The sequence below is a fragment of the Pontivivens nitratireducens genome (genome assembly GCF_011290545.1).
Classification (GTDB): domain Bacteria; phylum Pseudomonadota; class Alphaproteobacteria; order Rhodobacterales; family Rhodobacteraceae; genus Pontivivens; species Pontivivens nitratireducens.
The window spans coordinates 2,814,816-2,871,129 of record NZ_CP049811.1; the positions used below are offsets into that span (position 1 = coordinate 2,814,816).

Annotated in this window: 55 protein-coding genes (1 of these 55 running past the window's edge); 26 read left to right on the top strand and 29 right to left on the bottom strand. The window is 63.3% G+C overall.

The window, feature by feature from the left end; all coding sequences use genetic code 11:
- Positions 1-84: 84 nt before the first annotated feature.
- A complete protein-coding gene (locus G8E03_RS13865) occupies positions 85-1,596 on the bottom strand; it encodes a PRC-barrel domain-containing protein (protein ID WP_166193122.1) in 1,512 nt (503 codons plus the stop codon).
- A 132-nt stretch (positions 1,597-1,728) separates the two neighbouring features.
- Positions 1,729-1,860 (bottom strand): hypothetical protein, encoded by a 132-nt coding sequence (locus G8E03_RS17605; RefSeq protein ID WP_283811445.1) that lies wholly within the window; start codon positions 1,858-1,860, stop codon positions 1,729-1,731.
- Between the two features lie 91 nt (positions 1,861-1,951).
- Between G8E03_RS17605 and G8E03_RS13870 the strand changes: the two genes are divergently transcribed.
- Entirely contained in the window at positions 1,952-2,434 is a 483-nt protein-coding gene (locus G8E03_RS13870) for a hypothetical protein (protein WP_166193125.1), read from the top strand.
- Here the strand turns inward: G8E03_RS13870 and G8E03_RS17655 are convergent.
- Together G8E03_RS17655 and G8E03_RS13880 are read right to left on the bottom strand one after the other, a co-directional pair.
- Positions 2,401-3,681 carry an N-acetylmuramoyl-L-alanine amidase gene (locus G8E03_RS17655; RefSeq protein ID WP_347340503.1) on the bottom strand — a complete coding sequence of 427 codons (1,281 nt, stop codon included), beginning with the start codon at positions 3,679-3,681 and terminating at the stop codon, positions 2,401-2,403. The two genes, G8E03_RS13870 and G8E03_RS17655, sit on opposite strands and share 34 nt — an antisense overlap.
- 2 nt (positions 3,682-3,683) lie before the next feature.
- Positions 3,684-4,706 carry a M42 family metallopeptidase gene (locus G8E03_RS13880; RefSeq protein ID WP_166193128.1) on the bottom strand — a complete coding sequence of 341 codons (1,023 nt, stop codon included), beginning with the start codon at positions 4,704-4,706 and terminating at the stop codon, positions 3,684-3,686.
- Between the two features lie 192 nt (positions 4,707-4,898).
- On the opposite strand from G8E03_RS13880, the gene G8E03_RS13885 reads away from it, so the two are divergent.
- From G8E03_RS13885 to cobT, 4 genes are all read left to right on the top strand, one after another.
- On the top strand, positions 4,899-5,123 hold the full coding sequence (locus tag G8E03_RS13885) for a DUF2842 domain-containing protein (protein ID WP_347340504.1): 225 nt from the start codon (positions 4,899-4,901) through the stop codon (positions 5,121-5,123).
- A 76-nt stretch (positions 5,124-5,199) separates the two neighbouring features.
- Positions 5,200-6,186, top strand: coding sequence for a cobaltochelatase subunit CobS (gene cobS / locus G8E03_RS13890; protein WP_166193134.1), 987 nt, complete (start codon positions 5,200-5,202; stop codon positions 6,184-6,186).
- A 95-nt stretch (positions 6,187-6,281) separates the two neighbouring features.
- Entirely contained in the window at positions 6,282-7,001 is a 720-nt protein-coding gene (locus G8E03_RS13895) for a hypothetical protein (RefSeq protein WP_166193137.1), read from the top strand.
- Positions 7,002-7,076: 75 nt separating this feature from the next.
- Positions 7,077-8,945, top strand: coding sequence for a cobaltochelatase subunit CobT (gene cobT, locus G8E03_RS13900; RefSeq protein WP_166193140.1), 1,869 nt, complete (start codon positions 7,077-7,079; stop codon positions 8,943-8,945).
- Here cobT and G8E03_RS13905 read toward each other — a convergent pair.
- The 3 genes from G8E03_RS13905 to G8E03_RS13915 all read right to left on the bottom strand — a co-directional run bounded on the left by G8E03_RS13905 (position 8,942) and on the right by G8E03_RS13915 (position 11,501).
- The gene (locus G8E03_RS13905) at positions 8,942-9,925 is read right to left on the bottom strand and encodes a glutathione S-transferase C-terminal domain-containing protein (RefSeq protein ID WP_166193143.1); all 984 of its coding nucleotides are present in this window, start codon (positions 9,923-9,925) and stop codon (positions 8,942-8,944) included. The genes cobT and G8E03_RS13905 overlap by 4 nt on opposite strands.
- On the bottom strand, positions 9,922-10,539 hold the full coding sequence (locus G8E03_RS13910; RefSeq protein WP_166193146.1) for a TetR/AcrR family transcriptional regulator: 618 nt from the start codon (positions 10,537-10,539) through the stop codon (positions 9,922-9,924). Before G8E03_RS13910 ends, G8E03_RS13905 begins: the two co-directional genes overlap by 4 nt.
- 107 nt (positions 10,540-10,646) lie before the next feature.
- Positions 10,647-11,501, bottom strand: a complete 855-nt coding sequence (locus G8E03_RS13915; protein WP_166193149.1) for a prephenate dehydratase — start codon at positions 11,499-11,501, stop codon at positions 10,647-10,649.
- A gap of 169 nt (positions 11,502-11,670) precedes the next feature.
- Between G8E03_RS13915 and G8E03_RS13920 the strand changes: the two genes are divergently transcribed.
- From G8E03_RS13920 to G8E03_RS13940, 5 genes are all read left to right on the top strand, one after another.
- A complete protein-coding gene (locus G8E03_RS13920) occupies positions 11,671-13,107 on the top strand; it encodes a c-type cytochrome (protein WP_166193152.1) in 1,437 nt (478 codons plus the stop codon).
- A gap of 201 nt (positions 13,108-13,308) precedes the next feature.
- Positions 13,309-15,216 (top strand): extracellular solute-binding protein, encoded by a 1,908-nt coding sequence (locus G8E03_RS13925; RefSeq protein ID WP_240910368.1) that lies wholly within the window; start codon positions 13,309-13,311, stop codon positions 15,214-15,216.
- 6 nt (positions 15,217-15,222) lie between these two features.
- Positions 15,223-16,302: a microcin C ABC transporter permease YejB gene (locus tag G8E03_RS13930; protein WP_166193155.1), complete on the top strand. Its 1,080-nt coding sequence runs from the start codon at positions 15,223-15,225 to the stop codon at positions 16,300-16,302.
- A complete protein-coding gene (locus G8E03_RS13935; protein ID WP_166193158.1) occupies positions 16,299-17,408 on the top strand; it encodes an ABC transporter permease in 1,110 nt (369 codons plus the stop codon). Before G8E03_RS13930 ends, G8E03_RS13935 begins: the two co-directional genes overlap by 4 nt.
- The gene (locus tag G8E03_RS13940) at positions 17,405-18,982 is read left to right on the top strand and encodes an ABC transporter ATP-binding protein (RefSeq protein ID WP_166193161.1); all 1,578 of its coding nucleotides are present in this window, start codon (positions 17,405-17,407) and stop codon (positions 18,980-18,982) included. The genes G8E03_RS13935 and G8E03_RS13940 overlap by 4 nt, the downstream gene beginning before the upstream one ends.
- Positions 18,983-19,017: 35 nt before the next feature.
- On the opposite strand, the gene pheT is transcribed toward G8E03_RS13940, so the two are convergent.
- The 7 genes from pheT to pyk all read right to left on the bottom strand — a co-directional run bounded on the left by pheT (position 19,018) and on the right by pyk (position 25,207).
- Positions 19,018-21,432, bottom strand: coding sequence for a phenylalanine--tRNA ligase subunit beta (gene pheT / locus G8E03_RS13945; protein WP_166193164.1), 2,415 nt, complete (start codon positions 21,430-21,432; stop codon positions 19,018-19,020).
- Positions 21,429-21,563, bottom strand: a complete 135-nt coding sequence (locus G8E03_RS17610; protein ID WP_283811446.1) for a hypothetical protein — start codon at positions 21,561-21,563, stop codon at positions 21,429-21,431. The genes pheT and G8E03_RS17610 overlap by 4 nt, the downstream gene beginning before the upstream one ends.
- Positions 21,564-22,637, bottom strand: coding sequence for a phenylalanine--tRNA ligase subunit alpha (gene pheS, locus G8E03_RS13950; protein ID WP_166193167.1), 1,074 nt, complete (start codon positions 22,635-22,637; stop codon positions 21,564-21,566).
- 177 nt (positions 22,638-22,814) lie between these two features.
- Complete coding sequence (gene rplT / locus G8E03_RS13955) at positions 22,815-23,186, bottom strand: 50S ribosomal protein L20 (protein ID WP_166193170.1); 372 nt, start codon at positions 23,184-23,186, stop codon at positions 22,815-22,817.
- A gap of 15 nt (positions 23,187-23,201) precedes the next feature.
- On the bottom strand, positions 23,202-23,402 hold the full coding sequence (gene rpmI / locus G8E03_RS13960) for a 50S ribosomal protein L35 (protein ID WP_166193173.1): 201 nt from the start codon (positions 23,400-23,402) through the stop codon (positions 23,202-23,204).
- 135 nt (positions 23,403-23,537) lie between these two features.
- The gene (locus G8E03_RS13965) at positions 23,538-23,765 is read right to left on the bottom strand and encodes a hypothetical protein (protein ID WP_166193176.1); all 228 of its coding nucleotides are present in this window, start codon (positions 23,763-23,765) and stop codon (positions 23,538-23,540) included.
- Positions 23,762-25,207, bottom strand: a complete 1,446-nt coding sequence (gene pyk, locus G8E03_RS13970; RefSeq protein WP_166193179.1) for a pyruvate kinase — start codon at positions 25,205-25,207, stop codon at positions 23,762-23,764. Before pyk ends, G8E03_RS13965 begins: the two co-directional genes overlap by 4 nt.
- Positions 25,208-25,390: 183 nt before the next feature.
- Here pyk and G8E03_RS13975 point away from each other — a divergent pair, with 183 nt between their 5' ends.
- Together G8E03_RS13975 and G8E03_RS13980 are read left to right on the top strand one after the other, a co-directional pair.
- Positions 25,391-26,131, top strand: a complete 741-nt coding sequence (locus tag G8E03_RS13975) for an N-formylglutamate amidohydrolase (protein WP_166193182.1) — start codon at positions 25,391-25,393, stop codon at positions 26,129-26,131.
- Positions 26,132-26,196: 65 nt separating this feature from the next.
- A complete protein-coding gene (locus G8E03_RS13980; RefSeq protein ID WP_166193185.1) occupies positions 26,197-26,493 on the top strand; it encodes a DUF1244 domain-containing protein in 297 nt (98 codons plus the stop codon).
- Between the two features lie 142 nt (positions 26,494-26,635).
- Here the strand turns inward: G8E03_RS13980 and G8E03_RS13985 are convergent, their stop codons facing one another.
- From G8E03_RS13985 to mdoH, 4 genes are all read right to left on the bottom strand, one after another.
- A complete protein-coding gene (locus G8E03_RS13985; protein WP_166193189.1) occupies positions 26,636-27,490 on the bottom strand; it encodes a D-amino-acid transaminase in 855 nt (284 codons plus the stop codon).
- 2 nt (positions 27,491-27,492) lie between these two features.
- Positions 27,493-28,458 carry an N-acetyl-D-Glu racemase DgcA gene (gene dgcA / locus G8E03_RS13990; RefSeq protein WP_166193192.1) on the bottom strand — a complete coding sequence of 322 codons (966 nt, stop codon included), beginning with the start codon at positions 28,456-28,458 and terminating at the stop codon, positions 27,493-27,495.
- Complete coding sequence (gene dgcN, locus G8E03_RS13995; protein ID WP_166193195.1) at positions 28,455-29,450, bottom strand: N-acetyltransferase DgcN; 996 nt, start codon at positions 29,448-29,450, stop codon at positions 28,455-28,457. Before dgcN ends, dgcA begins: the two co-directional genes overlap by 4 nt.
- Before the next feature lie 89 nt (positions 29,451-29,539).
- Positions 29,540-31,357, bottom strand: coding sequence for a glucans biosynthesis glucosyltransferase MdoH (mdoH, locus tag G8E03_RS14000; RefSeq protein WP_166193198.1), 1,818 nt, complete (start codon positions 31,355-31,357; stop codon positions 29,540-29,542).
- A gap of 38 nt (positions 31,358-31,395) precedes the next feature.
- Between mdoH and G8E03_RS14005 the strand changes: the two genes are divergently transcribed.
- From G8E03_RS14005 to G8E03_RS14020, 4 genes are read left to right on the top strand one after another with little or no spacing between them, the layout of a single operon-like run.
- Positions 31,396-32,355: a zinc-dependent alcohol dehydrogenase gene (locus tag G8E03_RS14005; protein WP_166193201.1), complete on the top strand. Its 960-nt coding sequence runs from the start codon at positions 31,396-31,398 to the stop codon at positions 32,353-32,355.
- Positions 32,356-32,367: 12 nt separating this feature from the next.
- Complete coding sequence (locus tag G8E03_RS14010) at positions 32,368-32,760, top strand: 6-pyruvoyl trahydropterin synthase family protein (RefSeq protein WP_166193204.1); 393 nt, start codon at positions 32,368-32,370, stop codon at positions 32,758-32,760.
- A complete protein-coding gene (locus tag G8E03_RS14015) occupies positions 32,757-33,779 on the top strand; it encodes a glycosyltransferase family 4 protein (RefSeq protein WP_166193207.1) in 1,023 nt (340 codons plus the stop codon). Before G8E03_RS14010 ends, G8E03_RS14015 begins: the two co-directional genes overlap by 4 nt.
- Complete coding sequence (locus tag G8E03_RS14020; protein WP_166193210.1) at positions 33,776-34,552, top strand: class I SAM-dependent methyltransferase; 777 nt, start codon at positions 33,776-33,778, stop codon at positions 34,550-34,552. Before G8E03_RS14015 ends, G8E03_RS14020 begins: the two co-directional genes overlap by 4 nt.
- On the opposite strand, the gene G8E03_RS14025 is transcribed toward G8E03_RS14020, so the two are convergent.
- From G8E03_RS14025 to G8E03_RS14040, 4 genes are all read right to left on the bottom strand, one after another.
- On the bottom strand, positions 34,549-35,100 hold the full coding sequence (locus G8E03_RS14025; protein WP_166193213.1) for a cytochrome b: 552 nt from the start codon (positions 35,098-35,100) through the stop codon (positions 34,549-34,551). The two genes, G8E03_RS14020 and G8E03_RS14025, sit on opposite strands and share 4 nt — an antisense overlap.
- Positions 35,097-35,816 (bottom strand): RibD family protein, encoded by a 720-nt coding sequence (locus G8E03_RS14030; protein WP_240910369.1) that lies wholly within the window; start codon positions 35,814-35,816, stop codon positions 35,097-35,099. The genes G8E03_RS14025 and G8E03_RS14030 overlap by 4 nt, the downstream gene beginning before the upstream one ends.
- A 3-nt stretch (positions 35,817-35,819) precedes the next feature.
- Complete coding sequence (locus G8E03_RS14035) at positions 35,820-37,418, bottom strand: OpgC family protein (protein ID WP_166193219.1); 1,599 nt, start codon at positions 37,416-37,418, stop codon at positions 35,820-35,822.
- A gap of 299 nt (positions 37,419-37,717) precedes the next feature.
- Positions 37,718-38,053: a hypothetical protein gene (locus G8E03_RS14040; RefSeq protein ID WP_166193222.1), complete on the bottom strand. Its 336-nt coding sequence runs from the start codon at positions 38,051-38,053 to the stop codon at positions 37,718-37,720.
- A gap of 236 nt (positions 38,054-38,289) precedes the next feature.
- Here G8E03_RS14040 and G8E03_RS14045 point away from each other — a divergent pair, with 236 nt between their 5' ends.
- The 3 genes from G8E03_RS14045 (at position 38,290) to cbiB (ending at position 41,367) form a co-directional block, all read left to right on the top strand.
- A complete protein-coding gene (locus G8E03_RS14045; protein ID WP_166193224.1) occupies positions 38,290-39,282 on the top strand; it encodes a glutathione S-transferase family protein in 993 nt (330 codons plus the stop codon).
- 232 nt (positions 39,283-39,514) lie between these two features.
- Positions 39,515-40,471 (top strand): aminotransferase class I/II-fold pyridoxal phosphate-dependent enzyme, encoded by a 957-nt coding sequence (locus tag G8E03_RS14050; RefSeq protein ID WP_205793142.1) that lies wholly within the window; start codon positions 39,515-39,517, stop codon positions 40,469-40,471.
- The gene (gene cbiB / locus G8E03_RS14055; protein ID WP_166193227.1) at positions 40,468-41,367 is read left to right on the top strand and encodes an adenosylcobinamide-phosphate synthase CbiB; all 900 of its coding nucleotides are present in this window, start codon (positions 40,468-40,470) and stop codon (positions 41,365-41,367) included. Before G8E03_RS14050 ends, cbiB begins: the two co-directional genes overlap by 4 nt.
- A gap of 13 nt (positions 41,368-41,380) precedes the next feature.
- On the opposite strand, the gene G8E03_RS14060 is transcribed toward cbiB, so the two are convergent.
- Positions 41,381-42,448 (bottom strand): SMP-30/gluconolactonase/LRE family protein, encoded by a 1,068-nt coding sequence (locus tag G8E03_RS14060; protein ID WP_166193230.1) that lies wholly within the window; start codon positions 42,446-42,448, stop codon positions 41,381-41,383.
- A 122-nt stretch (positions 42,449-42,570) separates the two neighbouring features.
- Here G8E03_RS14060 and G8E03_RS14065 point away from each other — a divergent pair, with 122 nt between their 5' ends.
- Together G8E03_RS14065 and G8E03_RS14070 are read left to right on the top strand one after the other, a co-directional pair.
- The gene (locus G8E03_RS14065) at positions 42,571-43,152 is read left to right on the top strand and encodes a nitroreductase family protein (RefSeq protein ID WP_166193233.1); all 582 of its coding nucleotides are present in this window, start codon (positions 42,571-42,573) and stop codon (positions 43,150-43,152) included.
- A complete protein-coding gene (locus G8E03_RS14070) occupies positions 43,149-43,862 on the top strand; it encodes an EI24 domain-containing protein (protein ID WP_166194294.1) in 714 nt (237 codons plus the stop codon). Before G8E03_RS14065 ends, G8E03_RS14070 begins: the two co-directional genes overlap by 4 nt.
- Here the strand turns inward: G8E03_RS14070 and G8E03_RS14075 are convergent.
- Positions 43,843-45,234, bottom strand: a complete 1,392-nt coding sequence (locus tag G8E03_RS14075) for an L-serine ammonia-lyase (RefSeq protein ID WP_166193236.1) — start codon at positions 45,232-45,234, stop codon at positions 43,843-43,845. The two genes, G8E03_RS14070 and G8E03_RS14075, sit on opposite strands and share 20 nt — an antisense overlap.
- Positions 45,235-45,385: 151 nt before the next feature.
- Here G8E03_RS14075 and G8E03_RS14080 point away from each other — a divergent pair, with 151 nt between their 5' ends.
- Positions 45,386-46,939, top strand: a complete 1,554-nt coding sequence (locus tag G8E03_RS14080; RefSeq protein WP_166193239.1) for a cisplatin damage response ATP-dependent DNA ligase — start codon at positions 45,386-45,388, stop codon at positions 46,937-46,939.
- Positions 46,940-47,021: 82 nt separating this feature from the next.
- Positions 47,022-47,546: an invasion associated locus B family protein gene (locus tag G8E03_RS14085; protein WP_166193242.1), complete on the top strand. Its 525-nt coding sequence runs from the start codon at positions 47,022-47,024 to the stop codon at positions 47,544-47,546.
- Between the two features lie 43 nt (positions 47,547-47,589).
- Here G8E03_RS14085 and G8E03_RS14090 read toward each other — a convergent pair whose 3' ends face one another.
- The 4 genes from G8E03_RS14090 to G8E03_RS14105 form a co-directional block, all read right to left on the bottom strand.
- Positions 47,590-48,378 carry an FAD binding domain-containing protein gene (locus tag G8E03_RS14090; RefSeq protein WP_166193245.1) on the bottom strand — a complete coding sequence of 263 codons (789 nt, stop codon included), beginning with the start codon at positions 48,376-48,378 and terminating at the stop codon, positions 47,590-47,592.
- A 54-nt stretch (positions 48,379-48,432) separates the two neighbouring features.
- A complete protein-coding gene (locus G8E03_RS14095) occupies positions 48,433-48,918 on the bottom strand; it encodes a (2Fe-2S)-binding protein (RefSeq protein WP_166193248.1) in 486 nt (161 codons plus the stop codon).
- Positions 48,919-49,141: 223 nt separating this feature from the next.
- Positions 49,142-50,011, bottom strand: a complete 870-nt coding sequence (locus G8E03_RS14100; RefSeq protein WP_166193251.1) for a 1-acyl-sn-glycerol-3-phosphate acyltransferase — start codon at positions 50,009-50,011, stop codon at positions 49,142-49,144.
- A gap of 83 nt (positions 50,012-50,094) precedes the next feature.
- The gene (locus G8E03_RS14105) at positions 50,095-51,894 is read right to left on the bottom strand and encodes a PHA/PHB synthase family protein (protein WP_166193254.1); all 1,800 of its coding nucleotides are present in this window, start codon (positions 51,892-51,894) and stop codon (positions 50,095-50,097) included.
- Between the two features lie 98 nt (positions 51,895-51,992).
- Here G8E03_RS14105 and G8E03_RS14110 point away from each other — a divergent pair, with 98 nt between their 5' ends.
- From G8E03_RS14110 to selD, 3 genes are all read left to right on the top strand, one after another.
- On the top strand, positions 51,993-52,373 hold the full coding sequence (locus G8E03_RS14110; protein ID WP_166193257.1) for a hypothetical protein: 381 nt from the start codon (positions 51,993-51,995) through the stop codon (positions 52,371-52,373).
- Between the two features lie 83 nt (positions 52,374-52,456).
- The gene (locus G8E03_RS14115; protein WP_166193259.1) at positions 52,457-53,203 is read left to right on the top strand and encodes a TerC family protein; all 747 of its coding nucleotides are present in this window, start codon (positions 52,457-52,459) and stop codon (positions 53,201-53,203) included.
- 25 nt (positions 53,204-53,228) lie between these two features.
- Positions 53,229-55,376, top strand: coding sequence for a selenide, water dikinase SelD (gene selD / locus G8E03_RS14120; RefSeq protein WP_347340505.1), 2,148 nt, complete (start codon positions 53,229-53,231; stop codon positions 55,374-55,376).
- Here selD and mnmH read toward each other — a convergent pair.
- Positions 55,363-56,314 carry the 3' portion of a tRNA 2-selenouridine(34) synthase MnmH gene (mnmH, locus tag G8E03_RS14125; RefSeq protein WP_166193264.1) on the bottom strand. It continues 110 nt past the right edge of the window, so 952 of the gene's 1,062 nt are visible here — the last part of the coding sequence; the start codon falls outside the window, past its right edge; its stop codon occupies positions 55,363-55,365. The two genes, selD and mnmH, sit on opposite strands and share 14 nt — an antisense overlap.

Sequence of the window (56,314 nt, forward strand, 5' to 3'; positions counted from 1 at the left end):
GCGGAACGCAGCTCAAGTTTCGTATAGTGCGCGCACGAAAAAGGGGCCGGTCGCCCGGCCCCTTTCGGTATCTATCGCTGTGGCTTAGCCGCGATTTTGCATGATCTGCACGCGGGTTCCGGTTTCGACTTCGAGGTCGAGGTTGGAGTCATATTCCGGCAGTGCTTCCAGTTCGTCTTCCGTGAGGCCCTGAAGGATCAGGCGATCATCGCCGAGCATCATACGGTCCAGCGGAAGTGCGACTTCGGACTCACCCAGCCCCAGGAAACCGCCATGCTCGATGATCGCATACATACGGCCATTGTTGGCGACAACGCGGGCGAATTCGCCCAGATCTTCACCTTCGAGGTTTTCGACGGACATACCGTACAGATCGTCAACAACCACTTCGAACATGTCGCTGTTCGTCGGCTGCGATGCGTCGGTGCGGCCCAGCAGACGGCTGCTTTCCTCGTCCAGCGCGTTTGCATCGGTGGAGTCCATATCGACTTCAGCTTCACCTTCGGTCACAAGACCGGTTTCGGCTTCGCTGTCCATCGCGGACATGTCCTCATCCAAATCGCTCATGGACGCCGCGTCGGTGTCTTCCATATCCAGTTCGTCGGAGAGGGATGCGTCGTCAGCTTCCTCACCATCGCTGAATTCACGGAAGGTAACGCGTGCCTCGCCCAACTGCTGGTAGTCGATGGTCGGCTCACCATCCATCTGGAATTCGACGACCGGATCAGCGGATTCGAAGCGGACGACCGGCTCAGCAGTGTTATAGGTAACCTGCTCGGAATCCGTCTCCTCCTGCGTCAGACGAACCGTGGATTCAGCCTGGGTCAGCTCGAAGTTCTCAACCACATCGGTATCGACGGTATTGCCTTCGCTGTCGATCATCTCGGTGCGCGACTGGATGTAGTCGGCATCGGGATCGATCTCTTCGCCTTCCTCGGCAAAGCGAGCCTGGACGTTGACGTCAAGCTGCGGCTCCTGCTGGGTCACACGGATTGTGGGCTCCGCCATGATGACTTCGACAGTCGGCTCCGCATCGTTGATGTTCACACCGGGACGCGGCATCGTGACGATGATTTCAGGAGCATCCTGCTCGATCGTGATGGTGGGCGTCGGCATCGCGACGGAGATCCGGGGCGCTGCCTGACGGACCAGAATGTCGGCGGCCTGCTGATCGACAGTCACGCTTGTCGGAGTGTCGTTTACAGAAATATCCGCGCCGGACTGATCGACGGCAACGTTCGGCTGCGGAACACGAACCAGCACATCACCCTCGACGATCGCCTGTGTGGTGATCTCGACTTCCTGAGTGATCGTCTCACTGTCCGAGAAGGATTCACGTGCAGTCTCGACATCGCTGTCGCTCTCGCTGGCGGTGATGGAGCCTGCAACCGCAACACGCTCTATATAGACAACGCATTGTGCATCATCGTTGAGCAGTGCGACATCACCAGCATCCTCAAAATCGTCGGACAAGTCGTTACCCGCCTGCTCGAACATGTTGTACAGTTCTGAACAGTTCTCGTTCAGATCCTGTGCCGACGCAGGGGTAATGGCCGTGCCGGCCAGCAGCAATGTGGCGAGTCCGAAATGTTTCATACTTGTACTCCAATAATGAAAAAGTTGCCTCGTTGGTGCTCGTACAACACGCAAATCCGGTAAAGGCTCCGTGATAAATTGTGTTTTCCATCCAGCAGAAAACTATCTCACTTTGAAAAAATGTATTTGATTTCAATCATATTCCCCCATCGCGAGATCAGCGACCTCGCCGATCCGCCAGCTCATGACAAAGCCGGACATGATACCTATTGACATATGCCCCGCACCTGCGTGGCGAATGGAGACATGCGCCACGTCGATCACCTGCGAGGGATGCCGAAATCGCCATCCGTAACGAAAACAGGTGACGGCGCCCGCCGCAGACCGTAACCCTGCCGCGCAGCAGGAGGCACCGATGACCCAGTCAGAAATCATCCACAGTATCGAGGTATCGCCGCTACGCCGCTGGGCGGGGGTCATCGTCACGGCAGGACTGGGGGCCGCGCTGTTGAGCGTCGCGATCCTGTCCCCCCCTTCGTCACCGCTGTCGTTGCTGTTGCTGATCGGCCTTGGCGGCGTGGCATTGTGGCAGTCCCGGCGGCTGGCGCGGGCGGGGCATAAATCCATTCACCTGACGCAGGACGCTCTGATCGACGAGGAAGGCACCGTGCTGACATCCTTGGAGGAGATCGTAAGGATCGACCGGGGGCTGTTCGCGCTGAAGCCCTCGAACGGTTTTGTCCTGTTGCTGCGGGACGCCCGGCCGCGACACTGGGTGCCGGGGCTGTGGTGGCAGCGCGGCCGGCGTCTGGGCGTCGGCGGTACGGCCCACGCGCAGCAGACCAAGAACATGGCCGATATCCTTCAGACCATGCTGGTAGCCCGCGACGAATCCTGACATTTGCGCGCCAGGCAGACGCTGTGCCTGTTGCAGTCGGGATCCTCGACCACGAAATCCACCACCTCGAAACCGTGGCGATCCAGCAGATCGCGATAGGCGTCGGGCGACAGGCTGGCGTGATAGACATCTTCACCGCCCACCTGCCCCCATGTCTCACCGGCGGCGGGGCCGCATGTGAACATCAACGGTCCGCCTGGCGAGAGATGCGCCGCGAAGATCGGGAACATCGCCGCCTGATCGTGGGGCGTCAGATGAAAGAAGCTGTTCCACGCGATCAGCCCCGCAAACTGCCGGTTCAGCGCCAGCCCGCGCATATCCGCCTGAATCCAGTCCTGTTCCGGCATCCGCTGTGCCGCGAGGGCCAACATGGCGGCGGCTCCGTCCACTCCTGTTACGCCACGGCCCCGCGCCGCGAACCATTCCGCGATCGGCGCGCCTGCGCCGCATCCCAGATCGAGGATCGGACCGTCAGGCAGCAAACCCGCGAATTTGGTGAGCCATCCGTCCTCCATCCCGCCACGCGACCGTTTCGCGTCGAAGTGGCGAGCCTGCCGTTCATAGGTGCCGAGAATATCCTCCGGCCCGCGCCGTGCTGTGGCATCGCCCAGCCAGCGCAGGATGAACATGTCCCGCGCATCCAGCGGCAGCCCGCGAGCCTCGGGGCGGTGGCGCAGGCGGATGGCGTCCAGCAGAACCGCATCGGAAGCGTCCGCAGTCCAGCCTGCGTTCCGTGCGGCGCTGCGAAAATCAGCGACCTGCGCCTCCCCCTCCGGCACCCACAGGGCATGGCCTTGTCGGGCCAGCCTGCCCCAGTCGAACAGCGGCCCCGGATCGCTCTTGCGGCCCGGTGCCAGATCGGAATGCCCAATCACATTTTCCTTGGAGATGTTCCAGCGCGCCCGAATGCCGCGCAACAGGTCATCCAGTGCGCGCATCTGAGCATCGGGAAAGGGTGAGGTGCCGTTATTGTCCAGCTCTATGCCGATGGAGTGGGAGTTCACATCGGTGATCCGCCCCCACCGCCCGGCGCCGGCGTGCCAGGCGCGGCGATCCTCCGCGACCAGCTGCGATACATCGCCTTCCCGCCCGATGACATAATGGGCGGAGACCTGATGTTCAGTCGCGCACAAGCGGCAAATCGCGTCCTCCGCACTGTTCATCGCCGTGTAGTGGATGACGACCAGTGAGGGCACCTGCCCCCGCCGGTCGCCATGATTGGGCGAAGGACGTTGCGCGATCCGCAAGCTCAGTTCGCCGCAACCCAGGCGGCGAGGATGTCACGCGCCGCGATCAGGTCGCCCTTGTCGATCATTTCGGTGACCGTGTGGATATAACGGGTTCCCACGACGATGCCGACGGCCCGCGCGCCCGATGCGGCCTGTTGCGCCGCCGCACCGTCCTGACCGCCCGCGGCCAGAATGGTGCGCTGGAACGGAATGTCCTTGCTGCGGGCCAGCGCCTCAATCTCCTCAACCAGGGCGATGTCAGCGATGAAGCTGCCATCCTTGATGTGCATCCCGAAGCCCTTGCCCTGCTCCGTCACCGCTTGCGGTTTCGGAACGCCGGGCGTGTCGCATGACAGCGTGGTGTCGATGCCAAAGCCGATTTCGGGCTGGATCGCATGGGTTGCGGTGCGCGCGCCGCGCAGGCCGACTTCCTCCTGCACGGTGAACACGACGTGCAACTCACATTCATGGCCGCTTTCCTTGGCGGCGCGCAATGCCTCGATGCCCAGCCAGCAGGCAATGCGGTTGTCCAGCGCCTTGGACACGACCTTGTCGCCCATCTCCAGAAATGGCTCGTCCATCACGACGTAATCGCCGACCTGCACCTTGTCGGCAGCGGCCTTACCCAGGCCGATATCCACGAAGAACTCCGAGATTTCGGGGATCTTCTTGCGATCCTCGGGCGAGGCGATGTGCACCGGCTTGCCGCCCGGATTCATCACGCCCTTGATGTCGCCATCCTTGGTGCAGACCAGAACCCGGCGTGAGAACAGGTTGCGGTTGTCGAAGCCGCCAACCGGATTGACGTAGATCCAGCCTTCCTCGCTGATATGGCTGACCAGAAAGCCGATCTCATCCATGTGGCACAGCATCATCACCCGCTTGCCCGGTCCGTTCCGCTTGGCCATCAGGCTGCCCATCGGATCGACGGTAACTTCGTCCACCAGCCCCTCGATCTCGGCCATGATGAGGTCGCGCACGCGATTTTCACGTCCCGGCACGCCGGGGGTTTCACACAGGCGTTTCAGCAGATCGGTATCCATGAGCATTCTCCATCGGGGCCATAAGGGTCTGGGCCGAACATAAGCGTGACGCCAGGTTTTCGCACCCCCGGCAGCGGGGATATTTCGACGCTCCGACCGCATCAAGCGCCCCCAACCGGGTGGCGCGTCCTCACGTCACGTTTCGGCCCCTGTTCAAACCCTGTCCGCGACGCTATCTCAGCGGGCATGAGCATGTCTTACAAATCCCGTCGGCGCTGGTCGATCTTCCTCCTGCTGGTCGGTCTGCCGCTATACGTCCTGGTGGCCTGGGCGATCATGGGCGCCTTGCCCCGTCTGCCGATCCTGATCGAATTGCTGATCTACGCCTTCCTTGGCGTCGCGTGGGCGTTGCCATTCAAGAATGTGTTCAAGGGCGTGGGCAAGGCCGACCCCGACGAAACCGCCGAGACGGAGTGACAGAGGGCCGCGCGGCCTTGCACGAACCGCTGAAATCACCGACAAAGGCGCGATTTTGCGCGCGAGAGGATAAGACATGGCCGACGGAGCGACCCCGATGAACGAGACACCGACCCGCGAAGTTTCCGTGCGCGACGCCTTTGGCATCGACAGCGACATGACGGTCAAGGGATTCGAGGCGGTCAGCGATCGCGTCCCCGAGGTCGATCCGACCTATCAGTTTGACCGCGACACCACCCTCGCCATTCTGGCAGGCTTCGCCCACAATCGCCGCGTGATGATCCAAGGCTATCACGGCACCGGCAAATCCACACATATCGAACAGGTCGCCGCGCGCCTGCACTGGCCCTGCGTTCGGGTGAACCTGGACAGCCATATCAGCCGGATCGACCTGATCGGCAAGGATGCGATCAAGCTCAAGGACGGCGTGCAGGTCACAGAGTTTCAGGAGGGCATCCTGCCCTGGGCGCTGCGCAATCCCACCGCGATCGTGTTTGACGAATACGACGCTGGCCGCCCCGACGTGATGTTCGTGATCCAGCGTGTGCTGGAAAAGGACGGCAAGCTGACGCTGCTCGACCAGAACGAGGTCATCACGCCGAACCCCTATTTCCGGCTGTTCGCCACGGCCAACACTGTCGGTCTGGGCGATACGACGGGCCTGTATCACGGCACGCAGCAGATCAACCAGGGTCAGATGGATCGCTGGTCGCTGGTCGCCACGCTGAACTATCTGCCCCACGATGCCGAAACGAACATCGTGGTCGAGAAGAGCCCGACCTATCAGAATGCGCAGGGGCAAAGGACCATCGCGCAGATGGTCACGGTCGCGGATCTGACGCGGACGGCCTTCATGAACGGCGACATCTCCACCGTCATGTCGCCGCGCACGGTGATCGCTTGGGCGGAAAATGCCCGCATCTTCGGCGATGTCGGCTTCGCGTTCCGCCTGACCTTCCTGAACAAGTGTGATGAGCTGGAGCGGCAGACCGTGGCGGAATTCTATCAGCGCTGCTTTGATGAGGAATTGCCCGAAAGCGCCGCCAGCGTCAGCCTGGGGTGAAGCGTCCCCGCGTCCTGCCGGTGAACGAACGCCCCCGTGCGAGCGTTCCTAGCAGGAGGGTGGCATTTCGGTCGTCCGTGGATGGAGCACCTGACATGCGACGCCTTTACCCTGCCCTTGTGATGCTGGCCCTCGCGCAACCGATGGCCGCGCAGGACGGCCCGCTGATCATAGACGTTCCCAATGCCAACGACGGGCAACGCCCGCCGCTGTTTTCATCCGAAGCGACCGAGCAGTTGGGAGAGGTCCCTGCCACCGGCGGGCCGCGTGTCCTCAATCTGACGAACCCGAATCTGACCCCCATGCAGCGTGAAATGGCCGCCGATCCGATGCTGGCGCCCGTGATCATCGCCCCTGCTGAAACAGATGGCTCCCCGCGAACGATGCCGCCGCTGACACAGATGCGCCGGGACGGTGCCACCCGGATCGAAATGCTGGACCGGTGCGCGGCATTCGAATCCAGTTTAGTGACCATCCTCGCCGCGAACGAGATCAACCCGCAGCTTGCCCACGCCCACCGGCAACGGTTTTCGCAGTTTACCACCGCCGTGATCGAGGAAAGGCTGGCCGCTGGCCTGTCTCAGGAGGCGGCGGAGCGGGAAAGTGGCGATTCCATTCTGGAAGTCGCCCGGCAATACATGACAGAATGGGAAAACGCGCAAACCCGCACGGGGTCGTATTTCGCCACGCCGCTGCGCAGGCTCGATACGCTTGCCTGTGCCCGGCTGATGCAGGGGGACGCCCCCCTTGAACGCCCGTCATTGAGCGAGCAATTGGGACAGGATGATCCGGAAATGTTCGGAACAGATGAATAAGACACTCGCCCTACACAGCGTAGTCGCACAGCGACCCCAGCGCAGCCACCTGATTTTCGACCCGGCGGAGGCCCCATGAAACCCACCGACAACCCCGCCGATCCGTTCAAGAAAGCCTTGGCGGAGGCGACCCGAACCCTCGCGGATGAACCGGAAATGAAGGTCACGTATTCCGTGGACCCACCCGGCTTGACCAACGATTCCGCCCGGCTGCCCCAGGTCACGCGGCGCATGACCCGGGACGAGGTCATGCTGGCACGCGGTGTAGCGGATGCCTATGCGCTGCGCACACGCTTCCACAATTCCGCGACGCATTCGCGGTATTCGCCGCAAGGGGAAACCGCGCGCGACATATACGAGGCGATGGAAACCGCCCGGTGCGAGGCCGTGGGAACCCGCGCGATGCCAGGATGTGCGGGCAATATCGACGCCAAGATCGCGGCGGATGCGAAAAAGATGGGATACAGCGATATAACCGAGGCATCGCAGGCCCCGCTCGCCGATGCGGCCGGATACCTCGTGCGGCATCTGGCAACCGGGCGCGATCTGCCGCCCGGTGCGGCGAACGTGATGGAGCTGTGGCGTGGATTTCTGGAGGGTCAGGCCGGCGGAACGCTGGGCGACCTTGACGATGTGCTTACGGATCAGAAGGCCTTCGCCCGCTTCTCCCGCAAGGTGATCGACGATTTGGGCTATGGTGAGGAACTGGGCGACGACCCCGACGGCTCCGACGACCCCGAGGATGAGGGGACCGAGGCCGAGGAGGAGGAAAACCCCCAATCGCAGGACGATCAGGGCGACGAGCAGCAGGACAGCGACAGTTCCGACGAAACCTCGGAGGAGCAGTCCGAAACCGACCCGGATGCGGCCGAATCCCAAGTTGCGCAGGAGGATGCCGACGACGCGGAAGTGACAGAAGAGGCCCAGATGCAGGAGGGCGAACCGCCCGCCGACACCCCCCCCCCGCCCATCAGCGAGGCGGATCCGGGCTACAAGGTCTACGACACCACCTTCGATGAGGAGATCGCGGCGGAGGATCTGGCCGGGCCGGAGGAGCTTGAACGCCTTCGCGCCTATCTCGATCAGCAGTTGGAACCGCTCAAGGGCGCGGTCAGCCGTCTGGCCAATCGCCTGCAACGGCGGCTTCAGGCGCAGCAGAACCGTTCATGGGATTTCGATCAGGAGGAAGGCGTTCTGGATGCCGGACGTCTGGCCCGAGTGGTGGCGAATCCGACGATGCCGCTGAGCTTCAAGGTCGAGCAGGACACCGAATTTCGCGATACGGTCGTCACGCTGCTGCTGGATAATTCCGGTTCGATGCGCGGGCGCCCGATCTCCATCGCCGCGATCTGCGCGGATGTCCTCAGCCAGACGCTGGAGCGGTGTCAGGTCAAGGTCGAGATCCTCGGCTTTACCACCCGTGCGTGGAAGGGCGGGCAAAGCCGTGAGAAATGGCTGCAAGCCGGTCGCCCGGGAAATCCGGGGCGGCTCAACGACTTGCGCCACGTCGTCTACAAGCGGGCGGATGCCCCCTGGCGGCGGGTTCGCCCGAATCTGGGCCTGATGATGAAGGAAGGCCTGCTGAAGGAGAACATCGACGGCGAGGCGCTGGAATGGGCACATAAACGACTGACGGCCCGACCCGAGGCGCGACGCATCATGATGGTGATCTCGGACGGCGCACCGGTGGACGATTCCACGCTCAGCGCCAATCCTCCGAACTATCTGGAAAAGCACCTGCGCGATGTGATCGCGATGATCGAGCGGCGCAAGCAGGTGGAATTGCTGGCAATCGGCATCGGTCACGACGTGACCCGCTATTATCAGCGCGCCGTCACGATCACGGATGTGGAACAACTGGCAGGTGCCATGACGGAGCAGCTCGCCGCTCTGTTCGAAAGCGACCCCAAGGCCCGGGCCAGGGCTGATCGCCAGCGGCGCTAGCCTTCGAGCACATCGCGGCATCCGGTTCGCGCCAGAAGATCGCGAACCGGATTGCCGAGATCGGCAGAAACGTAGAGGTCGCGCAATCGCGCCAGACATTTCCCCTGCCAGCGAAACGGTGCGCCGCCAAATCTGCCGGAGGCAAGGTCCACGTCGAACCATGTCGCCCCTTTTTCGAGGGCAGCGGCATTCGCTCTGAGAAAAGGCAGATAATCGCCCCCGACGATGGTCAGCAGATCCGTCAGGGCCGATCGGTCCTCCGTCCAATCGCCGTGCAAGCCGGACGCGTCGTCGATCCGCCGCAGCCAGTGCAGAACCTCGGGCGCGGTATCGTGCATGATCTGCGAGGGGCCGGGATCGCTGGCAAGCTGGCTGAGCTGCCCGTACAGGGCGAAATCGGCGAGGCTGGGCCGGGAGCCGAACAGGAAGCCCGTGGCGCAGATCGCGCGCATCGCCCCCAGAATCGCGCGATAGCCCGCCTCGATCGTCGGTCCGTTTTCGGCCGTTGCCCCGACCATCGGCATCCGCCCCATCTGACGGTTGCGCAAGGTTTGGGACAAGGTGCCCGCCATGGGCTGCGCGATTGCGGCGCCAACCTCTGCCGTCAGCCACCCGGTCGCGAAATCGGCGGAGGCCGCATCGCGCCAGCGATACCAGAACATCGCCTTGGTCAGCCATTCGTCGGCCATATCCTCGATCAACGCGCACAGGAACGCGGCATCTGCGGGCGGTAGAACGCTGCGTTGGTTGACGATTTCCTGTTCCAGAACCAATGCGATGGAGGTCGAATCAGTCATGTCCCGCCCCATAGGATGCCGCAGCACGGGCAGCAGAATCGGAGAGACATCAACTTTACGTCCGGTCAGTTGCGGCAGTTCAACGATCCAGTCGAAGGGGATCCTGCGATAGCGCATCAAGGCCCGCGTCTTCATCGAATAGGGTGATGCGGTCAGACCGATCAGCTCGTAGCGTGCGCTCACTCCGCGGCCTCTGCCAGCGGCTCACCACCGGCCAGCCGGAACGCCATATCGACATAGCGCGTCGTGATCGCATCGGGCGGCAAGCGGCCATCATCGCGATACCAGGTGGAGACCCCCGTCATCATCGCGATCATGGCCAGTGTCGTCAGGCGCGTATCCGTGTGGTGAAAAACGCCCTCCGCCGCGCCGCTGATCAGGATTTCCTCCAGGATATGCTCATATGATCTGCGCAGCCGCTCGATTTCCGCGAAATTATCGCAGTCCAGATTGCGAAGTTCCATGTACGAGATGAAAACCTTCTCGGCGCGCAGGATATGATAGTCGATGTGGAACCGCACGAAACGCTCCAGCCGTGCGGCGGCGGGCAGATCGGGATCGGGCGCTTGGGCGGCCCAACTTTCAAGCAGATGTTGCAGATGCCCCCGCATGATATCCTTGAGAAGGCTTTGTTTGTCAGGCGTATAGAGATACAGCGCCCCGGCCTGCACGCCGACCTCCCGCGCGATCTGACGCATGGAGACGGCGGCGAAACCATGGCGCGCAATCAGACGGGTCGCGGCCTCCTCGACCATCGCGCGGGTTTTTTCACCACTCGATCCACTTTTCCTCGCCATGCCCCATATCCTTTGCTGCCCTCACCGTAACTGAACGCGTGTGCAGGTTACAACATTGGCCAGTTAGCGCAGTCGCAGGTTTCGCGGGCGGCAAGCCACGGGGCAACTCATTCCAGCCGGAATTTGCTTTTCGGATAAACTCCGAGGATTTCGAGCGAGGACGTGAAATATTCCAGTTCCTCCAACGCGCGCGCGACGGCGGGATCGTCGGGATGGCCATCCACCTCGGCAAAGAATTGCGTCGCGGTGAAGGACCCGTCGGTCATGTAGCTTTCCAGCTTGGTCATGTTGACGCCATTGGTCGCGAATCCCCCCATCGCCTTGTAAAGCGCGGCGGGGATGTTGCGCACACGAAACAGAAAGCTGGTCATCATCGGTCGAGCGGACGGTTCCGGCATCAGCCCTTCGGGGGCCATGACGATGAATCGGGTCGTGTTGTTCTGCGCATCCTCGATATGGCGGGCCAACAGCTCCAGGCCGTAGATCTCGCCCGCCAGTTCCGATGCCAGGCCGGCCAGCGCGGCGTTGCCCTTCTCCGCCACCGCGCGGGCGGACCCCGCAGTATCGGCACCGGTCACGGGCGTGATACCGTAGGCGTTGAGGAATTCGCGGCACTGGCCCAACAGAACGGTGTGACTCATCGCCTCACGCACGTCCTCCAGCTTCGCGCCCGGTACGCCCAGAAGGTTGATATGAACCCGCACGAAATGTTCGCCCACGATACGCAGGCCACTCTCGGGCAGAAGCTGATGCACATCCGCGACGCGCCCGTAGGTTGAGTTCTCGACCGCGATCATCCCCAGGTCAGCATTGCCTTTGCGGACAGCTTCTATTGCAGCTTCGAAGGTCGCGCAGGGCAAGGGCTCCATATTGGGGTACATTTCCCGGCACGCCTGATGGGAATAGGCGCCCAGTTCGCCCTGAAAGGAGATCAACCCGGTTTTCGTTTGCGTGCCCGTCATTTCATTCGTCCTGCATGGAAAGTCGCGCCGGTAACATGTTGGCGCATGGTCGCGCCTTCTATACCTTGAAAAAGCTGTCGGGGAACGGGTACTACACGCGAGATAGAATTTTCGCGCCCTGCGGTCGCTCCGCTTTGGGTGTGTCAGATTTTCAGGAAGGCACCGTCGCATGGACAGTCTGGAACTAAACAAGATCATCGCAGGCGTTCTGGGCGCCGTGTTGACCCTTCTGTTGTTTTCGTGGGTCGGTGACCTCGTCTACGGCCTGGGTGAAGGCGGGCATGACGAGGCGCACCTCGCCTACGAGATCGCCCTGCCCGAGGGCGACGCCGAAGTCGCCGAGGTCGACGAAGGCCCGAGCATCGGTGAACTGCTCGTCACCGCTTCCGCCGAGAATGGCGAAGGTCTGTTCCGCGCCTGCGCCGCCTGCCACACCGCAACAGAGGAAGCCAACAAGGTCGGCCCCTACCTGCTGAACGTGATCGGCCGCGATATCGCTGCGGTGGACGGTTTCGCCTATTCCGATGCGCTGCTCACAATCGACGGAACATGGACGGCTGAGAACTTCTCCCACTTCATCGAGAACCCGCGCGGCTGGGCGCCGGGCACGAAGATGGGCTATAACGGCATGAGCCGCGCCGGGGATCGCGCCGACATCATCGCCTATCTGGTCGAAGCGTCGGGTCAGACCCTCGAAGACTTCATCGTGTTGCCCGAGGAAGAGCCCGCGACCGAGGAAGCCGCTGTCGAAGACACCGCAACCGAGGATGCAGTCGTGGAAGGCGAGGAAACCCTCGAAGAGACGACCGCCGTCGAAGAAGCGCCGACCGAGGAAGCGCCAGTCGAAGAAGAGTCCGAAGAAGCGGTTGAGGAGACTGCCGATTCCACCACCGATTCCCTGGTGGAGCCCGCCGAGCAAATGATCGAGGGCGTTGATGCCATCGACGGCGAGGCAGCCGTTGAGGGTGACGCCACCGTCGAGGGCGAGGAAGCAACCGAAGCGACAGAAACCGACCAGACGAATGACGCTGAAGTGACCAGCGTTCCGACAGAGGTCGAAGAGCAGTCCGACAGCGCCGAGGTAGAGACCGCTCCCGTCGAAGAAGCCGCGCCGGTAGAGGAAGCTGCACCGGTCGAGGAAGTCGCACCGGCAGAGGAGGAAACCGCGCCGGCGGTGGACGCAATCGAGGAAGAGGAGGCCGCCGCGCCAGCCGCTCCCGCCCCCGCAAGCGAAACCGCATCGGTTGAGGCTGCACCGGTTGAGAGTGGCGCAGCCGACATGCCCGCCTTCATGGCGAATGCCTCCGCCGAGGATGGTGAGCGTGCGTTCCGTGCCTGCCGCGCCTGTCATGTCGTGGAAGAAGGCGTAAACCGCGTCGGACCTTCGCTGTACGGCGTGATCGACCGCGACATCGGCTCCGTCGAGGATTTCAACTACTCCTCCGCCATGGCGGAAAAGGACGGTGCCTGGACTTACGAGAACCTCGACGCGTACCTGACCGCGCCTCGCAGCTGGCTTCCCGGGACCAAGATGGCCTATGCCGGGATGCGTCGTGACCAGGATCGTGCGAACGTCATCGCCTATCTGGAGGCGGCTTCGCAGTAAGCCCCCCGACCGAGCCCCGACCGAGCGAGAGATCGAAGGCCACCCTGCGGGGTGGCCTTTTTCATGCGATACCCCCCGAACGGCGTGACAGTAAGGTCCGGCGATCACGCAGGCTTCATGGCTTCGCGTCTTGCTCTTATCGGTGCAGCGACCTAACCATTGGGACATGGGCAAATCTCCTATCGCGGAAGGCGACACCGTATGATCAGACTTCGACCGAAGCAGATGAATTCACAGGTTCTGACCAGTGACCCTTCAAAGGCGCGGCGATGGATGAGCGGGCTGGTGGCACTTGCGGTGGGCCTGACGCTCACCACGACATCGCTGCGCGCGGAGAGGCATGAGGAGATCATCACCGCGCACGGAATTTCCTCGTTCGGGGAATTGAAATACGGGCCCGATTTCGAGCATTTCGACTACGTGAACCCCGACGCACCTAAGGGCGGGTATTTCACGACATGGGGCCTTGGCACATTTGATTCGTTGCGTCCCTACATCCTGCTGGGCAATGCGGCCAGTTCCGCGAGCATGCTGTACGATTCGCTCATGACAGGTTCGGCTGATGAGCCGGACGCGCTGTACGGTCTGGTGGCCGAAACCATCGAATATCCCGAAAGCCGCGAGTGGATCATCTTCAACATCCGCCCTGAGGCCCGGTTCCACGACGGCACGCCGATCACCGCGCAAGACGTGGCGGATTCCTATCAGGCGCTCTACGAAAAGGGACGCCCGACCTATCGCCTCAGCCTGTTTCGCGATGTCGAGAGTGTCGAGGTGCTGGACGAGCGACGCCTGAAATACACCTTCCGCCCGGATGCGCCGCTGCGCGACATGCCAAGCATGGTGGGCGGCCTGCCGATCTTTCCCTCCGCATGGCTGGCGGAAAACGACTTCGCCGAATCGAGCATGGAGCCTGTTCCCGGCTCAGGCCCCTACAAGTTGCAGGAGACCGACGGCGGGCGTTACATCCTCTATGAGCGGGTCGAGGATTACTGGGGCGCCGATCTGCCGGTGAATGTCGGCCGGAACAATTTCGATCAGCAACGTATCGAATATTACGCGGATTCAACCGTCGCGTTCGAGCAGTTCAAGGCGCTCGGCTATACCTTCCGCGCTGAGAATTCCTCGCGTCTATGGGCAACGGCCTACGACTTCCCCGCGATCCAGAACGGTTGGGTCATGCGTGAGGAACTGATCGACGGAACCCCGACCGGCACGCAGGGCTGGTGGTTCAACATGCGGCGCGAAAAGTTTCAGGACCCCCGCGTCCGGCAGGCCATTGCGATGATGTTCAACTTCGAATGGTCGAACGATTCCCTGTTCTACGACCTGTATCAGCGCACCGACAGCTTCTGGGAAAACTCGTATCTTCAGGCCGAGGGATTGCCCTCGGAGGAGGAACTGGCAGTGCTGGAGCCTGTGCGCGGCATGGTACCCGACAGCGTGTTCACCGAACCCGCCTACACCCCCATCGTGTCCGAGCCGGTGCAGTTGGACCGTCGCGTCCTGCGGCAGGCCGCGGCGTTGATGCGTGAGGCGGGCTATTCGTTGCAGGACGGTGTCCTGGTCAATGAACACGGTGAACCCTTCGTGATCGAATTCCTCAACGACAGCCGCGCGTTCGAGCGGATCATCAACCCCTTCATCCAGAATCTGGAACGCTTGGGAATTCGCGTCGATGCCCCCGTCATCGATCAGGCGCAAGCAGCCGAGCGCGAAAAGAACTTCGAGTTCGATCTGACCGCCCGCCGCTACAGGATGGGTCTGACACCGGGGCAGGAGCTGGTCGGCATCTTCGGCTCTACCTCCGCGAACGAGCCGGACACCTCCAATATCATGGGCCTGCAAAATGAGGGTGTGGACCACCTGATCGAACAGATCGCGCATGCGGAGAACCGTGAAGAGTTGAACGTGCGGGTTCGGGCATTGGACCGGGTGCTGCGCAGCCTGCATATCTGGATTCCGCAATTCTACAGCGGCCGTCACTTCATCGCCTATCTCGATGTCTATTCCCGACCCGAGGTGCAGCCGCCCTTCTCGATCAACACAGATGCGTGGTGGTGGGATGAGGACAAGGCCGAGGTTCTGCGCGCGGCTGGGGTGCTCTGATCCATCATGGGGGCCTATATCCTAAGACGTCTGCTGCTGATCATACCCACCCTGTTCGGGATCATGGTGATCAATTTCGCACTGGTCCAATTCGTGCCCGGCGGCCCGATCGAGCAGATCATAGCCGAGATCAATGGCGAGGGCGGCGTCACCGACCGCATCACCGGCGGTGCGGGTGGCGATGTCGGGCAGAGCGGCGATGTGGACTATCAGGGCGCACGCGGCCTGCCCGCCGATTTCATCGCGGAGCTGGAGGCGCAATACGGTCTCGACAAACCGCCGCTGGAACGGTTCTTCAACATGATGTGGGACTACATGCGCTTCGATTTCGGGGAGAGCTACCAGCGCTCCATCTCCGTTGTCGATCTGGTGCTGGAAAAGATGCCGGTTTCGATCTCTCTGGGATTGTGGTCCACGATGATCGCCTATCTGATCTCGATCCCGCTGGGCATTCGAAAGGCGGTCAGGGACGGATCACGCTTCGACACCTGGACCTCGGGCATCATCATCGTTGCCTATGCTATCCCGGGTTTTCTGTTCGCGATCATGCTGCTGGTCCTGTTTGCGGGCGGTTCGTATTTCCAGATTTTCCCCGCACGGGGGCTGACCTCGGCCAATTTCGATCAGCTGAGCCTGGTGGGAAAGGTGCTCGACTATTTCTGGCACATCGCCCTGCCGGTGACGGCGACGACGATTGCCAGCTTCGCCACCCTGACCCTGCTGACCAAGAATTCGTTCCTCGACGAGATTCGCAAGCAATACGTGATGACCGCCCGCGCCAAGGGGCTGGGCGAACGGCAAGTGCTGTACGGGCACGTGTTCCGCAATGCCATGCTGATCATCATCGCGGGTTTTCCAGGGCTGTTCCTGTCGGTCTTCTTTGCCGGTAGCCTGATCATCGAGACGATTTTTTCGCTCGACGGTCTGGGACTGCTCGGCTTTCAGGCTGCGGTGGGGCGCGATTATCCGGTGGTGTTCGGGACGTTGTTCTTCTTCGGTCTGGTCGGTCTGATCGTCGGTATCCTGTCGGATCTGATGTATGTCCTCGTCGATCCGCGCATTGATTTCGAGAGCCGGAATACATGACACTCAATCCCCTGCAAAAACGACGCATCGCGGCGTTCAGATCGAACCGTCGCGCCTTCTGGTCGCTGTGGATTTTCCTCACCCTGTTCGTCCTGTCGCTGTTCGCTGAACTGATCGCCAACGACAAACCGCTGGTCGTGTCCTTTCGCGGGGAAATCAGCTTCCCCGTTTTCGCGGGCACCTATGAGGAATCGGATTTCGGCGGCGATCCCGGCCTGAACGTCGATTTCAAGGATCAGGCGATCCAGTGCCTGATCCGCACCGGCGGGATCGAGGATTGCTATTACGAGCCGGAGGAGATTCTGGCCGAGGCCGAGAGCGGCACCGTCGCAGGTGCCCCGATCGAGGCAGGCTGGATCGTCTGGCCCCCGATCCCCTATTCCTTCGACACCGTAAACGACGACGTGTTCCGCGCGCCCAGCCCACCCGACGCGAATCACTGGCTGGGCACCGACGACACGACGCGCGACGTGCTGGCGCGCGTGATTTACGGCGTGCGCACATCACTGTTGTTCGCCATCGCAACGGTTGGAATATCGTCCGTCATCGGCATCGCGGCGGGGGCGATCCAGGGCTATTTCGGCGGCTGGACGGACCTGTTGTTCCAACGCTTCATCGAGATCTGGGGCGGGACACCGTTTCTCTATGTCATCATCATCGCGGCTGCGATCTTCACCATGAATTTCTGGCTGCTGGTCGGCCTGATGTCGCTGTTTTCATGGACTGCATTGGTCGGTGTGGTGCGGGCGGAGTTCCTGCGCGCCCGCAATTTCGAGTATGTCAGGGCGGCACGCGCGCTCGGCGTCAGTGACCGGGTCATCATGTTCCGCCACATCCTGCCGAACGCGATGGTGGCGACGGTGACGTTGATGCCGTTTCTGATCACCAGTTCGATCAGCGGGCTGGCCACGCTCGACTATCTGGGCTTCGGCCTGCCATCCAACTACCCCTCGCTGGGGGAGCTGACATTGCAGGCGAAGGAGAATTTGCACGCAAGCTGGCTGGGCTTCACCGCGTTCTTTACCTTCGCGATCCTGCTGTCGCTGCTGGTTTTCGTCTTTGAAGGGGTGCGGGACGCGTTCGATCCGCGCAAGGTGCTGGCATGAGTTTGCTGGAAGTCGGTAACCTGCGCGTGTCCTTCGGCGAAATGCAGGCGGTCAAGGGCGTCAGCTTCGCAGTCGAGGCGGGGGAAACGGTCGCGCTGGTCGGTGAATCCGGGTCGGGCAAATCGTTGACGGCCCTGTCCACCGTCGATCTGCTGCCGGATGTGGCGACGGTCGAGGGCTCCGTCACGTTTCAGGGGCGCGAAATCATCGGTGCCAGCGACAAGACCCTGCGTGAGATTCGCGGCAACGAGATCAGCTTTATCTTTCAGGAACCCCTGACCTCGCTCAACCCGTTGCACACGCTGGAAAAGCAGTTGGGCGAGAGCCTCGCGCTGCATCAGGGGTTGAGCGGTTCGGCCGCGCGCAAGCGGATCATCGAATTGCTCGACCGTGTGGGCATCGTGAGCCCGCAAGAACGGCTGAACAGCTATCCGCATGAATTGTCGGGCGGACAGCGGCAGCGTGTGATGATTGCGATGGCGCTGGCCAATGGGCCGAAGCTGCTGGTCGCGGATGAGCCGACGACCGCGCTGGACGTTACCATTCAGGCGCAGATTCTCGACCTGCTCAAGACGCTGCAACGCGATGAGGGGATGGGCATGTTGTTCATCACCCATGACCTGACCATCGTGCGCTCCATCGCGGATCGGGTCTGCGTGATGAAGGATGGTGTGATCGTCGAAACCGGGCCGACGCATCAGGTTTTCGACGATCCGCAACATGATTACACGCGCAAGCTGTTGGGGGCGGAGCCATCGGGCGCCCCTGCCCCGATCCCCGACGATGCACCCGAACTGGTGCGGACCGAAGATCTGCGCATCTGGTTTCCGGTCAAGACGGGCCTGCTCAAGCGGACCACCAGCCATGTGAAGGCCGTGAACGCGGCCACGATCCGCCTGCGCGCGGGGGAAACGCTGGGCGTGGTCGGGGAATCAGGATCGGGCAAGACGACGCTGGCCCTGGCGGTCATGCGTCTGATCTCCTCCGACGGGCCGATCGTGCTGCTGGGGCGGGACATTCAGGGGCTCAAGAACCGGGCGCTGCGCCCCGTGCGCGCCGACATCCAGATGGTGTTTCAGGACCCGTTCGGCTCCCTCTCACCCCGGATGAGCGTGGTGGAGATCGTGGCAGAGGGTCTGGGCGTACACGGCACCACGGCCAAGGCGGATCGGCGCCAGCTCGTCGCGGACATGTTGGAGGAAGTCGGGATCGACCCCGCCGCGATGGACCGCTACCCGCACGAATTCTCCGGTGGCCAGCGACAACGCATCGCCATCGCGCGGGCGATGATCCTGCGGCCCAAGGTCGTCGTGCTGGATGAGCCGACCTCGGCGCTGGACATGACGGTGCAGGTACAGATCGTGGCATTGCTGCGCGATTTGCAGGCCCGCTACGGCCTCGCCTATATCTTCATAAGTCACGATCTGAAGGTCGTGCGCGCGATGAGCCACCGCGTGATGGTGATGAAGCGCGGCGATGTGGTGGAGGAAGGCGACGTCGCCACGATCTTCGACCGCCCACAACATCCCTATACCCGGCAGTTGATGAGCGCTGCGCTAAAGGGGCATCTCTGACGGGATGCCCCTGCGGGTCTGAATGAGATGCGGGCCTAGCCGCGGAGGGTTCCGCCCGTCGCCTTGCCCACGGCGGCGATGACCTTGGCGCTGACGGCCTCGATCTCCTTGTCGGTCAGGGTCGCGTCGGTGGGTTGCAGGCGCACGGCGATGGCCACGGATTTGCGCCCCTCACCCATCTGCGCGGCGGCCTTTTCCCCGCCGAACACGTCGAAGACGCTGACATCGGCAATCAGCTTCTTGTCCGCACCCTTCGCTGCACGCACCAGCTTGTCCGCCTCGACGTCGGCGTCGACGACAAAGGCGAAATCGCGTTCCACTGGTTGCAGGTCTGCCAATACCAGCGCGGCGCGGGTGGAGGTTTTCTGCTTGGGGAACGGTACCTTGGCCGGGAACATTGTGAAGGCCACCGCCGCCCCCTTGATCCCCATCGCGGAGACGACGCGCGGGTGCAGTTCTCCGAACACCGCGAGAGGGTTCTTCGGCCCCAGACCCAGCACTGCGGACCGGCCGGGATGGAACCAGTCAGGCGCGTTGCGCAGGGGCATCAGGCGATCAACCGGCGCACCAAGCTCCGCCAGCAGTGCCTCCACATCCGCCTTCGCATCATAGAGGTCCACGGCCCGACGCGTGCCATGCGCGTTGCGCGGCGCGGTGTGCCCGGTCAGCAGGCCGGAGACGGAAAGCACCTCGTCCCCCGGCTCCCCCCCGTCAAAGGCGATGCCCGCCTCGAACAGGGCCAGATCGGCATAGCCCCGCGCCTGATTGCGCGCCGCAGCGGTCAGCAGGCCGGGCAGCAAGTCGGGGCGCATGTGGCTCATCTCGGAACTAATGGGGTTTTCAAGCCGGACGTCCTCACCGCCCCCGCCGAACAGCGCCGCGTGATCCTGCTGGATAAAGCTGTAGGTGACGCATTCGTTGTAGCCCAGGCTGGCAACCTTGCGCCGCGCGGCGATCAGGCGGGTTTGCATCGGCGTTTGCACCGGTTGCGCCACGCCGGGCGACAGGCGGGGCATCGGCTTGCCTTCGAGTTTGGTGAGAGAGGCGACACGGGCGACTTCCTCGACCAGATCGGCCTCACCATGCACGTCGGGGCGCCATGAGGGCACCGCCACCTCGACCGTGGTGCCGCTGTCCTTGCAGGCGAAGCCGAGAGCTTCGAGAATGCGGATTTGCTCGGTGCGCGCGATCTCCATCCCCACCAGGCTGACGACTCGTGTCGGATCCAGCGTATAGCTGCGCGCGGTATCGGGCACCGCGCCTGCCTGCACGATCTCCGAGGGCGTACCGCCGCAGATGTCGAGGATCAGCTTGGTCGCAAGCTCGATCCCGTCGCGGGTGAAGGCCGGATCGACGCCCCGCTCAAACCGGTAGCGCGCGTCGGAATTGATCTTGAGCGCGCGCCCGGTATGCGCTGTTCGCACCGGATCGAACCAAGCGGATTCGACGAAAACATCCGTCGTGTCCGCCGTGCAGCCGGTCACCTCACCGCCCATCACGCCGCCGATCCCCTCGGCCCCGGCATCGTCTGCGACGACGGTCATTTCGGGGGTCAGGGCATATTCCTTGCCATCAAGGGCGAGGATACTCTCCCCCTCCTTGCCGAAGCGTACGTGGATGTCGCCCGTCACCTTGCCAGCATCGAAGACGTGCAGCGGACGGGCGCGGTCATAGGTCACGTAGTTGGTGATATCGACGAGCGCCGAAATCGGACGCAGGCCGATGGCAATCAGGCGTTGCTGCATCCATTTGGGCGACGGTCCGTTCGTGACGCCCCGGATCATTCGCCCCGTGAACAACGGGCACGCGCCGCCCGCCACCTCATCGGTCAGCGAAACGCCAATGGGGCTGTCGAACGTGCCGTTGATCTGCGCCACCCCGGCGGGCTTGAGCGTGCCGATGCCGCGTGCGGCAAGGTCACGCGCCACGCCCCACACACCCAGCGCGTCGGGCCGGTTTGGAGTAATCGCGATCTCGATGGTCGGGTCGTTCATGCCGGCGAAGTCGATGTAGCGCTGACCAACCTCGGCTGTTTCGGGCAGCTCGATGATGCCGTCATGCTCGTCCGACAGTTCCAACTCCCGCTCGGACGCCATCATCCCGTGGCTTTCGACACCCCGGATCTTGCCAACCTGAATGGTGGTGTCGAGGCCGGGAATATAGTCGCCGGGTTGGGCCACCACGACCTTGATCCCCGCGCGGGCATTGGGCGCCCCGCAGATGATCTGCTGCTCACCCTTGTGAGTCTCGACCGTGCACACGCGCAGGCGATCGGCGTCGGGATGGCTCTCAGCCGCCTTGACGTAGCCGATGCGGAAGGTGCCGAGGCGATCGGCAGGATCGTCCACGCCCTCAACCTCCAACCCCAGATCGGTCAGCGCATCGAGGATTTCATCGAGGGACGCCTCGGTATCGAGGTGATCCTTCAGCCAGTTCAGGGTGAATTTCATAACTTTATCCCCAGCTTCTCAGCCGCTTCTTGTTTGACATAACTGACGGCAATGTCACGCATCATACCAAGGCTGTCGGACTCCTCTATTTCAAGGAGGAGACTACAGATCAGATCATCGTCACGTTTCATTCAAACCCCAGCCTGCACCATCGGGCGGTCCAGTGCGCTGAAGCCGTAGTGGCGCAGCCAGCGCAGGTCGCTGTCGAAGAAGGCGCGCAGGTCGGGGATGCCGTATTTCAGCATCGCCATCCGGTCGATGCCCATGCCGAAGGCGAAGCCCTGAAACTTCGTCGTGTCGATGCCGCCGGACTTCAGCACATGCGGGTGGACCATGCCGGAGCCGAGGACTTCGAGCCAGCTGTCGCCTTCGCCCACGCGGACCTGACCGTTTTCCCACGAACACTGGATATCGACCTCGGCCGAGGGTTCGGTGAACGGAAAGTGCGAGGCGCGAAACCGGGTGCGAACCTCACGTCCGAAGAAGGCGGAGAAGAATTCCTCCAGCGTCCATTTCAGATTCGCCATGGAGATGTCTTCGCCCAGGGCCAGCCCCTCGACCTGATGGAACATCGGCGTGTGGGTCTGGTCGTAATCGGCGCGATAGACGCGGCCCGGCGCGATGATGCGGCAGGGCGCGCTGTGCTTTTGCATGTGCCTAATCTGCACCGGGGAGGTGTGGGTGCGCAGGACGTGCGGCGGTCGGTCGTCGCCCTCGGCCCGTGCGGTGTAGAACGTGTCCATCTCCGCCCGCGCGGGGTGGTGAGACGGTATGTTGAGCGCGTCGAAATTGTACCAGTCCGTCTCGATCTGCGGACCCTCGGCCACGGAATAGCCCATGTCCGCGAAAATCGCCGTAACCTCCTCGGTCACTTGGCTGATCGGGTGGATCGAGCCCTGGCGCATCGGGCGCGGGCTGAGGCTGACATCCATCCATTCGGAGCGCAAACGCTCCTCCAGCGCGGCGTTGGCGAAGCTTTCCTTGCGGGCCGCCAGGGCGGAGGTTAGTTCGTTCTTGAGCGCGTTGAGCGCGGGACCGGCGGTCTGACGCTCCTCGGGCGACATCTTGCCCAGTTCGCGCATTTTCAGGCTGACCTCCCCCTTCTTGCCGATGGCGGCGACGCGCGCCTCCTCCAGCGCGGCTTCATCGGAGGCGTCGGCGATGCGGGTCAGCCAGCTTTGGCGCAAAGTGTCGAGATCGGTCATGTGGCCCTCAGTCTGAACGTGCGCCGGAGGTACCACATAGACGTCCGAATGCAAGCTCAGCCACGATTTCGACGTTGGAAGAGCGAGCAACGCAAAAGCGAGCAAAAAGGAACACCAAACGCAAAAGGCCCCGCTGCTTTCGCAACGGAGCCTTTCGTAATATCTGCGACTGCGGTTTTATGCAGCGGCGGGGATGGCCGCCTTGGCCTGATCCACGATCGCGTTGAACGCGTCGGGCTCATGCACTGCCAGATCGGCCAGAACCTTACGGTCCACTTCGATGCCCGCCAGGTTCAGACCGTTGATGAAGCGGCTGTAGGTCAGCGCCTCGTCATGGGCGCGAACGCCGGCGTTGATCCGCTGGATCCACAACGCGCGGAAGGACCGCTTGCGCGCCTTGCGGTCGCGGGTCGCATATTGTTGCGCCTTGTCGACCGCCTGGGTTGCGGTGCGGAAATTGGTGGAACGCGCGCCGTAATAACCTTTGGCCTTTTTCAGGACCTTCTTGTGGCGGGCGTGGGTAACGGTACCAGACTTGACTCGTGACATTTATGCGCCCTCCTATCAGCGGTTATACGGCATGTACGTCTTCACGATACCTTCATCCTGCTTGGACAGGATGGTGGTGCCGCGCGCGTTGCGGATGAATTTGCGGGTACGCTTGATCATGCCGTGACGCTTGCCTGCCTGGCCAGCTTTCACGCGACCGGAGGCGGTCATCTTGAAGCGCTTCTTCGCGCTCGACTTGGTCTTCATCTTGGGCATTTCGATCTCCTTTCGAAGAGGTCGTGATGATGCGACTCGGCAGCCCTTGTTCGCCGGGCGCATCGGGATTGAGCGGTTGCTATAGGGCCGCGGGGCGTGAAGTGCAAGCGGCGATGGCCTGCAGCCCCGCGCGCATCAGAAGATTTCAGCGGCCACCCGGATCAGCGCATGCATGACGGCGGTGAAACTGGCGGGCGCGGGTGTGGCCAGTTCGATATACAGGCCCATCCCAAGGGCGAGGCCGGACCATCCGGCGGCCCGGACCAATGTCCGCTGCCCACCGACCAGCGCCTCGACCGAACGGCCGATCATGCCCAGCGTCGCGAGGCCAAAGGCGAACAGCAGCCAGAGCAGACCAGTCATCCCTGCTCACCCTCATAGATTTCCTTCTCACGACAGGGCGCGACACGCAGGATGTTCGTCGTGCCCGGTGTGTTGAAGGGCACGCCCGCCGTTACGATGATCTTGTCGCTCTCATCCGCGAACCCCTCGCTGACCGCGGCACGCACGGCGGCGACGACGGCCAGTTTGAACCGGTCCACAGGTGAGGTGACGACACAGTGCAGCCCCCACACCAGGCTGAGCCGGCGTGCCGTGCCAATCAGCGGCGTCAGCGCGATGACGGGTACGCGCGGTTTTTCGCGGCTTGCCAGGATCGCCGTCGTGCCCGATTGGGTGAACGAACAGATCGCCTTGACCTCGATCGTTTCCGCGACTTCACGCGCGGCGGTGGTGATCGCATCGGCCATGCCGCGGCTGGCGCGGGTGCGGCTGGCTTCGATGATCTGGCGATAGACCTCGTCCTGCTCAACCTCGACCGCGACGTTGTTCATGGTCTGAACCGCCTCCACCGGGTAATCGCCGGCGGCCGATTCCGCAGACAGCATGACCGCGTCGGCCCCTTCGTAGATCGCGTGGGCCACGTCGGAAACTTCGGCGCGGGTCGGAACAGGGGCGGAGATCATGCTCTCCATCATCTGAGTGGCGACGATCACCGGCTTGCCCAGTTCGCGGCACTTTCGAATCAACTTCTTCTGGATCGGAGGAACAGCCTGAACCGGCAGTTCCACGCCCAGATCGCCGCGCGCGACCATGATACCGTCGCTTGCCTCCAGGATTTCATCGAATGCATGCACGGCGGCGGGCTTTTCGATCTTGGCGATCAGCGCCGCACGACCCTTGGCCAGGCTGCGGGCCTCCATCACATCCTCGGCCCGCTGGACGAAGCTCAACGCCAGCCAGTCCACGCCCAGCTCACAGACGAATTCAAGATCGGCGCGGTCCTTCTCGCTCAACGCGGCGAGGGGCAGAACCACGTCGGGCACGTTCACGCCCTTGCGGTTGGAGATCTCTCCGCCGACCTCGACCACGCAATCGGCGCTTTCGCTGTCGCATGATTTCACACGCAGGCGGATCTTTCCGTCGTTCACCAGAAGGGTGGACCCCTCCTGCAAAGCCTCGAAGATCTCACGGTGCGGCAGCTGCACGCGCGTCGCGTCGCCTGCGGCATCGTCCAGATCGAAACGGAAGGACTGCCCCTCCTCCAACTCCACCGGGCCATCGGCGAAGGTGCCGCAGCGCAGCTTGGGCCCCTGAAGGTCGGCCAGAATGCAGATGGGGCGGCCCATCTCATGCTCAATTTCACGGATCAGCTGGTGCCGCTCGGCGATTTCCTCATGACTGCCATGGCTCATGTTCAGGCGGAACACATCGGCACCTGTGACGAACAGGGCCTTTATCATGGCGCGGCTCGAGGATGCAGGGCCAAGGGTAGCCACGATTTTCACTCGGCGGTCGCGTTTCATATCGTATTCCTTTTGTCCGGAGCCGGAAGCTCAAAGCGGTTCGGTCGCCTCGGTCTTTACTGGTCCAAACCTGTCATGTCGCGCAAAAAGCAGGACATATCCTGTCTTTTTGAGGGCTGTACGACTGGAATAGCATCTCTCCCGGCGCTACACACCGAAAACAATCAGACCGGAGCGGCCCAGATGATCCTTGACAGCCACGAGATTCACCAAGGCGGCTCGAACGAACGGATCATCCTGACCTGCGATCATGCCTCAAACCGCGTGCCCGACGCCATCGGCGATATCGGGCTCAGCGAACAGGACATGGCACGGCACATCGCCTACGACGTGGGGGCGCGGGGCGTCACGCTCGCGCTGGCCGACACGCTGGGGGCCACGGCGATCCTGTCGCGGTTCAGCCGCATCGTGATCGACCCCAACAGGTCGGAGCGTGATCCGACACTTGTGCGCCGCATCTACGACCGCTCCGTCATCGAGGGGAATCGCCATGCCGATGCCGCAGAGGTCGCACGCCGGATCGAGGCCTATTTTCGCCCCTATCATGACGCCATCGACACCCACATCGCGCGAAGCCGCGCTGGGGGCATCACTCCGGCCATCGTCGCGATACACTCCTACACCCCGCAATTGATCGGGCGTCCGCCCCGCCCGTGGCATGTCGGCATCCTGTGGGATGAAATCGACGGGCGCATGGCTCTGCCGATCATCGCGGCCCTGCAGGCGGAGGGGTTCTGCGTGGGGAACAACGAACCGTATCCCGGTAAATATGGCGACGACAGTCAAGACCGACACGCGATGCAACAGGGGCTTCCCAATGTTCTGATCGAGATTCGCAACGATCTGATCGCGGATGAAGCCGGACAGAACGCCTGGGCAGCACGGCTTGCGCCGCATCTCGAACGGATCGTGTCGGGTCTGTAATCGGTCGGGCTACTGGAAATACGGGCCCGTGCCGCCCTACATCGAGAATGAAACGGAGGACTGACATGGACGACCGGACGCAAATCGAACTCGAAGCCGCCGCCTTTCGCCGCCTGCGCGATCATCTGCGCAGCCGCACCGACGTGCAGAACATCGACATGATGAACCTGACCGGGTTTTGTCGGAATTGCCTGAGCCGCTGGTATCAGGAGGAGGCCAACGCCCGAGGCATCGAGATGGACAAGACCGAGGGGCGCGAAATCGTTTATGGCATGCCCTATTCCGAATGGGTCGAGAAATATCAATCCGAAGCGACGGACGCGCAGAAGGCGGCCTTCGCCACTGCGCCAAAGGCGCATTGATAAGTACTGCCAAAGGCGCACTAAATAACACTGCCAAAGGCGGATTGATAAGCCCCGCCAAAGGCGCACGAATACCCACTGCCAATGCCTAAGAAGGTCATCGGCACAGCGCATCACTGCGCAGTGCCGCAGGCCTGTTCGCTCAGATCGCGGCGGCCCGCGCTTGGGCGACGTACAATTCCCGCAGGCGTTTCGCGATCGGGCCGGGCTTGCCATTGCCCAGCGTGACGCCGTCAACCTCGACCACCGGCATGACGAAGGAGGACGCGGCCGTCACGAAGGCCTCCTGCGCGTCGCGCGCCTCATCCGGCGTAAAGGCGCGTTCCTCCACCCGGATCTGCGCCTCCGCCGCCAGTTGCAGGACGGCGGCGCGGGTGATGCCGTGCAGGATCGAATTGCTGAGGTTGCGGGTGACGATGGCCCCGTCCTTGGTCACGATATAGGCGTTGTTGGATGTTCCCTCGGTGATGTGCCCATCCTCAACCATCCACGCGTCGTCGCATCCCAGCGCCTTCGCGGCCATCTTGCACAGTGACGGGGCGAGCAACTGCACCGTCTTGATGTCGCGCCGGCCCCAGCGAATGTCATCGACGAACGCGATTTTCAGACCCGTGGCCGCCGCCGGGGCATTCACCAGATCCCTGGCCTGCGTGAACAGCACCAGCGAGGGTTTCGTATCCTTGGGAAACGCGAAATCGCGATCCGCCGCGCCGCGCGTGACCTGGAGGTAGATCATCCCCTCAACCAGATCGTTATCGGCAATCAGGCGGCGGTGGATCGCCTCCATCTCCTCCTGCGAAACCGGCGTGTCCATCTGCAATTCGGACAGCGAGCGGCCCAGCCGGGTCATGTGACCGGGAAAGTCCACCAGCTTGCCATCCAGGACCGACGTCACCTCGTAGACCCCGTCCGCGAACAGGAACCCCCGGTCGAAAACCGAGATTTTGGCGTCTTCCTCGGGCACGAACTCCCCGTTGACGTAAACGATGCGCGACATGCTTATCCCCAAAGCTCGGGGCGTGGGGGCTGAACCTCCGCGCCGATGAAATCGAGCGGGGGATTGCGATCCTCCGCCAGCAGAAGCGGCCCGTCCAGATCGACGATCTCCGCGCCTTGGGCGACCAGAACCGCAGGTGCCATGGCGAGGGAGGATCCGACCATGCAGCCCACCATCACCTGAAACCCGGCGGTGCGCGCCGCGTCGTAGAGCGACAGCGCCTCGGTCAGACCGCCGGTCTTGTCCAGCTTGATGTTGACCATGTCGTATTTGCCCTTCAGCGCGTCCAGACTGCCGCGATCATGGCAGCTTTCGTCGGCGCAGACCGGCAGCAGCCGGTCGAGGTGCAGCAGCGCGTCATCCTCACCCGCCGGAAAGGGCTGTTCGACCAGTTCGACGCCCAGTGCGACCAGTTGCGGGGCCAGCGCCTCGTATTGCGCGGCGCTCCACCCCTCGTTCGCGTCCACGATGATGCGGGCGTCGGGCGCGCCCGCGCGGACGGCACGGATACGGGCGAGGTCATCCGGCCCGCCGCCAAGTTTGGTCTTGAGCAATGGGCGCGCGGCATGTTTCGCCGCACTCGCCCGCATCGCATCGGGTTCCGCGATCGACAGGGTAAAGGCGCTGGTCACGGCGTGCGGTGCGGGCAGGCCCGCAAGCTCCCACACCGGACGCCCGGTCTGCTTTGCCCACAAATCCCACAACGCGCAGTCCACGGCATTTCGCGCGGCCCCGGCGGGCAGTGCCGCCTGCAAGGCGTACCGTTCGATCCCGGGGTCCAGACCGTCGATCTGTGCCAGCACAGATGCAATCGTCTCCCCATAACGGGCGTAGGGGACGCATTCGCCGCGGCCCACGACACCGTCGCGCGCGACCTCCACCGTGACGACCTTTGCCTCGGTCCGTGATCCGCGCGAAATCGTAAAGACCTCGGCCAGACGGAAACTGTCCTCGCGCGCCCGGATCACGACAGCGCGTCCACCAGCCGGGTCGCCCCATGGCGGTACGGATCGACGGCGGGCAGGCCCATGCGCGCCTCGACCTCGGTGAGGTATTTCTCCGCCTCCGCGTCGGACAATGCGGCCGTGTTGATCGAGATTCCCACGACTTCACAAGCGGAATTGACCCGCCGTGCGAGGTGCAGCGCCGTGTCGCGCAGGTCTTCGAGTGTCGGCAGGTCGTAATCGGGCAGGCCGCGCATATGCGTCCGGGTCGGCTCGTGACACAGGATCAGGGCATCGGCCTGACCGCCATGCACCAATGCCATCGTCACACCGGAATAGGAGGCATGGAACAGGCTGCCCTGACCCTCGATCAGATCCCAGTGATCCGCATCGTTGTCGGGGGTCAGCCATTCGACCGCACCGGCCATGAAATCCGCGATCACCGCATCCAGCGGCACGCCGTCACCGGTGATGAGGATGCCCGTCTGCCCGGTGGCGCGGAACGTGCACTTCATGCCCCGTTCGCGCATCTCCGCATCCATGGCGAGGGCGGTGTACATCTTGCCCACCGAGCAATCCGTCCCGACGGCCAGGCACCGCTTGCCGGTCCGCTTCACGCCGCTGGCGATGGGGTATTTCACCGTCGGGATGCGCACGTCATGCAATGTGCGCCCATGCGCGCGCGCTGCCTCGACCAGGGCCGGTTCGTCGCGCAGCAGGTTGTGCAGCCCGGAGGCGATGTCCATGCCGGATGCCAGCGCCTCGATCAGCACGTCCTGCCAGAGGGGGGAGACGACACCCCCCCGGTTCGCGACGCCGATCACCAGCGTCTTGGCCCCCGCCTCGACCGCCTCTGCGATGGTCATGTCGGTCAATTTCATGTCCGCCTTGCACCCCTCCAGCCGGAACTGGCCGATCGCCATGTCCGGACGCCAGTCGCAGATGCCCTGCGCCACCTTCGCGGCCAGCGGGTCAGGCGCATCGCCCAGAAACAGAAGATATGGGGCGTCGATCATGGTGGCATCCTCGGCGTTAGATTCGTCTGACGCTAGGCCGTAGCCGAGGGGGCGGTCAAACAGGAAAACGCGCCAGACCGCTCAACAGATCACGCCGCACGCGGTGAAGGCACGGTTCGAGGCGGACTGCCCATTTGCGCGCCATGCAAAACCGGATTCGGCTGCACCTCATCAGGGGTCGCGCACAGGCCCCGGCGATACATCCAGCGCCCGGCCTCGGGCAAGGCGGTCAACAGCGCAAACGGAATCGCCAGCGCCAGCCCCGCCAGCACGGCGGCCGCCCAAGGCAGCGCCGCAGGTTCAAGCCACAGCAACAGTCCCCCCAGCACCGATCCCGCGACCGTTTGCGGCCAAAGCCCCGCCACCGCATCGCGCCACGGCAAGGCATAGGGATCGCGGTTCTGCCCACCCCAGATCACGGATCGCCCGAACGCCAGGCCGATCAGGAACAGTGTCACACGAAACGCCACAACCGGGGCCAACAGCATGGAAAAGACAGTTTCCGTCAGCGCCCCCAGCGCGAAGCGGACCCTACCGCCATAGCTGGCGACAGCGCCCGGTCGCAATGCCACGTCGATCCAGCCTGCGATCTTGGGGAACAGGCTCATCCCGATCATCACGAAGAACATGGACAGCCCAAAGGCCACATTCACCTGCTGATCCAGCCCGTGCATCAGTTTCAACGCCGCGGCCCCGGTTATCAGCATCCAGGCAGGCGCACCGAAATACATCATCATCGCCGCGAATATCTGAAACCTGCTCATCGGTTTCAGGCCGCGCCAGAACAGGATGCGCCCGTACTGCATGTTGCCCTGGCACCAGCGAAGGTCACGTTTCGTGAAATCGAGCAAGGTCGGCGGGTTTTCCTCCCAGCTTTCCCCCTCCACCGGCATGACACGACATTCGAAACCCCCGCGACGCATCAGCACGGCCTCGACCTGATCGTGGCTGAGGATATGCCCCCCCAGCGGACTGCCGCCCGGAAGCGTGGGCAAGCGGCAATGCTTGCGGAATGCATCGACACGGATCAATGCGTTGTGGCCCCAATACGGCCCGCAATCCGCATGCCACCACGCTGCGCCAAGCGTGAAGCTGCGCATCCCATGCCGCATTCCGAACTGAAAGATCCGCGCGAAGGCCGAGGTCGCAGGCGCGCCCACGACGAGGCTCTGCAAAATTCCGATCCGGGGATGTGCCTGTAGAATGCGCACCATGCGCACCATGGCCGCACCCGACATCAGGCTGTCGGTATCGAGCGGCAGGAAATAGTCATAGCGGCGTCCCCAGTGCCGCAGGAAATCGCGCAGATTGCCGGATTTGTACCCGATATTGTTCGTGCGCCGGCGATAGATCGCGGTCGGAGCGAGCAATCCCTGCGCCTTATCGAAGGCTTGGCGTTCCTGCTGCGCGATCTGCTCATCGTCAGTATCGGACAGGATATAGATATCGAAATGGCCACCCCACCCTGTCGCGTCCAGCGATCTGCGCATCTCGACCAACCGCGCGATGGAGGGTTCGGGCGGCTCGTTTCGCAAGAACATCGTCAGGGCAGTGCGGGTGCTGATCGGCGCCGTGGCATCAGCATCGACCATCTGGGGGGCCGCGCGTTCCAGCCCATCGCGAACCCCGTGCATCAGCCAAAGTCCGATCACCGCGTTCCAGAACCCCATGATGGTCCACGGCGCGCCGATACAAACGCATACGACGATCACGATATCCGTGACGTTCCAGCCCCCGACGCCGAAAACCACAACCAGCCCCGCCAGAACCGCCAGCATCGACACCAAATTCAGTGCGAAGACGATCCGGCGGCGACGCGTGACGATGCGCCGATCCTGAAGACCCGCAGGCGTGCGCACATGCGCGAGACCGGCATCTGCCTCCATCGGGTGGACGTGTTCGATCATGAGGTTACTCTTTGCATCGGTCGGAACGGGGACAAGACATGCGCGCGCAGGCGATCTGGTACACGGGACAAGGCAGCGGCGTCGAGATCCGCGAGGGTGCTCTGGGCACCGGTGAGTTGCTGTTGCAGACAGTCGCGTCCGGCCTGTCGCGCGGCACGGAGCGGATCGTCGCCGCCGGTCTGGTTCCACGCTCGGAATGGCAGCGGATGGCCCTGCCCAATCAGGAGGGGGATTTCGCCCTGCCGATCAAATACGGATATGCCTGCGTCGCCCGTGTGATCGAGGGACCGCCCGACATCCGGGATCGCAATGTGTACACGATGCATCCGCATCAGACCTTCTTTCGTGCCAACCGCAACGCGGTGCATGTGTTGCCGCCGGACCTGCCCGTCAGGCGCGCGACCCTCGCCGCGAATATGGAAACCGCGCTGAACGCGATCTGGGATGCCGAACTGCCCCCCGGTGCCCGCGTCGCCGTGATCGGGGGCGGTCTGGTCGGTTGTCTGGTGGCTTATCTGGCGCGCAATGTCGCAAAAGCGAATGTTACGTTGGTGGATAGGATAGGAGCCCGCGCAAAAACGGCGAGTGAACTTCGCGTGAGTTTCACCACCCGCGCGGAAACATTGTCCGATTGCCACACGGTATTTCATACCTCGGCAAGCGAATCCGGGTTGAGCGCGGCAATCCATGCGCTGGCTTTCGAAGGTCAGGTGATCGAGATGAGCTGGTACGGCGACCGGCAGATCTCGGTCCCCCTTGGCGGGGCATTCCACGCGCAACGCCTGTCGATCCGCTGTTCGCAAGTCGGCCATGTCGCGCGTTCGCACCGATCCACGACCAGCTACGCCGACAGGATTCGCACCGCGATAGGATTGCTTGACGACACGGCCCTCGACGTGTTGCTGACCCACGAGGTCGCGTTTGAAAATGCCGAGCGTGACATCCCCCCCCGGATCGCCCCGGATGCCGACGGCATCGCGACCGCGATCATGTATTGAAAGGATATTCGGATGTTTGCAGTGGAGGTTCGCGATCACATCATGATCGCCCACAGCCTGAAGGGCGACGTATTCGGCCCGGCTCAGGCGATGCACGGCGCGACCTTTGTCGTGGACGTGACGTTCTTCCGCGAAACCCTGTCCGAGGATAACATCGTCGTGGACATGGGCCGTGCGCACGATGTGCTCAAGGCGGTCCTGTCGCCATTGAACTACAGCAATCTGGACGAGGTTTTCCCCGGCAAGGTCACGACCACGGAATTCCTATGTCACCACATCCACGGCGAAATCGCGCAGGCGGCAGCGCGCGGTGCGCTTGGCCCTGGCGCGGATGGGTTGAGCGCCCTGCGCATCACCCTGAACGAGAGCCATGTGGCAAAGGCCTGGTACGAGGCCGCCCTTTGACAGGCACCTTCGCGATCCCCGGCGACCTGAACACGACCAGCGGCGGCTACGCCTATGATCGTGCGGTGCTGCGTGAACTGCCGGACCTGACGCATCTGGCGCTGCCGGGCGGGTTTCCGTTCCCCTCGGACGGGGATGTGGCACGCAGTCTCGATCTGCTGAAGGGCGCGCACGGCCCGCTTCTGATCGACGGGCTGGCCTTCGGCGCGTTCCCGCAGGAAGCGCTGAGCGCCTTGCCAAACCCGATCGTTGCATTGTGTCACCATCCCCTCGCGTTGGAGACGGGGATCGCGCCCGAAACGGCGAAACAGCTCATGAGCAGCGAGCGCGCCGCCCTGCAACGCGCCGCAGCGGTGATCGTGACCAGCACGACGACGGCCCGGACCTTGCACGATCTGTACAATGTGGACGAAAACCGCATTCACGTGGCCGAGCCGGGATTGGATCCTGCCCCTGTCGCCCCACGCACGGGAACGCCGCCCGTCATTCTGACCGTCGCCTCCCTGACCCCGCGCAAGGGGCACGACGTGCTGATCGAGGCGCTCACCTCGATCCGCGATCTTCCGTGGCGGGCCATCTGGGCAGGGCCGAAACCTGACGCGGAATGGTTCGACACTTTGCAGACATTGATCGCGGAGACCGGCTTGCACGACCGGATCGAACAGATCGGCCCCATCTCACAGCAAGCGTTGACCGATTTGCGCAGCCAGGCGGACCTGTTCTGCCTGCCCTCCCACTACGAGGGTTACGGCATGGCCTTTACCGAGGCGATGCTGAGCGGCCTGCCCATCGTCGGATGCGCGGGCGGCGCGGTCAGCGACGTGGTTCCCGGCACGGCCGGGCTGCTGACCGAACCGGGGGATGCACGCGCGCTGGCACGCTCACTGCGGGCGGTGCTGACCGACGGGCAACTGGCCGAACGGCTGGCCAGCGGGGGGCGGGCCCACGCGTTGTCCCTGCCCGGCTGGCCGGATACGGCGGGCGTGATCCGCGATGTTCTGAACCGGGTGGCGACATGAGCTTTTCCATCGATTGGCTGAACTTGCGCGAACCCGCCGACAGCCGCGCCCGCGACAGCGCCCTTATCGCCAGACTGACCGATTGGGCCGCCGGACGCCCCGTCCGCGTTCTCGATCTGGGCAGCGGCACCGGGTCGAGCTATCGCGCACTGGCACCCGCGCTGGGGGGCCATTGGACCCTGACGGATATCGACACCGCCCTGCTGGCGGAGGCCCGCCACCGCCATGGTGATGCGCCGACCTTCGCCGCGACACGCCATCTCGATCTGGTTCGGGATCTGGAGGCGGTGATCAGCGAGGTTCGACCCGATATCATCTGCGGCTCCGCGCTGATCGATCTTGCCTCCTCGACATGGCTCGACCGATTGGCCGGTGCCCTGCCACGCGGAACGGCGCTCTACATGGCGCTCAGCTATGACGGGGTGGAGGTCTGGACGCCGAACCCACCGCACGAGGGCGTGGCGCACGCCGCCTTTCTGGATCATCAGCGCACGGACAAGGGGTTCGGCCCCGCCATGGGCCCGGACGCCGCGCGATACCTGGCAGAAAAGCTGGCTGGCGAGACGCACCGCGTCTGGCTGGGCGACAGCCCGTGGATACTGGATGGTACGGAACGCGACCTGATCTCAGCCCTCGCCGCCGGATCCACCGAGGCTGTCGCGCAGAGTGGCGCTTTGACCGACGCGCAGCTAGGGGACTGGGCCGCCCACCGGGCCGCGGCGGATCATGTGCGCATCGGTCATACCGATCTGCTGGCCCTACCGCGCGACTAACCCAGCATCCGCCGCAGCAAGCCGTCCTTCTTGACGAACCCGTGATAGAGCGCCGCCCCGATATGGGCGATCAGCAGCACGATCACGATCTTGGCCGCCAGTTCGTGCAACTCGAAGGCATTCTCCGCCAGCGGGCGGTTTTGCGCCACGATGGGCGGCACCTGAAACAAGCCGTAAAACGGCAAAGGCGCGCGATACGCGCTGACCCCGACCCATCCCAGAACCGGCATGATAACCAGCAGCGCATAGAGCAGACCGTGAACGGCGCCCGACCCTGCTTTCTCCGCCTTGGTCAGAGGGGTGCGATATGGTGGTTTGGGTTGAAGAAATGCCAGCACGATGCGGATCACCATCAGGCACAGGATGAGGATCCCGGTGCTTTTGTGCAGATCGTACATCACATCGAACGATCCGGTTCCCAGAATGCCCTCGATAACGGGCTTGTTGTCGAAATCGGTAAAGATCATCCCATAGGGCAACATCAGCAGGACCAGAACCGCGATGATCCAGTGCAGGGCGCGGCGTGCGGCCGGGTAGGTGTAGGTCATTCGTCCCTCTCCCAATTCTGGCGCAGATCGCAGGTGAACAGGACATCCCCGTCATCGAAGACGTGAACCCCGGTTTGCGGTCTGCGGGCCTCCTTCAGGCTTTCGACAGGCTTCAGCGCCAGACCGGCCTTGCCCGAACCCAGGATCATCGGAGCCATGAGAATATGAAGCAGATCAACCACGTCCGCGTCAAGGAATCGTGCAAGCGTGTCCGCCCCGCCCTCCACCAGCAGACGCTGCAATCCCATCGCGGACAGGGCCGCGACGATGGCACCCGGGGGCAACTGGCCGTCACGCGGATCAATGCGGATCGGGGTCGCCCCGTCGGGAACGGCGACGCCCGGACTGGTCACGACGAATACCGGCGCCTGCCCATCACCGAACAGCCGCAGGTCGGCGGATGCGCGGCCCTTGGGGTCAATCACCACCCGCGCGGGATGCGTTCCATCGACCCGACGGACCGTCAGTTGCGGATCGTCCGCCATCGCGGTGCCGACCCCGACCAGCACGGCATCGACCTGCGCGCGCAATCTGTGCAGATGGTCCAGCGCCGCGCTGCCGTTGATGTATTTCGAGGCCCCCGTGACCGTCGCAATGCGACCGTCCAGCGTCTGGCCCAGTTGCGCGATCACCACTGGCCCCGTCTCACATCGACGTGGCAGCAGCGGTGTGACGGGCTTGGTGGAGATATCCATGGCGTTCCTCTGTTTCGCCATGACCTAGCGCGCAAGGGCACCACGCCCAATTTCGGGCGCATCTGTCGCGGGTGCGGTGCCGCGCCACGGACTGCCCTTGATCCAGCCGACAAAGTAAGCCGTCGCGATCAGCATCCCCATGCCAAAGCAGTTCACCAGCCACCACGACCAGGGCGCACGCCCCATAACGTCCAGCAGCAAGCCGTCGATCTGGCTCAGCGGGATCGACACCATGAAACAAGCGAGGCTTTGCGTCCCGACCTTGCGAATGACGGGCACGACATACCCGACCAGATCATGCGTGACCCAGTGACGGGCGGCCCCGCCAATCGCCGCCCATAGCAGCACGATCGCGGCGATCAAATGCGCGATCTGCAACAGCCCGATGCGGTCCGGGTGGGCAAACAGGCTTATGCCCAGCAGGGCCGGTGCCCGGTCGTCCAGCAACCAGACGAAGAAATCGTTCAGTGGCGGGGCGTGGTTCCTGATCGAATCGACATAGGTGTAGGGAACGGTCAGCACCAGCACTACGCCTGCCAGGGCGAGCGCCAGCGGCTTCGCCGCTCGCGGGGCCGCGAACCCCTCGCTCAACCGTCTGCCCCCGGCGCCCACCAGCATCCACGCGATATAGGCGGTGGCCAGAAAATGCAGATATCGCAACGCGCCCTGTTCCGTTTTCCACCACAGAGGGCGGATGGCATCTCGCGTCGCCTCGATCCAGTTCTGGACCGCCCATTCATCGGGCAGGTACAGGCCGCGATGGATCTTGAACCAAGCGAACGGCACAACCACGAGGACGAACGCCACAGCCACCCAAAACAGCCTGCGACTGCGCGGCGGGGCGGGCACCCATTTCATGCCGAGGACGAAGCCGCTGAAAAAGACGATCTGCCACGCGAATGGATTGAAGAACCAGTGCCCATCACCCCATGGATCGCCGGGCAAGCTCAGAAAGGACAGCGCCTGTCCTGTCGCGTAAAGTCGTTCCCCGAAGGTGCCCAGCGTGGCGGGATCCTCCACCTCCAGTGCCCAGCCCGACAGGTTGGCGCACAGCCACAGTGCGCCCACAGCGATCAGGACAGCGGCGGTTCCCAGCGCTCGATGGATCAGCATCACAACGGGAATCATCGCCAGGATAGCGATATACATCGGCAGTATGTCGAACAGCCCCGGCACATAGCCGAGCGTCAGCAGACCCAGCAAAGCCTCGCCCGTCTGGGTAAAGAAAGGCACGATATAGGGTCGTTCGATATAGCGGACCGCCGGGTCGCCCATACCGAAATGGTCGATGGAAAAAAGCAGCAGCGCCGTGACCAGAAAGATGCCGATATGCGCCCAGTAGACTTGCCATATTCGGTGCGCGATCCGGGCCATGCCCAGCCACCACCCCGCCCTGGCGAAGATCCCGCCAAAGGCCAGCGCCGACGCCATGCCAGAGCAGAAGACGAACAGATCCGCCCCGTCGGAGAACCCGAACCGCGCGGGAACCCACAACGTCCACGTATTGCCGGGCGTATGCGCCAGCAGAATAACGAACATCGTCAGCCCGCGAAAGAAATCCAATCTGGGATCGCGAAATTTCGCGGGTGTGACCGGAGGGGCAGCAGATTGAGCTGTGGTCATTTTCGCCGTCTCTCAATGCCCCGGGACAAGCCGCCACGGATCGGGTCGTGCGCGCGCGACCGATCGGTCGGAACGCCATGCTCATCGAGGTCAGGCATCGCAGCAATCCATTCCATCTAAGTGATCGACGAGTGTGCATTCGCCAGCACTTTGGCATTAGGACGGTGTCACGCATCCGCCTGGGATGCCACTGCCCGGGCAAGAGCGACTTTTGGAAACCATGCCCCGGACAGCAATACCGGGACCACAATATCGGTTCTATCCGGTAGACACACCTGCCCCCGACAGGCCCGCAGCGATTATCGCAACAGGGCTATGGGCGCGTTCTCCTCCCGAACGTAGTCCAAGGGGGCCTTTGGTGAGATCTGCGTCCACCGCTTGTACTCGTAGCGCATGATACGCCCCTCACCCTCAGCTGCCACGATAAGGCAGTCGGCGATATGACGCGCGCCATCCAGAACGGCCACAGCACCGCGCAGGGGGGCGGCATCGGATGCGACGGAAAATCCCGTCTCGTCCAGGTCGATCACATCGACAACCAGCGACCCGTCACGCACACGAAGCCGGTGTTTACGGTCGCTTGGCTCCACATGCTCAAGCTCCGCCACGATGTGTTCCGGCAGGTGAATGTCCATCTGATCCCCTCATTCGCGAAGCATGATCCGAGTTCGCATGAACAAACCGGATATATTAAGTCGTCTTACCCCAACACGAAGAAAGATTCGTGTCGACCCACCAAATAGGCGCACATCGCGCTGTCGGGAAATAGGCGCATATCGCGCCGCCGGGCCGTAAACAGTTTAGCCCGAAACTTCGCCCTTATCAGCCGAGGACCTACGTCACATAATCAGGTGAACAGGGAGGTAGCATCATGGGCAAGCTGGTCGAAGGAAAATGGATCAGTGAGGATTTGTTGGACCACACCGATGACGGTTCATTCGATCGCAAACCGACATCGTTTCACAACTGGATCACACCGGATGGAACCGCCGGGCCGTCGGGGCAGACGGGATTCGCGGCGCAAAGCGGGCGATATCACCTCTATGTCTCATATGCCTGCCCATGGGCACATCGGGCGCTGATTTTTCGCGTGCTCAAGGGGCTGACCGATCATATCGGCATTTCCGTCGTGCATCCCTACATGCTCGACGATGGATGGACCTTCGACGAGACGTTTCCCGGCGCGACGGGCGACACCCTGTTCGGCAAATCCTTCCTGCGCGAGATCTATACCAAGGCCGATCCAGACGTTTCGGGCCGTGTGACTGTGCCCGTTCTGTGGGACAAGCAGACCGGCACCATCGTCAACAACGAAAGCTCCGAGATCATCCGCATTTTCAACGATGCGTTTGACGGTTTGACTGGCAACACCCTCGATTTCTGGCCGCAAGACCTGCGTGAGGAGATGGAGCCGGTAAACGCGCGCATCTACGAAACGCTGAACAACGGCGTTTATCGCGCTGGTTTCGCCAAGAGCCAATCTGCCTATGATGAGGCTGTGGGTGCCCTCAACGATACGATGAACTGGCTGGAGGATCGCCTCACCACGCGCCGTTACCTGATGGGCGCGCGCATAACCGAGGCGGACTGGCGGCTGGCCGTCACGCTGTTCCGCTTCGATCTGGTCTATCACGGGCACTTCAAGTGCAATCGCGCCAAGCTGATCGAGTATCCGCATCTGTGGGACTATACGCGGGAACTGTACCAGTGGCCCGGTGTCGCGGACACGGTTCATTTCGACCATATCGCGCGGCACTATTACTACAGTCATGCAAATATCAATCCGCACCGGATCGTTCCCGTCGGGCCGAACACCGACTGGACGCGCCCGCATGGTCGCGGCCCTGAAGGGCAGAATGGGTGAGTGACAATCGGCCGGGGCAAACGGCCTGTCGGCTGTTCGCATCCCTGACCTGACGCCGATCCGCCCCCCAGCAAAGATCGGTGTCGCCCTTCTTCAGGGCCTGTCACTCACCCCCGCAGCACTCCTTCCCCACGTCGGAAGCGCTTGCGCTTGAACCCACCTGAGCTGCATGGTCCTGTGAACCTAGCATCCGAGGCGAACTTCTAACAACCCTGAGGTTATTTAAAGAATTATGATTCGACCAGAGCGTGAGCACGGCGGAGATCTGGATCGTGCTATCGCGTGTCATGGGGGCACACGCGCGGGATGGCTCGATCTGTCCACCGGCATCAATCCCAATTCCTATCCGATCCCCCCCATCGACATGTCGAACTGGACCGACCTGCCGGACCGCGCCGCATTCACGGCGCTGGAGGACGCGGCGCGCGTTTTCTGGACCATACCTGATGAGGCCGAGGTCGTCATAGCGCCAGGTGCCTCGGCCCTGATCGCGGCCATGCCGGCCCTGGCCGGGGCGGGTCCGGTGCATGTCTCAGGCCCTACCTATAACGAACATGCCGCGGCCTTTCGCGCAGCGGGCTTCGCGGTGGAGGATACGGAACCGCCGCAAGTCGTTCCGGTCACGCGGATCGTTGTTCACCCCAACAATCCCGACGGACGGTTGCACCGGGTGACACCGCATGACACAACCCTGACAATCGTGGATGAAAGCTTCGCGGATGTCGGCTGTGCCTCGCATGTCGCGCATGCCAGCCACCCGAACTTCGTCGTGCTCAAAAGCTTCGGGAAGTTCTGGGGCTTGGCGGGCCTGCGTCTGGGCTTCGCGATCTGCTCGCCGGAAAATGCCCGTCTGTTGCGGCAGCATCTGGGGCCGTGGGCGGCCTCCGGCCCTGCCTTGACGATCGGCACGCAAGCCCTGAGCGACCCCGCCTGGGCCGAAGATACGCGGGTTCATCTGACGTCGATGGCGGGTCATCTGGACCGGGTGATGACGATGAGCGGCGCGCGCATCGTCGGTGGCACCAGCCTGTTTCGGCTGTATGTCGTGCACGACGGCCTCGCCACGCAGACCAGACTGGCCCGCCATCATATCTGGAGCCGCGTGTTCGAGGACCGGCCCGACTGGATCAGACTGGGCCTGCCCGCCGATGCGTCCGGGCTGGAGCGTATCGCACGGGCGCTGGCGTGATCCTGACCGCCGCCTTGATTCTGGACGCGCTGGTGGGGGAACCGGCGTGGCTTTGGTCGCGCATCCCCCATCCCGCCGTCGTGATGGGACAGATGGTCGCCGCCTTGGAACGTCGCCTGAACGACCGTTCACGGCGGGGGGGCGTGCTGGCGCTCTGCCTGCTGCTGCTCGCATCCGGCGGGCTGGGATGGGTGCTGTCGTTCCTGCCCGGGCCGCTGCATGTCGTGATCGTGGCGATCCTGCTGGCGCAGCGCAGCCTGACCACGCATGTCCGTGCAGTGGCCGAAGGCTTGGACGCCGGGTTGGACCAGGGGCGACACGCCGTCTCGATGATTGTGGGCAGGAACACTGAAACGCTCGACGAAGCAGCGATTGCACGGGCGGCAATCGAAAGCGGGGCGGAGAACCTGTCGGACGGCGTCGTCGCGCCGGCGTTCTGGTTCGTGCTGGCCGGGCTGCCGGGCTTGCTGATCTACAAGGCGGTGAATACGGCTGACAGCATGATCGGCCATCGCTCCGCCCGGTACGAGGCGTTCGGCTGGGCCGCTGCCCGTCTGGACGATGTGATGAACCTGATCCCTGCCCGCCTGACAGGATGCCTGATCGCGGTCGCATCCCTGAACCGGGCGGTCTGGCCGGTCATGTGGCGCGACGCGCGGCGACATCGCTCCCCCAATGCGGGCTGGCCGGAAAGCGCCATGGCGGCCGCGCTGGGTCTGCGCCTGTCCGGGCCGCGCGACTATGCCGAAGGGCCGTCGAACGACCCGTGGCTGAACCCGCAGGGCCGCGACCCCGACCGGCGCGACATCGTGGCCGCGACCCGGCTGATGTGGCGGGCGTGGGGTTTGCTGACGGCTTTGCTGGCGCTGTTGAGCCTGACGCTGTGGCTGGTCTAGGGTGCATCCTTGTCTAGGGCGCGTCCATAGCGGCCAGTCCGGGGGCACCCAGTGATGTGACGTACAACGTGCCGTCCACCTCCATCGCCCCGGTGACGAGGGAATATTCCCCCTCCGGCGCTTGCAAAACGTCCAGAATCTGCCCCTCCCCGTCGATCCGCATCAGGATGCCGTGATGAACGGGCGCGGGGCGCACGACCTCGGGCAGACGCCAGATGATGTTGCGCAGCGTCGGATAGGGCGCGAGCGTGTCCGCGATCGCCTGACGGGGTGAAACGAGGCCGACCCAATACGTGCCATCGCCCTGCGCCTGAATGTTGTCGGGAAAGCCGGGCAGGCCATCCAGAATAACCTCACGCGTGCCGGTTTCCAGATCGTGCTTCCAGATCCGGTATTCGCCGGTTTCCGCGATCAGCAGCGCATCCTGTTGCGGAGTCAGCGCGATCCCGTTGGTGAAGTTGAACCCGTCGGCCACCTGCGTCAGACCGTCCGGCGACCAGCGCAGGACATGCCCGGTGCGACGATGTTCCCATAGATCAACGACCGAGGACGCCAGCGTTCCACCCTGCGCCTGCGGATCTTGCCGGCGGGTCGAGACGGAGAAATACACCGACCCGTCCCGCGCCGGGGCCACCTGGTTGGCATAACGGATCGGCGCGTCGTCATACCGATCGACAAGCACCTCGGTGCCGTTCGCCTGCGTCCAGCGAAGCAATCCCAGATAGCTGTCAGCGATGTAGAGCGCGCCATCCCCGCCGAATTCGAGGCCCAGAGGCCGCCCGCCCAGCCGTCCGACATGGGTCATCTCGCGGTCGTCAACGCGCCACAACCCGCTTTGCAGGCTGGTCACCCAGGCCACGCCCGCAGCATCGACGGCGATATCCTCGGGGCCTTCTTCGCCTGCCATATCCAAGATCTCGACCTCGGCCAGCCGCTGGTTCGGCGCAAACGGACCCGTCAAGCCGGGATCGTGCGAGGGTGTGTAGGCGACAGGGGCGATGCCGGTGGGGCTGAAGCCCAGATACCAGATCGCGAAAATGGCGATCACCGCATAGGACAGCATTCGAAAGGTGCGATACATTTGAAGCGGGTTCCTCACTTTTTACAGAACCCTGCGCGGAAAAACCCCTGTCAGGCAAGCACGCTGTCTTGAAACCCCCATCCATCGGCGCGACATGGGGTCAGGAACGAAAGGACGCTCGCATGGCTCTTACCCCCCGTCCCGCGGTAATGGATTTTCTGCTGACACGCCGGTCGCGCCCCGCGCCGACACTGACCGGGCCAGCCCCCGATCGCGCCGCGCTGATGCCGATACTCGAGGCCGCCGCCCGCACCCCCGATCATGGCAAGCTGGAACCCTGGCGCTTTACCGTGTTGGAGGGGGCTGCCCTGACCCGGTTGGCGGATCTGACATTGAAGCGTGGCATCGCGAAGGCGGAGCCGGAGGAGAAGCTGGCAAAGGCCGCGAACCATTTCCACACCGCGCCCCAAATCGTCGCCGTCATCGCCAGCCCGCAGCCCAGCGAGAAAGTCCCCGCAATCGAACAGCACCTGTCGGCGGGTGCGGTCTGCCTCGCCCTGCTCAACGCCGCACAGGCGAGCGGCTGGGGTGCAAACTGGCTGACCGGCTGGATGGCGATGGACCCCGAATGGCTGCGCGAGGGTCTGTCGCTGCAAGCAGGCGAATTCGTCGCAGGCTTCATCCATATCGGCACGCAAACCACCACGCCCCCCGATCGCCCCCGCCCCGATCTGGAGGCCATCACCACATGGGTTCAGGAATGATCGCCCCCATTCTGGCCGCGCTGAACCAACTGCCCGACCCCAAATTCCGAATGGTCCTGCTCAAGGCTGTCGCGATGACGCTGGGGGTGCTGATCGTGCTCTACACGGTGGTGGGCTATCTGGTGTCGGGCATCGACCCGTTCAGCCTGCCGTGGATCGGCATGGTAGACCCTGCTGGCCTGCTCGCCGGATTGGCGGTCGGTGCGATGATGTTGGCATCGGTGTTCCTGATGATTCCGGTGGCGTCGCTGTGCATCGGGTTCCTGCTCGACGATATTGCCGAGGCGGTAGAGCAGAAACACTACGCGCATCTGCCTGCGGCCACGCCGCCCGGCCTGTTGACCACCATCGTCGACACGGTGCGGTTCTTCGTGATTCTGGTGGTGGCTAACATCGCGGCGCTGGCGATCTATCTGCTGGTGGCCCCTCTGGCGCCGTTCATCTTCTATCTGGTGAACGGATACCTTCTGGGCCGCGAATATTTCCAGCTGGTCGCCCTGCGCCGCCTGCCCCCGCGTGAGGCGAGCGCGCTCAGAAAATCCAATCGCGGACGCATCTGGGTGATAGGTGTCGCGATGGCCGTGCCGCTGTCGATTCCGGTGCTGAACCTGATCGTGCCGCTGATCGGGGTCGCGGCCTATACGCACCTGTTCCATCGGCTGCGCGGGAATGTCAGCACTCAGGCAGGTTTCAACACTCAGGCACGTTGACGGCCAGTCCGCCTTGCGAGGTTTCCTTGTAGCGTCGATCCATGTCGCGCCCTGTCTGGCGCATGGTCTCGACGCAGGCATCGAGGCTGACCAGATGCCGACCGTCGCCGCGCAGCGACAGGGAGGCCGCCGAGACCGCCTTGATCGCGCCCAATCCATTGCGCTCGATACAGGGTGCCTGCACCAGCCCTTTGATCGGATCGCATGTCATGCCGAGGTGATGCTCCAACGCGATTTCGGCGGCATTCTCCACCTGCTCAGGCGTGCCGCCCATCGCGGCGCACAAACCCGCAGCGGCCATCGCGGCGGCGGAGCCAACCTCGCCCTGACATCCGACCTCCGCGCCTGAGATCGAGGCATTGCTCTTGATCAGCCCCCCGACGGCAGCGGCCGTCAGCAGAAAGTCCGGGATCAGACCGCGATGCGCCCCCGGCACATGATCCAGCCAGTAACGGATCGTTCCGGGCACGACCCCCGCCGCACCATTTGTCGGTGCGGTTACGACCTGACCACCGGCGGCGTTTTCCTCGTTCACGGCCATCGCATAGACCGACAGCCAGTCGTTGACGGTATGGGGGGCGGACAGATTGCGGCCCCGTTCCTCCAGCAACTGGCGATGAATGTGACCCGCGCGCCGGCGCAGGTTCAGCCCGCCCGGCAGGATCCCGTCGGTGGCGATGCCGCGCGCGATGCAATCCTCCATCACCCGCCAGATCCGGTCGAGACCTTTGTCCAGATCCTCCGCAGAGCCGGTGGCCAGTTCGTTGCGACGCTTCATCTGCGCGATGGAATGTCCGCTTTCGCGCGCCATGCGCAGCATCTCCGCCGCGGTTCTGAACGGGTGCGGCACGCCCTCGGGCATGGTATCCTCGCCCTGCCGGTCCAGTTCCCGCGCGGTCATGACGAATCCGCCACCGACGGAATAATAAGTTTCCGTCATGTGCAGGTTGCCTGCAATGTCATAGGCGCGCAGCACCATGCCGTTCGTGTGGCCGGGCAGCATTTCGTCATAGTCGAAGATCAGATCGGTTTCGGGCGCGTAGGCAAGCGCGGGCAAGCCATCGGGCCGCAGTGTCCCGGTCTCGTACAAGGTGGCCAGATCGCCCTCCGCCGCTACTACGTCGAAGGTCGCTGGCGCGTGGCCCAGCAGGCCCAGATGGACCGCGCGATCGGTCGCGTGCCCCTTGCCCGTGAACGCGAGGGAGCCGTGCAACCGCGCCTCGATCCGGGCCGCCTCACCCGCGCCGGGTACCCGGTCCGCGCCGCTGCGCAGGGCCTCCAGAAACCGGGCCGCCGCCACCATCGGCCCCATCGTGTGAGAGGATGACGGCCCGACCCCGATCTTGAAGATATCGAATACACTTAGAAACATGATCCCCTCCGCCACCCCACTTTATCCTGCGCAAACCCGGTCCGCGTTCCGAATGCGACGCTGATCCGACCGTGCGCGCCCCTGCGCCAGCGGAACTTTTGCCGCAGGCTGGCCTCTCGCCCCGGGGCACTTTCCCGCTAGATGGCCCCATATGACACCGTTCGCGAATTTATTGGAACAGTTGGCCTTCACGCCCGGCCGCAATGGCAAGCTTGTGCTGTTGCGCCGTTATTTCAGCAGCACGCCGGACCCGGATCGCGGCTGGGCGCTGGCCGCGCTGGCCGGAACCCTGGATCTGCCGCATGTGACCCCCTCGGTCATTCGCGGCATGATGGAGGAGCGGATGGACCCGGTGCTGTTCGCCCTGTCGCGCGCCTATGTCGGGGATCTGGCGGAAACCGTGTCGCTGCTGTGGCCGGAGCCTGAGGAAACCTCGCCCCCCAGTCTGGATGAGGTCGTCACCCGCCTGCTGGCCTCCAGCCGGTCTGACCGGCCAGCGGTCCTGGCCGGTTTGCTGAGCCGGTGTGAGGCCTCGGCCAGACTGGCGCTAATCAAGCTGTGCACGGGGGGAATGCGGGTCGGCGTGTCCACCCGTATGGCGCAGAACGCGCTGGCGGATGCGGGCCATCCGGTCGAGGTGATTGAGCGTCTGTGGTTTGCGATCGACCCGCCCTATGGCGAGCTGTTCCGCTGGCTCGACGGCGGTCCGCGCCCCGATGTGGACCTGTCGCTGGCCTATCGTCCGATGATGCTGGCCCACCCAGTTGAGGATCGCGTTGCCACACTCGACCCGGCGGATTATGTCGCGGAGTGGAAATGGGACGGCATCCGCGTGCAGGCGGTCGCCACGCCAGGCGGTCGCAGGCTCTACACCCGCACCGGGGACGACATCTCCGACAGCTTCCCCGATATCGTCGAGGCGATGGACTGGCACGGCTGCATTGACGGCGAATTGCTGGTGATGCGCGATCAGGCCGTCGCGCCTTTTGCCGATCTGCAAAAACGGCTGGGGCGCAAGCGGGTGGGAAAGAAGACCCTCACCGATCTTCCGGCGCATATCCGCGCCTATGACCTGCTCGACCATGACGGCGAGGATTTGCGCGATCTGCCATGGACGCAGCGCCGCGCACGGCTCGAAGAATTCGGCACCCGCCCCCGGCTCGATCTGTCACCGGTGATTCCGTTCGAGACATGGCCGCAATTGCAGACGCTGCGCGACAGCGCGCGTGAGGATGCTCTCGAAGGTCTGATGCTCAAACGACGTGACAGCCTCTACCTCGCCGGTCGTCCGGTCGGGCAATGGTGGAAGTGGAAACGCGATCCGTTGGAGGCCGACTGCGTGATGATGTATGCGCAGCGCGGCCACGGCAGGCGGTCGTCCTATTATTCCGACTACACGTTCGGCGCCTGGGTGGACGGGCCGGAGGGGCGCTATCTGACGCCGGTGGGCAAGGCCTATTCCGGCTTTACCGATGCGGAGCTGGAGGAGCTGGACCGCTTCGTCCGCAACAACTTCACCCAGCGGTTCGGACCGGTGCGCGCGGTCAAACCGAAACTGGTTCTGGAAATCGCCTTCGATGCCATTCAGGAAAGCAAGCGGCACAAATCCGGTGTTGCCATGCGCTTTCCGCGTATCAAGCGCATTCGCTGGGACAAACCGCCCGAGGAGGCCGCCACCTTGCAGGCCCTGCGCGCGATGATCTGAGATCGGGGCGGCAGGCACAGGGCTTGATCCAGGCGGATACTTGCCCGAAGGTCGGGCCGACGTGAAATCACGGAGTATCCTCATGCATCGCATCGCGACCCTTGCCCCGGCACTTGCCTTGGCCCTTGCCGTTTTCAGCCCCCTGACCGGTGCCATGGCGCAGCAGGCCGGATCTGTTGAGAATGGCACCACCTTCGGCAACTGGGTCATCGGATGTGGCGCGGAAACGACGCAGCCCGCCCAATGCAATCTGGTTCAGGACCTCAGAATCGCGGAATCCGGCGCGCTGGTCGCGCGCGTTCTCGTCACCGAGCTTCAGGGCGGTCCCGCGCTGATCGGGCAAGTGCCGATCGGGGCCTATCTGCCCTCCGGTATCGTTTATCAGGTGGAGGGCGACGACACCCCGCAGCGCGAACTGATCTGGCAGCGTTGTCTGGGCGAACTGTGTGAGGGGGCACTGGCGCTGGATGATGCGGAGATCGAACGGTTGAGCCAGGGCACCATGCTGCTCGGCTATCGCCCCGCTCCCGGCAGCGACCCGATGATCCTGCGCATTCAACTCGACGGTTTCGGGGACGGCGTCGCCGCGATCTTTGGCGGGAACTGAGCCTCCTGCCACCCAAGCGCGGGCGGCAGGGGCAAACCTTGGATCAGGTCAGCTTTTCGACCGCGCGGCGGGTCATCACCCCGATCAGATGGGCACGATAGGCCGCAGTGCCGTGAATATCCGCGATCATGTCCTCCGCTGAGTGGCGTAGCCCCTCAATCGCACCGACACTGAAATTCGACGAAAGCGCTTGCTCGGCCTCCGCCCAGCGGAACACGCCGTCATTGCTGGCACCGGTGACAGCAACGCGCACGCCATCAGCGTATTTCGCCACGAACACAGCGACCAGCGGGAACCGGCTGGCGGGTTGGGCCATCTTCTCGTAATGCGCGGCCTGCGGAATGGGGAACCTGGCGGCGGTGACGATCTCCCCTTCCTCCAGCGCGGTGGTGAACATGCCCTGGAAATAATCGTCAGCCGCGATTTCGCGCGTGTTCGTCACGATGGTCGCGCCCGAACCGAGCGCCGCAGCCGGATAGCAGGCAGACGGATCGTTGTTGGCCAGACTGCCACCTATGGTGCCGCGATTGCGCACCGACGGGTCGCCGATACGCCCCGCCAGATCGGCCAGCCCCGGATAGGCCTCTGCCGCCTGCGCCGCGACGGTCGCATGGGTCGTACCGCCGCCGATCTCGATCTCATCGCCGTTCACGCGAACATATTTCAGATCCGCGATATGGGCGAGGCTGACAAGGGTGCCGGGATCGGCCAATCGCGCCTTGAGGGTCGGGATCAACGTCTGACCACCGCCCAGGGCCTGCGCCTCACCCTCAGAAAGTGCCTGAACGGCTTCTTCTATGCTGGTGGGTTTTACGAAATCGAATGCGTACATCTGGTGATCTCCTGTCGGTGAACCCTTGCGGATCCTACTCTGGTCCGTTCGCGGTTACCCCGCCGCGACCGAGGGCACCTTTTGCCCGGCGGCGGCCTGAATGGCCTTCACGATGTTGTGGTAGCCGGTGCACCGGCAGATGTTGCCCTCAAGGTAATCGCGAATCTCCTGCTCGGACGGATGGGGGTTGTTCTTGAGCAGATCGGCCGCGATCATCACCATGCCCGGTGTGCAGAACCCGCATTGCAGACCATGGTAATCGCGAAAGGCCTGCTGAACGGTGCCCAGCGAACCATCGGGGTTCGCCATGCCTTCGATCGTGGTAATCTCGGCCCCTTCGGCATCCGCTGCGAACATGGTGCAGGATTTCACCGCGACCCCGTCCACGTGCACGACACAGGCGCCACATTGCGAGGTGTCGCAGCCGACATGGGTGCCGGTCAGCCTCAACCCCTCGCGGAGGAAATTCACCAACAGGGTGTTGCCCTCCGCCGCCGCGCTTACGTCCTTGCCGTTCACACGCATGGAAATGGTGGTCATCTCGATCTCCCCGATACTCGCGGCGCGCTCCTCGCGAATCCGGGCGCGCCATTGATTGCGCGCAGTGTCGGGCGGAATCGCCTGTCTGCCAAGCCCCGACCTGACGATTTCGCTCGACGGGCAAGTGATACAACCGAGGCGACCAGCGCCGAAAACCCGGGTCCAGGCATGGCGCGGTAAGTTCCGGTCATCGGTCGTCGAACGCACCGTGGCGCACTCTCGGTCACCCCAACCGGGGCTGCGGTTTGAGTTGCCGAGGGCGGTTCACGAACAACCTGCGCTCCCGACGGGGGGAGCGCAGGCGATCAACGGCGTCGAACAAAACCTGCGTCGCCGCATCGCTGTCGGCGGGCAGGCTGTCGCCCTGGATCACCGTGCCAAGGCGCACGTGAAATTGCTGTCGGTCCTTGTTCAGAACCTCGTGAAACAGGGTGATGTCGCGCAAGCTGGGATGCATCTTGTCGAACAGATAGAACAGCAGAGAGTTTCGCGCGGTGATCCGCACCGGCACCACGGGCAATTCGTATTTTCGCGCCAGCATGGCGGCGGAGGGCATCCACTCCCGCTCATGCAGGGACATTCCCCGCCGCTTAGACAGGCGCCCGGCGGGGAAGATCACGGCGAGCCGACCCTTGGCAAAGGCATCCTTCGCATAGGTCAGAGTCTCACGGTTTTTCTTCATCGACCGCTTGCCCTCACGCCATTCGACCGGCGCGATCATCGAGGTGAATTGCGGCATGATCCGCAGGATGTCCCCGTTGGCAAAAAAGAACAGATCCGGTCTGAGGTGGCGCAGCAGCTTGTACAGAACGATACCGTCGGCAATTCCGGTGGGATGGTTGCATACGATGATCGCCGGCCCGTCCTCGGGCACGTTTTCCAGCCCCTCGACCTCAACCCGTTTGGCGATCAGGTCCGCCATGTGATCCATGACCTCGGACGTGGGGGTTTTTTCGAACTTCCGGCCCAGCGCCAGCGTGCGATCATAGGACAGCATCAAATGCAGCAAGGCCCGAACCGGGCGCACCAGAGGGCCGGCACGGTACATCCACCGCGCACGCTCCTCAATCAAAGTGTCGAGCTGTTCTTTCATTCCCTGGCACTACCGCGCTGTCATGTCCGTCTTGCGACACTCTTCCCCCCATCAGGTAGAACGCGGCGCGGATGAAACAATCCTCAGCGTTGATCGAAGCGCAGCCGCACATATGATCCCGGAGCAGGTTCAATCACGCCGGATTTCTGGCCGGGCGTGCGCGCTTTCACTTTGCGGCCCGAATGGCTGGCGAGCCAGGGCGCCCAATCCTGCCACCACGATCCGGGATGCTCCTGCGTTTGGGTCATCCACTCCTCCAGCGTTTCCTCGTCCAGACTGTCATTCGACCAGTACTGGTACTTTTCGGCCGCAGGCGGGTTCACCACACCTGCGATATGGCCCGACCCGGCGAGGACGAAGCGGACATCCGCGTTCTTCATCATCCGTGCGCCGCGATAGACCGAATGCGCAGGCGCGATGTGATCTTCACGTGCCGCCACGTGGTAGACCGGTCCGGTAATATCCTCCAACCCCACGACCTCCTCCTTGATCGGCAAGGTGCCGCGCACGAAGGCATTGTTGCGATAAAACGTCTCCAGATAGAAGTGATGCACCCGCGCCGGCATCGCCGTGCTGTCCGCGTTCCAGTACAGCAGGTCGAAGGGGAACGGCTCCTTGCCCAGCATGTAATTGTTGACGATATACCCCCAGATCAGATCGGCCGAGCGCAACATGTTGAAGGCCGACGCCATCTTTTCGGCGGGCAGGAATCCCTTGTCCATCTCGGCATCCACCGCGTCGATGGTCTTGTCGTCCACGAAGACCTGCAATTCCCCTGCATCGGCAAAATCAAGCTGTGCGGTGAACAGCGTGGCGGAGGCGATGCGCGTGTCCTTCGTCTTTCCCGCATGGGCCAGGATCGATCCGACCATCGTACCGCCGATGCAATAGGACGCGATGTTCAGCTTTTTCTGACCAGTTTCCTTCAACGCGACGTTCATCGCGTCGCTCAACGCATCCATGTAGCTGTCCCACGTCTCCGCCGCCTGGGCCTCATCTGGATTGACCCAGGACACCATGAAGACCGTAAAGCCCTGCGCGACCAGCCATTTCATCATGCTCTTCTTCTCATTCAGGTCGAGCACGTAATACTTGTTTATCCAGGGCGGGATGAACATCAGCGGGCGGGCGTGAACCTGCTCGGTCGCGGGGGCATATTGAATCAGTTGCAGCACGTTGTTTTGAAAGATCACCGATCCCGGCGACACGGCCATGTCGCGCCCGACCTCGAAAGCGTCCATATCGGTCTGGCGAATGATCAGCTGGCCCTTTCCCCGCTCCATGTCCTGCAACATCATCTTCAGCCCGCGAACCAGATTCTCCCCCTTTTGCGAGGCGGTCGCCTCCAGCACTTCGGGGTTCAGCGCGAAGAAGTTGGACGGGCTCATCGCCTCGACGAAGGCGCGGGTATAGAACTCGATCTTCTTGCGCTCATGCGGCGGCAGGTCGCCAACATCGTGTGCCGTGCCCTGAAGATAGCTGGCGGTCAGCAGATAGGATTGCTTGAGATAGTCGAACAGCACGTTTTCCGACCATTGCTCATGCTTGAACCGCTTGTCTCCACGCGACGGTTCGACCACGGCGTCGGCAGGTTCCCCTATCCAGCGGGACCACGCGCTTTGCCACAATTCGGCCTGCGACTGCCACCACCCGAACGTCGCGGCGGCCAGCTGTTGCGGATTGTCTGCCAGGACCTTGGCGAAATTCGTGAAGGACGGCAAGGTGTTGAGCGGATCGAGACGCGCCGGATGGTCGGCATTGGCGGCCTGGGCGTGCAGAAACTGCTTCCAGATCTCGGCGCTCGTCTCGGACACCTGCGCCATGTTGTGCGTGAACTCGGCACTTTCCTCCATCCATGTCTCCATGGTGTCCTTGTCACTCATCGTTCCCTCCGGTCTTGGCATCCTGTCGCGGCCCTGTACGGGGCAGGATGGATGCTTTAATCGTTTGTTCAAACGTAACTCATATCTGGCGAAATCCCATGCGCTTTCTCACTGTTCTGACGGTCGTGGCACTTGGCGGATGCACCTTTGGTGAGGCCACGGGCCTGTACGATCTGCCTGAGGAAACGCCGATCGCGTTGCAGGATGCGGCCTATCCCGAACTGCTGACGCAACAACAGATCGCTGAGCGTGGAATCGCCCCGCTGACCAGCGCAGAGCAAGCGGTCGAACTGGCATCCGCCGATGCCCTGAGCCGACGCGCCGCCGACGTCTTGCAGGAAGAGGCCGACCGGATTCAGGCCCGTGCAGGCGCATTGCTCAGCACCGCAGGGTCTCTGGACAAGACCGGCCCCGGCCTGACGCCAAGCGGTCGAGCGCTTCTGGCGCGCGCGGCGCGATTGCGGGCCCGCGCTTCCTGATTTCCTGACCCACTGGCCGACTGGACGCGAACCGGCACAGACCTATCTCGCAGAGCGTCAGAAACAGTAAACCGGATCGACAGATGGACAGCATCGTACAGTTGATAAACGACCCCGCCAACTGGGCGGCCCTGATGACGTTGATCGTGATGGAGGTCGTGCTGGGCATCGACAACCTGCTGTTCATCTCGATCGTCACCAACAAGTTACCGGAAAGCCAGCGGCGGCGGGCGCGCAATCTGGGCATCGGCATGGCCCTCGTCCTGCGACTGTGCCTGCTGGCCGCCATCGCGTGGATCGTCGGCCTGACGGAGCCGGTCATCGAATTGTTCGGACGCGGCTTTTCTTGGAAGGACATCATCCTGATCGCGGGCGGCACGTTCCTCGTCTGGAAGGCAACGAGGGAGATCCATCACCACGTCGATCCCGATCCCGGCGGCGACATGATGGTCGGCACGGCGGTCAAGATGTCGCTCAGCGCGGCAATCGTGCAGATCCTCCTGCTCGACCTGGTCTTTTCCATCGATTCGATCATCACGGCGGTCGGCATGACGCCGCATGTGCCGATCATGGTGGTGGCGGTTATCATCGCCGTGACCTGCATGTTGCTGCTCGCCGCGCCTTTGTCCGCCTTCGTGAACAGCAATCCGACGGTGGTCATGCTGGCGCTCGGGTTCCTGCTGATGATCGGCACGACCCTGGTGGCGGAGGGGTTCCACGTCGAGATTCCCAAGGGCTATATCTACGCCGCGATGGGTTTCGCCGGTCTGATCGAAGGGTTGAACCTGCTGGCCAAACGCCGCCGGGCGAAGCTGAACAGCGGGGTCTGAGCGCGATATGCAGCCCAGCCATCCCGTGACCCGTGACCTCATCCTGATCGGCGGGGGGCACGCGCATGCGCTGGTGCTGCGAAAATGGGGCATGTCCCCCCTGCCCGGGGTGCGCGTCACCCTGATAACGCCCGAGCCGACCGCGCCCTATACCGGAATGCTGCCCGGTCACGTTGCGGGGCACTATTCCCGCGATGCGCTGGATATCGACCTGATGCGCCTCGCCCGGTTCGCGGGGGCGCGTGTGGTTCTGAAACCGGCGACCGGGCTAGACTTGGATGCGCGGCAGGTCATCGTGCCGGATCGCGCGCCTGTGGCGTTCGACGCGCTGTCGATCAATGTCGGCATCCGCTCCACCCTGCCTGACCTGCCCGGCTTTGCGGAGCATGCCATACCGGCCAAGCCACTGGGCCTGTTCGCGGACCGCTGGGCGCGCTTCGTCGAAGCGGTCGAAAAGGGAGAGGTCGCGGCAAGGATCGCAGTGATCGGATGCGGTGTGGCCGGTGCGGAGTTGGCCCTGTCGATGCATCACCGCTTGCGCGACCATGCGCCCGAAATCGTGATTCTGGAGGCGGAGGACGCGCTCAAACACGCCAGCCCCCGCGCCCGCGCCGCGTTGGAGCGCAATTTGCGCGATGCCGGCATCACGATACGCGAGGACGTGCAGGTTACGCGGATCGCGGCGGATCACGTGGAAACCCAGGCGGGCGATATCCCCTCCAACTTCACGGTCGGCGCAGCGGGGGCGACGCCGCTGGCTTGGGTTGCTCGGACAGGTCTGCCCGTGACGGACGGTTTTATCGAGGTCGGTGAACATCTCAACAGCCCAGCCGATCCGACGATTTTTGCCGGTGGGGATTGTGCGCACATGCTGCATGCCCCGCGTGAGAAGGCGGGCGTTTTCGCCGTCAGGCAGGCACCGATCCTGCACCACAATCTGCGCGCGACGCTCAGCGGCAAGCGGCTCAAGGCCTACAAGCCACAGCGTGACTACCTCAAGCTGGTCAGCCTCGGCACGAAGGACGCCGTGGCGGACTGGCACGGACTTGCCCCATCGGGATCGCTGCTCTGGCGGTGGAAGGATCACATAGACAGCAAGTTCATGCGCAAGTTCGACGATCTGCCCGCAATGAACCAGTCCAACGACATTCCAGCCGAGGCCGCCGACGGTCTGGCCGAGATGATCGCCGCCCAACCGATGTGCGGCGGTTGCGGGGCCAAGGTCGGGGCTGCGACCCTGCGCCGCCAGATCGACGCATTGCCCGCCCCGCACCGCCCCGACATAGCCGAGGGCGCAGGCGACGACGCGGCCCTTCTGATCCATGGCGCGGGTTTCCAGACCTTCACCACCGATCACTTCCGCGCCTTCATCGACGACCCGTGGCTTTTGACGCGAATAGCTGTGCTGCACGCCCTGGGCGACGTCTGGGCGATGGGCGGGCAGCCACAGGCCGCGCTGAGCCAGATTATCCTGCCCCGCATGGCTGAAAAGGCGCAGGCCGACACCCTGCGTGAGATCATGGACGCGGCCAGCACCACCCTGCGCGATGCGGGTGCGGATCTGGTGGGCGGTCACACGTCCCTGGGGGCGGAACTGACCGTCGGCTTCAGCGTCACCGGGCTGGTCGAGCGGCCCATACGTCTGTCCGGCGCGCAGGCGGGCGACGCCCTGATCCTGACGAAACCCATCGGCACGGGCACCATTCTGGCCGCGGACATGCAGGCACAGGCGCCCGGTCATAGCGTGGCGGCGGCGCTGACGTCGATGTCGCTCAGTTCGGCGCGGGCTGCCGCGATCCTGTCACCGCTGGCACATGCGATGACCGATGTGACGGGCTTCGGCCTGGCCGGTCATCTGTTCGGCATCCTCGACCTGTGCGGTCTTTCCGCCGATCTGCACGGCATCCCCCTCATCGACGGCGCGCTGGCGCTGGCCGAGGCGGGGCATCGGTCCTCGCTGTTCACGCAAAACACGATTCGGATCGCAGATGTTATTGGACCGGCGGGACCGCTCAAGGATTTGCTGTTCGATCCCCAAACCTCGGGTGGGCTGCTGGCGGCGATCCCGGCGGGAGAGGTATCGGCGACCCTGTCGGCGCTGACGGATTCAGGCTATACCGCCGCCCATATCGGCACTTTGTCAGATGGTCCGGCCCGGATCAGGATCGGGTGATTTCCCGTGTCAGGCTGGCGACCGATCCGGCCACCTCGACAATGCCAGCGGGGTCCAGTCGCCTGACGGCCAAGCCGACTGTCTTTACATCATGCCGGGCGCGCTGTCGGCTGTAGGCCGCGTCGTAGTGGTCCTGCATCAAGGCGGCGGCCAACGCCTCCAAATCGCCGGACGCAGCCAGTTCGCGCCAGTTTTTCAGAACCTCGTGACTATGCAGCCCTTGCAACCGGTCGATGATGTTGTCCAGTCGGGCGGGATCGGCAACGATGTCGGAATAGGCCCGGGTCAGGTATGTGGCCCGCTCATCCACCGGCGCGGAGAGGTGGATTCTCGGCGCGGCCTGCATCGCCTTCCACAGGCTGGGCGGCACCAGGACTTGCCCGATCTTGCTCGATTCAGCCTCGACCAGCACGGGTTTCGCCGGGTCCAAGGCCGTGAATATGTGGCTCAACGCTGACTCGAAGGCCTTCTGACTGGGTTGTGAGACGTCAACGAAGCCGCCGAACACCGAGCCGCGATGACGGGCCAGCCCCTCCAGATCGACGACCTGAACCTCCGGGTCCTCGATCGCGTTGAGGATATCAGTCTTTGCGCAGCCGGTATTGCCGTCAAGCAGGACCAGATTCCACGCGAAGTCGGCGTCATACAACATCTGGCTGACCAAGCGCCGATAGGTGCGATATCCCCCCTCCAGCACCTCGGCACGCCAGCCGATCTGCTTGAGGATCAGCGCCATCGAGTTCGACCGCTGCCCGCCACGCCAGCAATAGATCAGCGGACGATAGCTGCCCGGTTTGTCCGCGAAATAGGCGTCGATATGATCCGCGACATTGCGCGCGACCAAACCGGCGCCCAGCTTTCGCGCCTCCAACCGGCTGTTTTGCACATAGATCGTTCCAACCTCGGCGCGCTGCGCATCGCTGAGGACCGGCAGGTTG

Bases quoted from the DNA above. Each gene is read 5' to 3' on its own strand.
- G8E03_RS13865 (WP_166193122.1), bottom strand. From the start codon at position 1,596: ATGAAACATTTCGGACTCGCCACATTGCTGCTGGCCGGCACGGCCATT.
- G8E03_RS13870 (WP_166193125.1), top strand. From the start codon at position 1,952: ATGACCCAGTCAGAAATCATCCACAGTATCGAGGTATCGCCGCTACGC.
- G8E03_RS13880 (WP_166193128.1), bottom strand. From the start codon at position 4,706: ATGGATACCGATCTGCTGAAACGCCTGTGTGAAACCCCCGGCGTGCCG.
- G8E03_RS13885 (WP_347340504.1), top strand. From the start codon at position 4,899: ATGTCTTACAAATCCCGTCGGCGCTGGTCGATCTTCCTCCTGCTGGTC.
- cobS (WP_166193134.1), top strand. From the start codon at position 5,200: ATGGCCGACGGAGCGACCCCGATGAACGAGACACCGACCCGCGAAGTT.
- G8E03_RS13895 (WP_166193137.1), top strand. From the start codon at position 6,282: ATGCGACGCCTTTACCCTGCCCTTGTGATGCTGGCCCTCGCGCAACCG.
- cobT (WP_166193140.1), top strand. From the start codon at position 7,077: ATGAAACCCACCGACAACCCCGCCGATCCGTTCAAGAAAGCCTTGGCG.
- G8E03_RS13910 (WP_166193146.1), bottom strand. From the start codon at position 10,539: ATGGCGAGGAAAAGTGGATCGAGTGGTGAAAAAACCCGCGCGATGGTC.
- G8E03_RS13915 (WP_166193149.1), bottom strand. From the start codon at position 11,501: ATGACGGGCACGCAAACGAAAACCGGGTTGATCTCCTTTCAGGGCGAA.
- G8E03_RS13920 (WP_166193152.1), top strand. From the start codon at position 11,671: ATGGACAGTCTGGAACTAAACAAGATCATCGCAGGCGTTCTGGGCGCC.
- G8E03_RS13925 (WP_240910368.1), top strand. From the start codon at position 13,309: ATGATCAGACTTCGACCGAAGCAGATGAATTCACAGGTTCTGACCAGT.
- G8E03_RS13930 (WP_166193155.1), top strand. From the start codon at position 15,223: ATGGGGGCCTATATCCTAAGACGTCTGCTGCTGATCATACCCACCCTG.
- G8E03_RS13935 (WP_166193158.1), top strand. From the start codon at position 16,299: ATGACACTCAATCCCCTGCAAAAACGACGCATCGCGGCGTTCAGATCG.
- G8E03_RS13940 (WP_166193161.1), top strand. From the start codon at position 17,405: ATGAGTTTGCTGGAAGTCGGTAACCTGCGCGTGTCCTTCGGCGAAATG.
- pheT (WP_166193164.1), bottom strand. From the start codon at position 21,432: ATGAAATTCACCCTGAACTGGCTGAAGGATCACCTCGATACCGAGGCG.
- G8E03_RS17610 (WP_283811446.1), bottom strand. From the start codon at position 21,563: ATGAAACGTGACGATGATCTGATCTGTAGTCTCCTCCTTGAAATAGAG.
- pheS (WP_166193167.1), bottom strand. From the start codon at position 22,637: ATGACCGATCTCGACACTTTGCGCCAAAGCTGGCTGACCCGCATCGCC.
- rplT (WP_166193170.1), bottom strand. From the start codon at position 23,186: ATGTCACGAGTCAAGTCTGGTACCGTTACCCACGCCCGCCACAAGAAG.
- rpmI (WP_166193173.1), bottom strand. From the start codon at position 23,402: ATGCCCAAGATGAAGACCAAGTCGAGCGCGAAGAAGCGCTTCAAGATG.
- G8E03_RS13965 (WP_166193176.1), bottom strand. From the start codon at position 23,765: ATGACTGGTCTGCTCTGGCTGCTGTTCGCCTTTGGCCTCGCGACGCTG.
- pyk (WP_166193179.1), bottom strand. From the start codon at position 25,207: ATGAAACGCGACCGCCGAGTGAAAATCGTGGCTACCCTTGGCCCTGCA.
- G8E03_RS13975 (WP_166193182.1), top strand. From the start codon at position 25,391: ATGATCCTTGACAGCCACGAGATTCACCAAGGCGGCTCGAACGAACGG.
- G8E03_RS13980 (WP_166193185.1), top strand. From the start codon at position 26,197: ATGGACGACCGGACGCAAATCGAACTCGAAGCCGCCGCCTTTCGCCGC.
- G8E03_RS13985 (WP_166193189.1), bottom strand. From the start codon at position 27,490: ATGTCGCGCATCGTTTACGTCAACGGGGAGTTCGTGCCCGAGGAAGAC.
- dgcN (WP_166193195.1), bottom strand. From the start codon at position 29,450: ATGATCGACGCCCCATATCTTCTGTTTCTGGGCGATGCGCCTGACCCG.
- mdoH (WP_166193198.1), bottom strand. From the start codon at position 31,357: ATGATCGAACACGTCCACCCGATGGAGGCAGATGCCGGTCTCGCGCAT.
- G8E03_RS14005 (WP_166193201.1), top strand. From the start codon at position 31,396: ATGCGCGCGCAGGCGATCTGGTACACGGGACAAGGCAGCGGCGTCGAG.
- G8E03_RS14010 (WP_166193204.1), top strand. From the start codon at position 32,368: ATGTTTGCAGTGGAGGTTCGCGATCACATCATGATCGCCCACAGCCTG.
- G8E03_RS14020 (WP_166193210.1), top strand. From the start codon at position 33,776: ATGAGCTTTTCCATCGATTGGCTGAACTTGCGCGAACCCGCCGACAGC.
- G8E03_RS14025 (WP_166193213.1), bottom strand. From the start codon at position 35,100: ATGACCTACACCTACCCGGCCGCACGCCGCGCCCTGCACTGGATCATC.
- G8E03_RS14030 (WP_240910369.1), bottom strand. From the start codon at position 35,816: ATGGCGAAACAGAGGAACGCCATGGATATCTCCACCAAGCCCGTCACA.
- G8E03_RS14035 (WP_166193219.1), bottom strand. From the start codon at position 37,418: ATGACCACAGCTCAATCTGCTGCCCCTCCGGTCACACCCGCGAAATTT.
- G8E03_RS14040 (WP_166193222.1), bottom strand. From the start codon at position 38,053: ATGGACATTCACCTGCCGGAACACATCGTGGCGGAGCTTGAGCATGTG.
- G8E03_RS14045 (WP_166193224.1), top strand. From the start codon at position 38,290: ATGGGCAAGCTGGTCGAAGGAAAATGGATCAGTGAGGATTTGTTGGAC.
- G8E03_RS14050 (WP_205793142.1), top strand. From the start codon at position 39,515: ATGATTCGACCAGAGCGTGAGCACGGCGGAGATCTGGATCGTGCTATC.
- G8E03_RS14060 (WP_166193230.1), bottom strand. From the start codon at position 42,448: ATGTATCGCACCTTTCGAATGCTGTCCTATGCGGTGATCGCCATTTTC.
- G8E03_RS14065 (WP_166193233.1), top strand. From the start codon at position 42,571: ATGGCTCTTACCCCCCGTCCCGCGGTAATGGATTTTCTGCTGACACGC.
- G8E03_RS14070 (WP_166194294.1), top strand. From the start codon at position 43,149: ATGATCGCCCCCATTCTGGCCGCGCTGAACCAACTGCCCGACCCCAAA.
- G8E03_RS14075 (WP_166193236.1), bottom strand. From the start codon at position 45,234: ATGTTTCTAAGTGTATTCGATATCTTCAAGATCGGGGTCGGGCCGTCA.
- G8E03_RS14080 (WP_166193239.1), top strand. From the start codon at position 45,386: ATGACACCGTTCGCGAATTTATTGGAACAGTTGGCCTTCACGCCCGGC.
- G8E03_RS14085 (WP_166193242.1), top strand. From the start codon at position 47,022: ATGCATCGCATCGCGACCCTTGCCCCGGCACTTGCCTTGGCCCTTGCC.
- G8E03_RS14090 (WP_166193245.1), bottom strand. From the start codon at position 48,378: ATGTACGCATTCGATTTCGTAAAACCCACCAGCATAGAAGAAGCCGTT.
- G8E03_RS14095 (WP_166193248.1), bottom strand. From the start codon at position 48,918: ATGACCACCATTTCCATGCGTGTGAACGGCAAGGACGTAAGCGCGGCG.
- G8E03_RS14100 (WP_166193251.1), bottom strand. From the start codon at position 50,011: ATGAAAGAACAGCTCGACACTTTGATTGAGGAGCGTGCGCGGTGGATG.
- G8E03_RS14105 (WP_166193254.1), bottom strand. From the start codon at position 51,894: ATGAGTGACAAGGACACCATGGAGACATGGATGGAGGAAAGTGCCGAG.
- G8E03_RS14110 (WP_166193257.1), top strand. From the start codon at position 51,993: ATGCGCTTTCTCACTGTTCTGACGGTCGTGGCACTTGGCGGATGCACC.
- G8E03_RS14115 (WP_166193259.1), top strand. From the start codon at position 52,457: ATGGACAGCATCGTACAGTTGATAAACGACCCCGCCAACTGGGCGGCC.